52 protein-coding genes and 1 pseudogene (2 of these 53 only partly in view) are annotated in these 55,935 nt (G+C 71.0%); 26 read left to right on the top strand and 27 right to left on the bottom strand.

What is annotated here, in order from left to right; all coding sequences use genetic code 11:
• The 3 genes and pseudogenes from ACIRJP_RS08995 to ACIRJP_RS08985 form a co-directional block, all read left to right on the top strand.
• Positions 1–1,017, top strand: partial view of an RNA-guided endonuclease InsQ/TnpB family protein gene (locus ACIRJP_RS08995; RefSeq protein WP_404170138.1) — the 3' portion only. The gene continues 219 nt to the left of window position 1, outside the view; 1,017 of the gene's 1,236 nt are visible here — the last part of the coding sequence; its start codon lies off the left edge, out of view; its stop codon occupies positions 1,015–1,017.
• 37 nt (positions 1,018–1,054) lie between these two features.
• A pseudogene (locus ACIRJP_RS08990) lies at positions 1,055–1,564 on the top strand (VOC family protein); the annotation flags it as partial.
• 120 nt (positions 1,565–1,684) lie between these two features.
• Positions 1,685–2,119: a VOC family protein gene (locus ACIRJP_RS08985; RefSeq protein WP_404170135.1), complete on the top strand. Its 435-nt coding sequence runs from the start codon at positions 1,685–1,687 to the stop codon at positions 2,117–2,119.
• Positions 2,120–2,212: 93 nt separating this feature from the next.
• On the opposite strand, the gene ACIRJP_RS08980 is transcribed toward ACIRJP_RS08985, so the two are convergent.
• The 4 genes from ACIRJP_RS08980 to ACIRJP_RS08965 all read right to left on the bottom strand — a co-directional run bounded on the left by ACIRJP_RS08980 (position 2,213) and on the right by ACIRJP_RS08965 (position 5,609).
• Entirely contained in the window at positions 2,213–3,136 is a 924-nt protein-coding gene (locus tag ACIRJP_RS08980; protein ID WP_404170132.1) for a phosphatase PAP2 family protein, read from the bottom strand.
• Positions 3,137–3,231: 95 nt separating this feature from the next.
• A complete protein-coding gene (locus ACIRJP_RS08975) occupies positions 3,232–4,194 on the bottom strand; it encodes a hypothetical protein (protein ID WP_404170129.1) in 963 nt (320 codons plus the stop codon).
• A complete protein-coding gene (locus ACIRJP_RS08970) occupies positions 4,191–4,532 on the bottom strand; it encodes a PadR family transcriptional regulator (RefSeq protein ID WP_404170126.1) in 342 nt (113 codons plus the stop codon). The genes ACIRJP_RS08975 and ACIRJP_RS08970 overlap by 4 nt, the downstream gene beginning before the upstream one ends.
• Before the next feature lie 177 nt (positions 4,533–4,709).
• Positions 4,710–5,609 (bottom strand): D-alanyl-D-alanine carboxypeptidase family protein, encoded by a 900-nt coding sequence (locus ACIRJP_RS08965; protein ID WP_404170123.1) that lies wholly within the window; start codon positions 5,607–5,609, stop codon positions 4,710–4,712.
• 217 nt (positions 5,610–5,826) lie between these two features.
• On the opposite strand from ACIRJP_RS08965, the gene ACIRJP_RS08960 reads away from it, so the two are divergent.
• Together ACIRJP_RS08960 and ACIRJP_RS08955 are read left to right on the top strand one after the other, a co-directional pair.
• Positions 5,827–6,546: a GntR family transcriptional regulator gene (locus ACIRJP_RS08960; protein WP_404170120.1), complete on the top strand. Its 720-nt coding sequence runs from the start codon at positions 5,827–5,829 to the stop codon at positions 6,544–6,546.
• Complete coding sequence (locus ACIRJP_RS08955; protein WP_404170117.1) at positions 6,543–7,853, top strand: nitrate/nitrite transporter; 1,311 nt, start codon at positions 6,543–6,545, stop codon at positions 7,851–7,853. The genes ACIRJP_RS08960 and ACIRJP_RS08955 overlap by 4 nt, the downstream gene beginning before the upstream one ends.
• A gap of 74 nt (positions 7,854–7,927) precedes the next feature.
• Here the strand turns inward: ACIRJP_RS08955 and ACIRJP_RS08950 are convergent, their stop codons facing one another.
• Positions 7,928–8,752: a maleylpyruvate isomerase family mycothiol-dependent enzyme gene (locus ACIRJP_RS08950; protein ID WP_404170114.1), complete on the bottom strand. Its 825-nt coding sequence runs from the start codon at positions 8,750–8,752 to the stop codon at positions 7,928–7,930.
• 192 nt (positions 8,753–8,944) lie between these two features.
• Between ACIRJP_RS08950 and ACIRJP_RS08945 the strand changes: the two genes are divergently transcribed.
• Positions 8,945–9,736, top strand: coding sequence for a carbon-nitrogen family hydrolase (locus ACIRJP_RS08945; RefSeq protein ID WP_404170111.1), 792 nt, complete (start codon positions 8,945–8,947; stop codon positions 9,734–9,736).
• A 49-nt stretch (positions 9,737–9,785) separates the two neighbouring features.
• On the opposite strand, the gene ACIRJP_RS08940 is transcribed toward ACIRJP_RS08945, so the two are convergent.
• Positions 9,786–10,277 (bottom strand): LURP-one-related/scramblase family protein, encoded by a 492-nt coding sequence (locus ACIRJP_RS08940; RefSeq protein WP_404170108.1) that lies wholly within the window; start codon positions 10,275–10,277, stop codon positions 9,786–9,788.
• A gap of 64 nt (positions 10,278–10,341) precedes the next feature.
• On the opposite strand from ACIRJP_RS08940, the gene ACIRJP_RS08935 reads away from it, so the two are divergent.
• A complete protein-coding gene (locus ACIRJP_RS08935; protein WP_404170105.1) occupies positions 10,342–12,168 on the top strand; it encodes an NHL domain-containing thioredoxin family protein in 1,827 nt (608 codons plus the stop codon).
• A 43-nt stretch (positions 12,169–12,211) separates the two neighbouring features.
• Here the strand turns inward: ACIRJP_RS08935 and ACIRJP_RS08930 are convergent, their stop codons facing one another.
• The 4 genes from ACIRJP_RS08930 to ACIRJP_RS08915 all read right to left on the bottom strand — a co-directional run bounded on the left by ACIRJP_RS08930 (position 12,212) and on the right by ACIRJP_RS08915 (position 19,411).
• Positions 12,212–15,193: an AfsR/SARP family transcriptional regulator gene (locus tag ACIRJP_RS08930; protein WP_404170102.1), complete on the bottom strand. Its 2,982-nt coding sequence runs from the start codon at positions 15,191–15,193 to the stop codon at positions 12,212–12,214.
• Positions 15,194–15,389: 196 nt separating this feature from the next.
• Entirely contained in the window at positions 15,390–16,688 is a 1,299-nt protein-coding gene (locus ACIRJP_RS08925) for a M18 family aminopeptidase (RefSeq protein WP_404170099.1), read from the bottom strand.
• Between the two features lie 61 nt (positions 16,689–16,749).
• Positions 16,750–17,427 carry a hypothetical protein gene (locus ACIRJP_RS08920; protein ID WP_404170096.1) on the bottom strand — a complete coding sequence of 226 codons (678 nt, stop codon included), beginning with the start codon at positions 17,425–17,427 and terminating at the stop codon, positions 16,750–16,752.
• 157 nt (positions 17,428–17,584) lie between these two features.
• A complete protein-coding gene (locus tag ACIRJP_RS08915) occupies positions 17,585–19,411 on the bottom strand; it encodes an acyl-CoA dehydrogenase (RefSeq protein ID WP_404170093.1) in 1,827 nt (608 codons plus the stop codon).
• 171 nt (positions 19,412–19,582) lie between these two features.
• Between ACIRJP_RS08915 and ACIRJP_RS08910 the strand changes: the two genes are divergently transcribed.
• The 3 genes from ACIRJP_RS08910 (at position 19,583) to ACIRJP_RS08900 (ending at position 22,328) form a co-directional block, all read left to right on the top strand.
• Positions 19,583–20,023, top strand: coding sequence for an SseB family protein (locus ACIRJP_RS08910; RefSeq protein WP_072487501.1), 441 nt, complete (start codon positions 19,583–19,585; stop codon positions 20,021–20,023).
• A 172-nt stretch (positions 20,024–20,195) separates the two neighbouring features.
• Complete coding sequence (locus ACIRJP_RS08905) at positions 20,196–21,152, top strand: pirin family protein (RefSeq protein ID WP_356081657.1); 957 nt, start codon at positions 20,196–20,198, stop codon at positions 21,150–21,152.
• A gap of 84 nt (positions 21,153–21,236) precedes the next feature.
• On the top strand, positions 21,237–22,328 hold the full coding sequence (locus tag ACIRJP_RS08900) for an AI-2E family transporter (protein WP_404170088.1): 1,092 nt from the start codon (positions 21,237–21,239) through the stop codon (positions 22,326–22,328).
• Between the two features lie 33 nt (positions 22,329–22,361).
• Here ACIRJP_RS08900 and ACIRJP_RS08895 read toward each other — a convergent pair whose 3' ends face one another.
• On the bottom strand, positions 22,362–24,452 hold the full coding sequence (locus tag ACIRJP_RS08895) for a SpoIIE family protein phosphatase (RefSeq protein WP_404170085.1): 2,091 nt from the start codon (positions 24,450–24,452) through the stop codon (positions 22,362–22,364).
• 172 nt (positions 24,453–24,624) lie between these two features.
• On the opposite strand from ACIRJP_RS08895, the gene aspS reads away from it, so the two are divergent.
• The gene (gene aspS / locus ACIRJP_RS08890) at positions 24,625–26,448 is read left to right on the top strand and encodes an aspartate--tRNA ligase (protein ID WP_404170082.1); all 1,824 of its coding nucleotides are present in this window, start codon (positions 24,625–24,627) and stop codon (positions 26,446–26,448) included.
• Positions 26,449–26,577: 129 nt separating this feature from the next.
• Here aspS and ACIRJP_RS08885 read toward each other — a convergent pair whose 3' ends face one another.
• Genes ACIRJP_RS08885 through ACIRJP_RS08870 form a run of 4 tightly spaced genes read right to left on the bottom strand, consistent with a single transcriptional unit; the run spans position 26,578 to position 30,255 of the window.
• Positions 26,578–27,771: an ABC transporter permease gene (locus ACIRJP_RS08885; protein WP_404170079.1), complete on the bottom strand. Its 1,194-nt coding sequence runs from the start codon at positions 27,769–27,771 to the stop codon at positions 26,578–26,580.
• Positions 27,768–28,508, bottom strand: coding sequence for an ABC transporter ATP-binding protein (locus ACIRJP_RS08880; RefSeq protein ID WP_404170076.1), 741 nt, complete (start codon positions 28,506–28,508; stop codon positions 27,768–27,770). The genes ACIRJP_RS08885 and ACIRJP_RS08880 overlap by 4 nt, the downstream gene beginning before the upstream one ends.
• Positions 28,505–29,599 carry a peptidoglycan-binding protein gene (locus ACIRJP_RS08875; RefSeq protein WP_404170073.1) on the bottom strand — a complete coding sequence of 365 codons (1,095 nt, stop codon included), beginning with the start codon at positions 29,597–29,599 and terminating at the stop codon, positions 28,505–28,507. Before ACIRJP_RS08875 ends, ACIRJP_RS08880 begins: the two co-directional genes overlap by 4 nt.
• On the bottom strand, positions 29,596–30,255 hold the full coding sequence (locus ACIRJP_RS08870; RefSeq protein ID WP_404170070.1) for a hypothetical protein: 660 nt from the start codon (positions 30,253–30,255) through the stop codon (positions 29,596–29,598). The genes ACIRJP_RS08875 and ACIRJP_RS08870 overlap by 4 nt, the downstream gene beginning before the upstream one ends.
• 134 nt (positions 30,256–30,389) lie before the next feature.
• Here ACIRJP_RS08870 and ACIRJP_RS08865 point away from each other — a divergent pair, with 134 nt between their 5' ends.
• The 5 genes from ACIRJP_RS08865 (at position 30,390) to ACIRJP_RS08845 (ending at position 34,814) form a co-directional block, all read left to right on the top strand.
• Complete coding sequence (locus ACIRJP_RS08865) at positions 30,390–31,085, top strand: response regulator (RefSeq protein WP_404170067.1); 696 nt, start codon at positions 30,390–30,392, stop codon at positions 31,083–31,085.
• Positions 31,082–32,611 (top strand): ATP-binding protein, encoded by a 1,530-nt coding sequence (locus ACIRJP_RS08860; protein ID WP_404170064.1) that lies wholly within the window; start codon positions 31,082–31,084, stop codon positions 32,609–32,611. The genes ACIRJP_RS08865 and ACIRJP_RS08860 overlap by 4 nt, the downstream gene beginning before the upstream one ends.
• A complete protein-coding gene (locus tag ACIRJP_RS08855) occupies positions 32,608–33,105 on the top strand; it encodes a hypothetical protein (protein WP_404170061.1) in 498 nt (165 codons plus the stop codon). Before ACIRJP_RS08860 ends, ACIRJP_RS08855 begins: the two co-directional genes overlap by 4 nt.
• Positions 33,106–33,342: 237 nt before the next feature.
• On the top strand, positions 33,343–34,164 hold the full coding sequence (locus ACIRJP_RS08850; protein WP_404170461.1) for a L,D-transpeptidase family protein: 822 nt from the start codon (positions 33,343–33,345) through the stop codon (positions 34,162–34,164).
• Positions 34,165–34,232: 68 nt separating this feature from the next.
• Positions 34,233–34,814, top strand: a complete 582-nt coding sequence (locus ACIRJP_RS08845; RefSeq protein ID WP_404170058.1) for a Uma2 family endonuclease — start codon at positions 34,233–34,235, stop codon at positions 34,812–34,814.
• 70 nt (positions 34,815–34,884) lie between these two features.
• Here the strand turns inward: ACIRJP_RS08845 and metG are convergent, their stop codons facing one another.
• A complete protein-coding gene (gene metG / locus ACIRJP_RS08840; protein ID WP_404170055.1) occupies positions 34,885–36,498 on the bottom strand; it encodes a methionine--tRNA ligase in 1,614 nt (537 codons plus the stop codon).
• Between the two features lie 160 nt (positions 36,499–36,658).
• Between metG and ACIRJP_RS08835 the strand changes: the two genes are divergently transcribed.
• Both ACIRJP_RS08835 and ACIRJP_RS08830 read left to right on the top strand, forming a co-directional pair.
• Positions 36,659–37,312: a response regulator transcription factor gene (locus tag ACIRJP_RS08835; RefSeq protein ID WP_404170458.1), complete on the top strand. Its 654-nt coding sequence runs from the start codon at positions 36,659–36,661 to the stop codon at positions 37,310–37,312.
• A gap of 5 nt (positions 37,313–37,317) precedes the next feature.
• Positions 37,318–38,520, top strand: a complete 1,203-nt coding sequence (locus tag ACIRJP_RS08830; RefSeq protein ID WP_404170453.1) for a sensor histidine kinase — start codon at positions 37,318–37,320, stop codon at positions 38,518–38,520.
• Here ACIRJP_RS08830 and ACIRJP_RS08825 read toward each other — a convergent pair.
• Positions 38,454–40,070, bottom strand: a complete 1,617-nt coding sequence (locus ACIRJP_RS08825) for a VWA domain-containing protein (RefSeq protein ID WP_404170052.1) — start codon at positions 40,068–40,070, stop codon at positions 38,454–38,456. The two genes, ACIRJP_RS08830 and ACIRJP_RS08825, sit on opposite strands and share 67 nt — an antisense overlap.
• 313 nt (positions 40,071–40,383) lie before the next feature.
• Here ACIRJP_RS08825 and ACIRJP_RS08820 point away from each other — a divergent pair, with 313 nt between their 5' ends.
• Both ACIRJP_RS08820 and ACIRJP_RS08815 read left to right on the top strand, forming a co-directional pair.
• The gene (locus ACIRJP_RS08820) at positions 40,384–42,075 is read left to right on the top strand and encodes a hypothetical protein (protein WP_404170049.1); all 1,692 of its coding nucleotides are present in this window, start codon (positions 40,384–40,386) and stop codon (positions 42,073–42,075) included.
• A 55-nt stretch (positions 42,076–42,130) separates the two neighbouring features.
• A complete protein-coding gene (locus tag ACIRJP_RS08815; protein WP_266731474.1) occupies positions 42,131–42,532 on the top strand; it encodes an RNA-binding S4 domain-containing protein in 402 nt (133 codons plus the stop codon).
• A gap of 73 nt (positions 42,533–42,605) precedes the next feature.
• On the opposite strand, the gene ACIRJP_RS08810 is transcribed toward ACIRJP_RS08815, so the two are convergent.
• From ACIRJP_RS08810 to ACIRJP_RS08795, 4 genes are all read right to left on the bottom strand, one after another.
• Positions 42,606–44,528 carry an FUSC family protein gene (locus ACIRJP_RS08810; RefSeq protein WP_404170450.1) on the bottom strand — a complete coding sequence of 641 codons (1,923 nt, stop codon included), beginning with the start codon at positions 44,526–44,528 and terminating at the stop codon, positions 42,606–42,608.
• Between the two features lie 76 nt (positions 44,529–44,604).
• On the bottom strand, positions 44,605–44,856 hold the full coding sequence (locus ACIRJP_RS08805; protein WP_266731475.1) for a DUF2630 family protein: 252 nt from the start codon (positions 44,854–44,856) through the stop codon (positions 44,605–44,607).
• A 39-nt stretch (positions 44,857–44,895) separates the two neighbouring features.
• Entirely contained in the window at positions 44,896–45,846 is a 951-nt protein-coding gene (locus tag ACIRJP_RS08800) for an NADP-dependent oxidoreductase (protein WP_404170046.1), read from the bottom strand.
• Between the two features lie 113 nt (positions 45,847–45,959).
• Entirely contained in the window at positions 45,960–46,883 is a 924-nt protein-coding gene (locus ACIRJP_RS08795) for a hypothetical protein (RefSeq protein WP_404170044.1), read from the bottom strand.
• 118 nt (positions 46,884–47,001) lie between these two features.
• On the opposite strand from ACIRJP_RS08795, the gene ACIRJP_RS08790 reads away from it, so the two are divergent.
• On the top strand, positions 47,002–47,412 hold the full coding sequence (locus tag ACIRJP_RS08790; protein WP_404170041.1) for a hypothetical protein: 411 nt from the start codon (positions 47,002–47,004) through the stop codon (positions 47,410–47,412).
• Positions 47,413–47,494: 82 nt separating this feature from the next.
• Here the strand turns inward: ACIRJP_RS08790 and ACIRJP_RS08785 are convergent, their stop codons facing one another.
• The 3 genes from ACIRJP_RS08785 to ACIRJP_RS08775 form a co-directional block, all read right to left on the bottom strand.
• The gene (locus ACIRJP_RS08785; protein ID WP_404170038.1) at positions 47,495–47,920 is read right to left on the bottom strand and encodes a universal stress protein; all 426 of its coding nucleotides are present in this window, start codon (positions 47,918–47,920) and stop codon (positions 47,495–47,497) included.
• Between the two features lie 138 nt (positions 47,921–48,058).
• On the bottom strand, positions 48,059–48,730 hold the full coding sequence (locus ACIRJP_RS08780; RefSeq protein ID WP_404170035.1) for an FMN reductase: 672 nt from the start codon (positions 48,728–48,730) through the stop codon (positions 48,059–48,061).
• 5 nt (positions 48,731–48,735) lie between these two features.
• Positions 48,736–49,869: an LLM class flavin-dependent oxidoreductase gene (locus ACIRJP_RS08775; RefSeq protein WP_404170032.1), complete on the bottom strand. Its 1,134-nt coding sequence runs from the start codon at positions 49,867–49,869 to the stop codon at positions 48,736–48,738.
• A gap of 172 nt (positions 49,870–50,041) precedes the next feature.
• Between ACIRJP_RS08775 and ACIRJP_RS08770 the strand changes: the two genes are divergently transcribed.
• The 3 genes from ACIRJP_RS08770 to ACIRJP_RS08760 all read left to right on the top strand — a co-directional run bounded on the left by ACIRJP_RS08770 (position 50,042) and on the right by ACIRJP_RS08760 (position 52,997).
• Positions 50,042–50,182, top strand: coding sequence for a DUF6126 family protein (locus ACIRJP_RS08770; RefSeq protein WP_256260242.1), 141 nt, complete (start codon positions 50,042–50,044; stop codon positions 50,180–50,182).
• A gap of 4 nt (positions 50,183–50,186) precedes the next feature.
• On the top strand, positions 50,187–51,788 hold the full coding sequence (locus ACIRJP_RS08765) for a hypothetical protein (protein WP_404170029.1): 1,602 nt from the start codon (positions 50,187–50,189) through the stop codon (positions 51,786–51,788).
• Between the two features lie 87 nt (positions 51,789–51,875).
• The gene (locus tag ACIRJP_RS08760; RefSeq protein WP_404170447.1) at positions 51,876–52,997 is read left to right on the top strand and encodes a Fic family protein; all 1,122 of its coding nucleotides are present in this window, start codon (positions 51,876–51,878) and stop codon (positions 52,995–52,997) included.
• Positions 52,998–53,018: 21 nt separating this feature from the next.
• Here the strand turns inward: ACIRJP_RS08760 and ACIRJP_RS08755 are convergent, their stop codons facing one another.
• Entirely contained in the window at positions 53,019–53,618 is a 600-nt protein-coding gene (locus ACIRJP_RS08755; protein ID WP_404170026.1) for an SMI1/KNR4 family protein, read from the bottom strand.
• A gap of 167 nt (positions 53,619–53,785) precedes the next feature.
• On the opposite strand from ACIRJP_RS08755, the gene ACIRJP_RS08750 reads away from it, so the two are divergent.
• Both ACIRJP_RS08750 and ACIRJP_RS08745 read left to right on the top strand, forming a co-directional pair.
• Positions 53,786–54,574 (top strand): maleylpyruvate isomerase N-terminal domain-containing protein, encoded by a 789-nt coding sequence (locus tag ACIRJP_RS08750; protein ID WP_404170023.1) that lies wholly within the window; start codon positions 53,786–53,788, stop codon positions 54,572–54,574.
• Between the two features lie 84 nt (positions 54,575–54,658).
• Positions 54,659–54,865, top strand: coding sequence for a hypothetical protein (locus ACIRJP_RS08745; RefSeq protein ID WP_404170020.1), 207 nt, complete (start codon positions 54,659–54,661; stop codon positions 54,863–54,865).
• 14 nt (positions 54,866–54,879) lie between these two features.
• Here the strand turns inward: ACIRJP_RS08745 and vph are convergent, their stop codons facing one another.
• Both vph and ACIRJP_RS08735 read right to left on the bottom strand, forming a co-directional pair.
• Complete coding sequence (gene vph, locus ACIRJP_RS08740) at positions 54,880–55,740, bottom strand: viomycin phosphotransferase (RefSeq protein ID WP_404170017.1); 861 nt, start codon at positions 55,738–55,740, stop codon at positions 54,880–54,882.
• 172 nt (positions 55,741–55,912) lie between these two features.
• On the bottom strand, positions 55,913–55,935 hold the final stretch of the coding sequence (locus ACIRJP_RS08735) for a DUF397 domain-containing protein (RefSeq protein WP_404170014.1). 196 nt of this gene lie beyond the right edge of the window; the window shows 23 of its 219 coding nt (coding positions 197–219); its start codon lies beyond the right edge, outside the window — the gene reads right to left on this strand; its stop codon occupies positions 55,913–55,915.

Below are 55,935 nucleotides of genomic sequence, written 5' to 3'. Positions count from 1 at the left end.
TCCTCGGTCGTGCTGCAGCAGGCGCTGCGGGACGTGGAAGTCGCGTACAGGAACTTCTTCGCCTCCCTCAAAGGGAAGCGCAAGGGCCCGAAGGTCGGGGCGCCGCGTTTCAAGTCGCGCAAGGATGCCCGGCAGGCGATCCGGTTCACCGCGAACGCCCGCTGGAAGATCACCGGCCGGGGACGGCTGGTACTGCCGAAGATCGGCGAACTTCGGGTGACCTGGTCGAGGGTGCTGCCCGTGACCCCCTCCAGTGTCACCGTGATCAAGGACGCGGCGGGCCGGTACTTCGCCTCCTTCGTCATCGACACCGATCCCGGCACCGACCGGGCCCGGTGGGAGGCCCCCGACCCGGACAGTGCGGTCGGCATCGACCTCGGCCTGACGACCTTCGCGGTCCTCTCGGCCGGCACGAGGATCGCCTCCCCGAGGTTTCTTCGCCGGGCGGAGAAGAGACTGAAGATGGCCCAGCGGAACCTGTCCCGTAAGGAGAAGGGGTCGAAGAACCGGGAGAAGGCCCGGCTGAAGGTCGCCCGCGCCCATGCGCGGGTCGCCGACGCGCGCAAGGAGTTCCACCACCAGCTCTCCACGAAGCTGATTCGCGAGAACCAAGCGATCGCGGTGGAGGACCTGGCGGTATCCGGACTCGCGCGCACCCGGCTGGCCAAGAGCATCCACGACGCGGGCTGGTCCCAGCTCGAATACAAAGCGAAACGGTACGGGCGGGTGTTCGTGAAGATCGGCAGGTTCGAGCCGACCAGCCAGATCTGCTCCGCCTGCGTCCACCGCGACGGCCCCAAGCCCCTCCATGTCCGGGAATGGACCTGCCCGGCCTGCGGCACGGTCTGCGACCGCGACCACAACGCCTCGATCAACGTGAAAACGGCCGCCGGACTGGCGGTGACAGCCTGCGGAGCGAAGGTGGGACCAGAACCTGTTCTGGCACAGCGCGAAGAAACAGGAAGCCACGGAATCACCCACCCACGCCGTGCCGGGCAGCGGCACAGCAACAGGTAGGGACGGCCAGAATCCTCGCCCTTCAGGGCGGGGAGCATGTCAAGTCCTGACCGATGACGTCAACGGGCTGCATGCCGCCTTCCGGGCGGGGCTCAAGACGGGGTACGGGAAGATCCCGTCCCGAGGGCTGCCGCGCATCGGGCCGCTCAAGGACATGTCGTACGGCGTGCGGCAGTTCCTCATGACCGATCCGGGCGGCAACTGCATCCGCATCGGGCAGCAGACGGGCGAGGACCAGCACCATCGGCGAGCCCCCGAGGAGACCTTCGCCCGTGCCCTGCACCACGCCTCCCTCCTCGCCGACTCGAAAGAGGACCCAGCGGGCGCCGCGAAGGTCATCGACCGGGTGCTTCACCTTGAGGACGAGCGGCCCACGCCCGTACAGCTGCTCCGCCTCCTCGTGCTGCGAGCGGACGTCGCAGGGCGTCTCGGTGACGAAGAGACCGCGACGACGGCGCTCGCCAAGGCCGCCGCGGTCCACCTCACCGCGGAGGACCGAGAGTTGGTTCATGACGACCTCGACCGTCTGGTGGAGCTGAGCGATTGAGGTCTGCTCGCAGCCACTCGCGGAGGACCGCTCGGTGGCTTCAGCGTCTGGAAGGGTGCGCGGAATCGCGGCCCGAAAAATGGGAACTGGCTGGCGGAGTACCGCTGTTAGGGTGGCCGAATGGCATCGGTGAGGAAGATCCAGATCACGTTCGACTGTGCGGACCCCGAGCGCGTCGCGCGTTTCTGGTGCGAGGTGTTGGGGTACGTCGCACCGCCGCCTCCGGAGGGGTTCGACTCCTGGGACGCCTACAACGACTCGCTGCCGGCCGAGGAGCGGGGGGCGTGGTTCGCGTGCTCCGATCCCTCAGGCGTGGGCCCGCGCCTGTACTTCCAGCGCGTTCCCGAAGGCAAGGTCGCCAAGAACCGTGTGCACATCGATGTGCGGGCCGGCACCGGGCTCGTGGGTGCGGAGCGGCTGGCCGTGCTTGAGGCCGAACGCGATCGGCTGGTGGCGCTCGGCGCGGTGTGCACGAATGTGCTGTATGCCGACGAGGACAACGAGTCGTGCATCAACATGCAGGACGTCGAGGGCAACGAGTTCTGTCTCGACTGAGCATCCGCCGGACGGCGGGCCTGTCACCGGCTTCTGCCGTGCTGCGCCGGTGGCCGGGCTGGTCCGGTCGCAGGACCGACCCGGCCCGGGCGGCTAGCGCTGTGACTCCCTGGCCCTCCCAGGTGCCGGCGCTGGGGTGCGTGCGCGTTCTCGCGCTGTGGTGAACCAGAACAGGACCGCGCACAGGAAGGCTGCTGCCGCGAAGACCAGCGACTGTGTGACGGAGTCGTCCCGCGCACCGGCGAGGAGCGCGCCGGCCGCCGACAGGGTCAGGGCGACCGCCGGCAGTGCCCGAGGGTGGCGGGTGGTGCCCGGTGCGTCGGCCGTCGGCAGCAACCTGGTCGCGAGGCTGTAGCAGGCGCAGGCCAGCAGGGTGGAGCCCAGTACGTCGCTGGGCCGGTGGTGGTAGGTGGCCAGGACGGCGCCGGCGGTGACGGCGAGCCACAGCATGCCGACCGCGGTGACGTAGGGGCGGATGCGGGGGGAAGCGACCAGGGTGGCGGCGAGGGCCAGCCCGGCGGGGATGGCCACGTGTCCGCTGGGGAAGCTCGTCTCGGTGAGCGAGGCGTGCGCGTCCACCAGGTCGGGGCGGGGAAGGATCATCCTGGCGAGCTCCTTGCTCCCGAGCGTGGCCACGACGATCCCGATCGCCGCGCAGCCTCGCCACCAGCACCTGCGCACCAGAGCGATGGCCGCGACAACCGCGGTGCCCACGAGCAGGGTGGGCATGGCGGTGTGCTCCAGGGGCGGTAGGGCCGACGACTGGTAAGCCGCCCCCGACCAGTCGTAGATCCATGCCGGGTTGGCGCCGTTCTCGTTGAACAGGGCGTTCTCCGCCCGTTGGCCGAACGGGGTGCAGACAGCGATCAGGTAGACCATCAGGAACAAGCCCCCGAGGCACAGCGGAGCCGGGACTCGTAGCCGTCCCGCCCGGGCGGGGCCGGGTTCGGTCGTGGCGTCCGGGTCCTGGCCGGGGTCCGCAGGCGTGGGCAGCGCCGAGGGGCCTTGCTGAGTCATGGTTCTCTCTGTCTTCGTGCGGGAGCAGTGCGGTCACGCGCCGTTTCGGGCGCGAGGTGGCCGGCAGATCCGGTCGGCCCGCCGGGGATCCGCTCCTAGTCGAGGAGCAGCGCCCGGCTCTGCCGGCGCTGGGCGGCGATCACCAGGGCCGGGAGGGGAGCGATGAGGAGGAGGAGAACGACCAGGTCCGGCAGGGACTGCATGAACCCGTTCGGCTGGATGACGATCGCCTGTGTGCGGACGAACGCGAACGCCACGACGGGGATCAGCCACCGGTAGTCACCGGTGGCGGCCGTCGCCGCCCACGCGGCGATCAGCGCAGCGACTTCGAGGGCGAACATGCCGCGTTGGAAGGCCGGACTGATGGAGATCACGTGCAGGGACCCGGCCGCGAACATGGCGAGCGCGACGGGGACCAGCCGACGGTACGAGTGGCGCCGCAGCCGGGCCGGACGGCAGGCCGCCAACACGGCGCACGCGGTGCACAGGAGCCCGGACAGCACCAGGTCATGGGCCGTTATCGGGGCGCCCAGCCCGTAGTAGCCCAGGCCCGCCTTGCCCTCGTCGCCGAAGAGCGTATTGCTGTTGAACGTGGCACCGGCGTAGATCATCGCCGCTGCGGCCGGCAGGGCGATCCACGGCTTGCCACGTAGCAGGGCGATCAGGCAGACCAGCGGAAGCAGCCCGTAGGGCAGGAGCCGTGTCCGTGTGCCGGGGCCTTGCGCCCACGGGTACCAGCCGGAGAAGTGGAAGGCGATGGCATGCCTGCCGGGATCGATGCGCAGTGCCCAGTGCCACACGTCCTGCAGGTACGGCACCAGCGCCAGAGCGGCGAGGAAGAGAGCGGTCAGATGGACGCCGTCCAGCCACCACGGCCGGGCCGTGTCGTCGACGACGGCACGGGCGCGGGCCTGCACCCCGGCACACGCCACGGCGACGACCTCCCGCGGCGGGGGCCAGGAACGGCCGGGATACGCCTCCGACAGGCAGGCCAGCAACTCCTTTCCCTGCCGGGAGCGGTAGGGCTCGGGATAGGCCGCGAGCAGCAGTCGGTTCATGCCGGGGCCACCCTGGCATCTCGCGGGCGCCCGAGGACGACAGCCGCCGCCTGCCGCATCCGCAGCGCCTCCCGGCCGAGTGCCTCGGTGCCGTCCTCCGTGATCCGGTAGTAGCGCCGCGCCCGCCCGTCCACGATCTCCTCGTCGTCGGCAATGATCAGCCCGGCCCGCTCCATCCGCTCCAGCGCGCCGTAGAGAGTACCGACAGCGATCCGCAGCCGCCCGTCGGTGGCCTGCTCGGCGGCCTTGATGATGCCGTAGCCGTGCAACGGCCCGTCCATGAGCGCAGCAAGGATGAAGTACTGCGGCTCCGTCAAGGACGGATTCTGTCGTGTCATGCGTCGAGCATATATCGAGGCACGAAATATACGTGTCGGCCTTGGCAGTCGTCGGTGGCGCCTCCAGGGTCGTGGTGGGCGTCGCCCCGATGAGGTCCAGGGGCACGCGGCGCACAGGAAAGGGCCCGGCGCACTCGGTGATGTGCGTCGGGCCCCTCGCCGCCGTGGCCGGTGGGACTACTTCTTGAAGGAGTAGTCCATGATCTTCTTCATGTCCGCCGAGCGGTTGGTCGCGTTGGTGGAGGCGAGCACCGTGCCGACGATCGTCTTGCTGCCGCGGGTCGCGGCGAAGACCAGGCAGTACTTGGCCGTCGGGCCGGAGCCGGTCTTGATGCCGATGGCGCCGCTGTAGCTGCTGAGCATGGTGTTGGTGTTGGTCCACGACATGTAGCGGTAGCCGCCGGACTTCGTGGTGACCTTCTGCTTGGTCGACTTGGTCTTGACGACCGTGCGGAAGGTGGAGCTCTTCATGGCGCTGCTGGCGAGCTTGGTCAGGTCGCGCGGCGTCGAGTAGTTGGAGCCGTTCCCTATGCCGTCGAACGAGTCGAAGTGGGTGTTCTTCAGCCCGAGGGTCTTGGCCTGGGCGTTCATCTTGCCGATGAACGACTTCACGCGGGCTGCGCGGGTGGTGCCGGAGCCGAACTTGTCGGCCAGCGCGTAGGCGGCGTCGCAGCCGGACGGCAGCATCAGGCCGTACAGCAGCTGGCGGACGGTGACCTTGTCGCCCACGATGAGGCGGGCCGAGGAGGCGCCCTTGGAGACGATGTAGTCGCTGTACGCCTTCTGGATCGTGACCTTGGAATCCAGGTTCAGGTTCTTCTGCGACAGCACCACCTTGGCCGTCATGATCTTGGTGGTGGAGCCGGTGGAACGGCGCGTGTCCGCGGCCTTGGCGAACAGGGATTTCGCCGTGCCGTTGTTCATCGTGTAACCGCCCGCGGCGGTGATCTTGGGGTTGGGCAGCGTGGCGGCCTGTGCGGTGGAGGCGAACGCGCTGCCCGCGATGACGGCGCCTGCTGTGAGCGCCACGGTGGCAGTGGCGGTGGCGCGGCTTATGCCCTTAATGCCGATTTTCAACTTGAATGCTCCAAATGCCCCTGGAATGCGGCCACATGAAGGTGCCGCTCGGTGGTGAGACTCATGAGAGCAGGGGATGGATGTACTGATTCCTGGGGCAATTTCGGGGCTACGGGTGATTCCGGACAGGGGGCGGGGGGCGGGGTGGTGTCGGTGAACGTTCGTCCGTATCACGGACTCGTTTCCCATGCACGCATCTTGTATCTATGCTGTGTACATGCCTGCCGCACCCCCAGCCGTGAAGCCTGTCGCGAAGTCTGTCGAGAAGTCGTCCGTGAAGTCCGCCGCGAAGTCCGCTGTGAAGCAGCCGCCCGCCGCCGAGCGCGTGTACGCCCACATCAAGGAGGCGGTCCTGGACCGCCGATACGAGGGCGGCACTCTCCTGACCGAAGGCCATCTCGCGGAGGCCGTCGGAGTCTCCCGTACGCCCGTGCGTGAGGCGCTGCTGCGGCTGGAGGTCGAGGGGCTGATCAAGCTGTACCCGAAGAAGGGCGCCCTCGTGCTCGCCGTCTCCGCGCAGGAGATCGCCGATGTGGTGGAGACCCGGCTGCTGGTCGAGGAGTTCGCGGCCCGCAAGGCCGTGCCCGCCTCCGCGCAGCTGATCAGCCGGCTCGAAGAACTCCTGGAGGAGCAGCGGCAGCTGGCCGAGGCCGGGGACCTGGCGGCGGTGTCCGTGAAGGACCGCTGCTTCCACGCCGAGATCGTGCGCAACGCGGGCAACGACATCCTCTCGCGCCTCTACGACCAGCTTCGCGACCGGCAGTTGCGGATGGGCGTCGCCGTGATGGAGGCGCACCCGGGCAGGATCGCCGCCAACATCACCGAGCACGGTGAGCTGCTGGAGGCCATCAGGGCCGGGGACGCGGACGGTGCCGCGCAGGTCGTGCGGCGCCATGTCGGCCGGGTCAAGGTGCTGGTCAGGGGTGAGGACCGGTGAGTTCTGCCGCCGCTCCCACCCTGTCCCTGCCCGGCGATCCACCCGGCGGCCGGCGTGCCGTGTGGGTCTGGGGCATCGGCGTCGCCGTCTACTTCGTCGCCATCATCTTCCGTACCAGCCTGGGCGTTGCCGGGCTGGACGCCGCCGACCGGTTCGACGTCAACGCCTCCGCGCTGTCCACGTTCTCCATCCTCCAGCTGCTCGTCTACGCGGGCATGCAGATACCCGTCGGCCTGATGGTCGACCGGCTCGGCACCAAGAAGGTCCTCACCCTCGGGGCCGTCCTGTTCACCCTCGGACAGCTCGGCTTCGCTCTCTCCCCCTCGTACGGCATGGCGCTGGCGTCCCGGGCGCTGCTCGGCTGCGGTGACGCGATGACGTTCATCAGCGTGCTGCGGCTCGGCGCCCGCTGGTTCCCGGCCCGGCGCGGTCCGCTGATCGGCCAGGTCGCCGCGCTCTTCGGGATGGCGGGCAACCTCGTCTCGACGCTCTTCATCGCGCGGGCCCTGCACGGATTCGGCTGGACGACCACGTTCGTCGGCAGCTCCATCGCCGGGGTCGTCGTCCTCGTCCTTCTGCTGCTGTTCCTGAAGGACCACCCCGAAGGCCATGAGCCGCCGCCCGCGGAGCACGCGGGCGCCGCCTATGTGCGCAAGCAGATCGCCGCCTCCTGGCGGGAGCCCGGCACCAGGCTCGGTATGTGGGTGCACTTCACCACGCAGTTCCCGGCCATGGTGTTCCTGCTGCTGTGGGGGCTGCCGTTCCTGGTGGAGGCGCAGGGGCTCAGCCGGTCCACCGCCGGTGAGCTGCTCACCCTGGTGGTGCTCTCCAACATGGCGTTCGGGATGGTCTACGGGCAGATCATCGCCCGCCACCACGCGGCCCGCGCCCCGCTGGCCCTCGGCACGGTCGCGATGACGGCGCTGCTCTGGGCGTCGGTCATCTTCTACCCGGGCGACCATGCGCCGATGCGGCTGCTGATCGTGCTGTGCGTGGTGCTCGGCGCGTGCGGTCCGGCCTCGATGATCGGCTTCGACTTCGCCCGCCCTGCCAACCCGCCGGAGCGCCAGGGCACCGCGTCGGGCATCGTCAACATGGGCGGCTTCATCGCCTCGATGACCACGCTGTTCGCCGTCGGTGTGCTGCTGGACGCCACCGGCGACAACTACCGGATCGCGTTCACCTCGGTCTTCGTGCTGGAGGCGCTCGGCGTCGTACAGATCCTGCGGCTGCACTCCAGGGCCACGCACCGCGAGCGGGACCATCACGTGGTCAGCCGGGTGGAGGCCGTGCACGTTCCCGTGTGACCCCTGACCGCGCCGGACCGGCGGCGCGCCCGCCCTCACCTGCGACGGGCGCCGCCGGTCATGGCGTCACGCGGTCACGGCGTCACGGCGAAGTTCTGCAGGATCGCCGTCGCCAGCTCCTGGTCGCCCTCGACCTTGATCTGCTCGGCGACCGCGGCCGCGCGCACCCGCCCGCAGGCGAGGCGGTAGTACGTCTCCCAGTCCATCGCCAGCGTCACCACGGGCCCGAGCGACGGCGAACCGTCCACCGAACCCCGGCCCTCCGCGTCGACCCTGACGGTGCGCAGGAACTCCAGCGGCCCGTGCACATCGAGCACGATCGCCGAATTGGGCGGCACGCCCGCGTCCTTGGCGACCACCTTCGGCAGCGCCTCCAGCAGGGTGTCGCGGACGACGGTCGCGCCGGGGGAGTCCAGATTGCCGGGCCGGCCCAGCGTCGCGCGCAGGTCCTGCTCGTGCACCCAGACGTCGAAGACGCGCATCCGCAGTGCCAGTTCGAGGGTCTGCTCGGCGCCGAGCGGCGCGCGGACCATGGTCTCGGGGTCACGTGTCTCGTTGCGGAGCTGACGCGCCCTGCGGATGATCGTGTACTCCAGCTCGGAGGTCATCTCCGGCGCGGTGTGGTGCCGCCGCACATCGACCTGCATCTCCATGTAGCGGGCGAAGTCGCTCTGTACGTGGTAGAGGTCGCGGGGCAGGGAGTGGATCGGGCGCGGGTCGCCGAGCTGCTCGGACTCCATACCGATGACGTGCGAGACGATGTCACGCACCGACCAGGCGGGGCACGGCGTACGGCGGTTCCACTCTCCCTCGGCGAGCGGCTTCACCAGCTCGGCTATCGACTCGATGGAGTGGGTCCAGGCATCGGCGTAGGTCTGGAGGCTGGGATGGACGGTCACGGGACCCCTCGTGCGGTTCTGCGGTGCATGGGCTGGAGAAGCTGGGCGGCGGGCGCGGGCGGCGGTCTGCGGGCGGCGGTCTGCGTGGGAGGTTCGATCGCTAAGTTACGCTGCGAGCAGGCACCCCGGCAGTGCTTTCGTGTGACGATCGTAGGCCCGTGTTGACGGCTCGAATGCCAGGACGGTGGTAGTGTGCGCGCCTCCCTCATCCAGATCGCAGTAGACCCGGACGAATCCGTCGACTCCCGCAGGCAACGCGCGGCTTCGCTGGTCGCGGGCCGGCGCGGTGCGGATCTGGTGGTCCTTCCCGAGCTCTGGCCGGTCGGCGCCTTCGCGTACACCGCCTTCGAGGACGAGGCCGAACCGCTCCAGGGGCCCACCCACGACATCATGGCGAAGGCCGCGGCCGACGCCGGGGTCTGGCTGCACGCGGGCTCCTTCGTCGAGCGCGCCGCCGACGGCACCCTCTACAACACCTCGCTCGTCTTCACGCCCGAGGGCGAGCGGGCCGCCGCGTATCGCAAGATCCACCGCTTCGGCTTCGACAAGGGCGAGGCGGTCATGATGGGCGCCGGCGAGGAACTGGTCACGGTCGCCCTGCCGCAGACAACCCTCGGTCTCGCCACCTGTTACGACCTGCGCTTCCCGGAGATGTTCCGCGGCCTGGTCGACGCGGGTGCCGAGACGCTGATCGTCGCCGCGGGCTGGCCCGAGCGGCGCCGCGCCCACTGGACGCTGCTGGCCCAGGCCCGCGCGGTCGAGAACCAGTCGTACGTCCTGGCCGTCGCCACCGCGGGCACCCATGCCGGGGTCGAGCAGGCCGGGCACAGCATCGTCGTCGACCCGTGGGGCGAGGTGCTCGCGGAGGCGGGCGCGGCCGAGGAGGTGCTCGACGTGGAGTTCGACCCGGCGAGGGTGGCGGCGACCCGTGAGCAGTTCCCGGCCCTCAAGGACCGTCGTCTGGGGCTGAACCCGCCCTCCTGAGCCTGCCGAGTGCTGTTTCACGTGAAACGGCGCTCAGGTTCGTGGGTCCTCAGCCCTCGTGCTCCTTCTCCGCGAGCACGATGACGCAGACCGACACGGCGATGAGCAGCGCCGTGTCGGCGTCCTCCCGTGCGACGTCGATGCCGTAGGTGCCCCGGACGGTCAGCCAACGCCGGGAGATCTGGGCCAGCAGCTCCCCGTCGTAGTCGATGGCGAACTCGCGGTCCAGGATCTTGCCGCTGACGTCGAGTTCGGTGCCGTCGACCAGCGTGACCCGGTAGTGGTTGCGCAGCAGCGACAGCCGCTTGCGCTTGATCGTGGCGAGCTGCTCGCCGTCCCGCTCGATGAGCATCGTGTCGCGCAGGCTGAGCAGCTTCTGCCGGATCTCGACCAGGATCCGGCCCTGCGCGTCCTTCAGCTCGAAGGTGTCCCGCACCCGCATGGCCTTGCCGTCGACGAGGAACACCTTGCGGCCGTCCGCGTCCTCGATCCAGTAGTCGTCACCGACGGCGAAGAGCCGTTCACGCACCAGGAATCTCATGGCTCACAGGTTCCCCGACGCACCTGAGGAATGTGTGGACGCCACGGTGAGGTTGACTGTTCACATGGCAACACGTGCGCGCGTCAGGGCCCCCGAGCTGGTCGGCAAGGGCGGCTGGCTCAATACAGGCGACCAGCAGTACACCCTCGCTGACCTGCGAGGACGCATTGTGATCCTGGATTTCTGGACCTTCTGCTGTGTGAACTGTCTGCATGTCCTCGATGAGCTGCGCGAGCTGGAGGAGAAGCACCGCGACACTCTGGTCATCATCGGGGTGCACTCGCCGAAGTTCGTCCACGAGGCCGAGCATCAGGCGGTCGTCGACGCCGTCGAGCGGTACGAGGTCCACCACCCGGTCCTCGACGATCCGGAACTGGCGACCTGGAAGCAGTACGCCGTACGGGCCTGGCCCACGCTGGTCGTCATCGACCCCGAGGGCTATGTCGTCGCCCAGCACGCCGGTGAGGGCCATGCGCACGCCATCGCGAAGCTGGTCGAGGAGCTGGAGGCCGAGCACGGGGCGAAGGGCACGCTGCGCCGCGGCGACGGCCCCTACGTCGCGCCCGAACCGGTCGCCACGCATCTGCGCTTCCCCGGCAAGGCACTGCTCCTGCCCGACGGCGGCTTCCTCGTCTCCGACACCACCCGCCACCGCCTGGTCGAGATCGAACGTGACAGTGAAACGGTTCGCCGTCACGTCGGTACAGGGGGTAGGGGGTTTCTCGACGGAGGGCCGGAGGAGGCCCGGTTCTCCGAGCCGCAGGGGCTCGCCGTGCTGCCCGACGGCCGGATCGCCGTCGCCGACACGGTCAACCACGCCATCCGCGCCCTCGACCTCGCCACCGGTGAGACGACGACGCTCGCCGGCACCGGCCGCCAGTGGTGGCAGGGCTCGCCGACCTCGGGACCGGCCCGCGAGGTCGACCTCTCCTCCCCCTGGGACGTCGCCTGGTTCGCGGACCGGCTGTGGATCGCCATGGCGGGCGTGCACCAGCTGTGGACGTACGACCCCGCGACGCGGACCGTCCAGGTCGCGGCGGGCACCACCAACGAGGGCCTGGTCGACGGACCGGCCGACGAGGCCTGGTTCGCCCAGCCGTCCGGGCTGGCCGCCTCCGCCGACGGCGAGCGGCTCTGGGTCGCCGACTCGGAGACGTCCGCCCTGCGGTACGTCGAGCGCGACGGGGACGGCTTCGCCGTCCGTACGGCCGTCGGCACCGGGCTCTTCGACTTCGGGCACCGCGACGGCGCCGCCGGACAGGCCCTGCTCCAGCACCCGCTGGGGGTGACCGCGCTGCCCGACGGGTCCGTCGCCGTCTGCGACACGTACAACCACGCGCTGCGGCGCTACGACCCCGCGAGCGGCGAGGTCGCCACCCTGGCCACGGATCTGCGCGAGCCCAGCGACGCCGTGCTCGTCGACGGCGACCTCGTGGTCGTCGAGTCCGCCCGGCACCGGCTGACCCGGCTTCGGCTGCCCGAGGAGGCCGTGCGCGTCGCCGACCAGGCGCACCGCACGCAGCGGGCGGCCACCGACATCGCCCCGGGCACGCTCCGGCTCGATGTGGTCTTCCAGGCGCCCGCCGGGCAGAAGCTGGACACCCGGTACGGTCCCTCGACCCGGCTGCTGGTCTCCGCGACCCCGCCCGAGCTGCTGGCCGAGGGCGCGGGGCCGGGCACGGATCTGTTCCGCGAGCTGGTCCTGGCCGACGACGTCACCGAGGGCGTCCTGCACGTGTCGGCGATGGCGGCGTCCTGCGACGACGACCCGGCGAACGAGTACCCGGCCTGCCACGTCCACCAGCAGGACTGGGGCGTCCCCGTCCGGGTGAGCGCGGAGGGAACGGCCCGGCTGCCGCTGGTGCTGGCGGGAATGGACGAGCAGGGCTGAGAGAGGCTGTCTGGCCCGGCCGCGAAACCGGGCCCGGAAGGGCTCACCCGTCGTCGGTGAGCCGTCGTACCGCCTGCTCGTACCGCTTGCGGTACTCCGGCTCCGCCGTCACCCGCAGCAGTGCCTGGAGGGCCCGCACCGCGCCCTCGTCGTAGCCGGCGTTTTCCGCCTCGCCGGCCGCCAGGTCCAGCAGCCGGATCCCTTCGCCCTCCTCGCCGAGCGCCAGCCGGGCCTCGCCGCTGGTCGTCAGCAGCAGCACCCTGCGGGCGATCTCCTCGTGCTCGGGCCCCAGGTCGAGCGCGGCCCGGACGGATTCGAGGGCCTCGTGCAGCAGGTTCGCGGTGAGCTGCATCCGCGCGAGGTGCTGGAGCGCCAGCATCTCGGTGTGCGCGTCCCCTTCCTCACGGGCCAGCTCGACGGCCCGCCCGCAGTCCTCCAGCGCCGTGTCGAGCTCCCCCTGCTCGGCCTGGACGACGGCGAGATTGATCAGCGCGGTCGCCTCGCCGAGCCGGTCGCCGGCCTGCCGGGCCAGCATCGGCGAGCGCTCCAGCAGGGCGATGGCCTCGGCGGTCCGGCCCTCCTCGGTCAGCACCCAGCCCAGCAGGTTGAGCACCCGCGACTCGGCGTACGCGTCGTCGTGGGCACGGGCGGAGTCCAGCGCCAGTTCCAGCAGCGGGGACCAGCTGTCCCGTACCCGCCACACCACCTGGGGCCACTGGAGCAGGATGATCCGCCACGCCCGGTCGTGGAACCCGGCGGCCCTGGCCGCGACGGCGGCCAGCGCCAGATCGTCGCGCTCGGCCGCCAGCCAGTGCATCGCCGCCGCCCGGTCGACGAAGTCCCGTACGGCGACCGGGCGGTGGTAGTCCTCCGGCAGGACGAAGCAGGGCTCGCCGCCGGGCTCGGCCGTGTCGGCGGCGGCCAGCGCGGTGGCGATGTAGTGGTCGAGGACCCCGATGAGCGCCTCGGGCCCGCCCTCGGCGTCCATGGAGCGGGCGTAGAGGCGTATCAGGTCGTGCAGCACCCAGCGTCCGGGCGCCGTCTCGGTGACGAGATGGGCGGCGGCGAGCCGTTCCAGCGCCGCCGTGGCGACGACCGGGTCGGTGCCGGCCAGCGCGGCCGCCGTGTACGGGTCGAAGTGGCTGCCGGGGTGGTGGCCGAGCCGGGCCAGCTGGTGGACGGCGTCCTGCGGCAGCTGCTGCACGGTCAGCCGCAGCGCGGCCGAGACACCGGTGTCGTCCACGTCGAGGAAGGTCAGCCGGCTGCGCTCGTCGGCCAGTTCGTCGGCGAGACCGGCCAGCGTCCACGACGGACGTCCGGCCAGCCGGGCCGCGGTGACCCGCAGCGCGAGCGGCAGCCCGCCGCAGAGTTCGGCGAGCCGACGGGCCGCGACCGGCTCCGCGAGCACCCGGTCCTCACCGAGTACACCGGCCAGCAGGGCCGTGCCGTCCGGCGGTTCGAGCACATCGAGCGGTACGGGGCGGGCCGCGTCCGAGGCGATGAGGCCCTCCAGCCGGTGGCGGCTGGTGACCAGCGTGACGCAGTCGGTGCCGCCCGGCAGCAGCGGCCGGACGGTGGCGGAGTGATGGGCGTTGTCGAGTACGACGAGCAGCCGGCGCCGGTCGGTCAGCGAACGGAAGAGCGCGGCGGCGGCCGCGACGGACTCCGGGACGCGGCGCGGTGCCACGCCGAGCGCCAGCAGGAACTCGCGCAACACTTCGATGAGCGCGGGCTCACCGGTGTCGCTGAACCCGCGCAGATCGGCGAAGAGCCGCCCGTCCGGGAAGGCGGCCGGGTTGCGGTGCGCCCACTGGAGGGCCAGCGCGGTCTTGCCCACCCCGGCCGGTCCGGTGACCAGGCAGACGGGTGCCTCGCCCGCCGCGGCCCGGGTCAGCGCGGCCAGTTCGGCGGTCCGCCCCTGGAAGCCGCGGGGTGCGCGGGGCAGCAGATCGGTGGGGTGCGGCGCGCCCGTGAGGGACGGCACGGGGAGCGGCCGGGACGGCACGGGGAGCGGCCGGGGCGGCACGGGGCCGACGGCGCCGCCCGCACCGCCGGGCGACTCGTCCGGCCGGGTGGCCGGTTCGGCCGCGGCCCCGCCGTCCGGTCCGGACCGCCGGTCCGCCGCCGGACGGGCCGCGGGCAGGGGCCCGGCACCGCTGCCGGGCCCGTTGCCGGAGCCGCCCCGGCCGCCGCCATCGACGCTGCCGCCCGCCCGGACCGGCCCGCGTGCCGTCGCCTGCCGGTCGGGCGAGTTCCGTCCGCCCTCGCGGCCGGCGTCCGGCCCGGGGTCGCCGCGCAGGATCAGCGCGTACGCGTCGGCGAGTTCGTGTCCCGGATCGATCCCCAGCTCGTCGGCGAGCAGCCGCCGCGTACGGTGGAACCAGTCCAGTGCCTCCGACTGACGCCCCGCCCGGTACAGCGCCGTCATCAGGGCCGCCGCCAGCGACTCCCGCATCGGGTGCGCGACGGCCTCCGCCCGGAGCACCGCCGCTGCCCGGTTGTGCTCCCCCAGCGCCGCGTAGGCGTGCGCCAGTTGCTCGACCGTCGCCAGCCGGGACTCCTCCAGCGAGTGCGCGGCGGCCTGGAGCGGCCGTCCGGCGAACGCGCCGCTGAGCGCCGGGCCCTGCCACAGGGACAGCGCCTCCTTGAGCATCAGCACCATGTCGGCGGGGCTGCGCTGACCCCGCGCCAGCGTCAGCAGCTCCTCGAACCGCTGCGAGTCCAGCAGGGTCTCCGGCAGCCGCAGCACATAGGCGTCGCCGAGGGTGACCAGCTCCACCCCGTACGCCTCCGCGTCCGCACCCACCAGCAGGGCGCGCAGCCGGGACACATGTCCCTGGATGACGCTGCGGGCGTGCAGCGGAGGTGTGTCGTCCCACAGGGAGTCCGTCAGCCGCGCGATGGTGACGGGGGTATTGGCGGACAGCAGCAGCGCGGCGAGCAGGCTGCGGCGCTTGGCGGGACCGAGCGGCAGCGGCCCGGTGAACGTGTCGACGGAGACGGTGCCGAGCAGCCGGAACTCCACTGGGGGCTTCCCTTCCGGGCAGGATGAGCCCGGGGCCGGGCATGGAAAAGTCCCAGGATATCGGGGGTGCCCAGGAGCCGACGACGGGTCGTGCCCGATCGGCGGGGTGCGCCCACCGCGGGCTCCGCGCGACGGCGGGCCGACGGGCCGGAGCGTCTTGCGCACCGGCCCGTCGACGGCCTCGCGGCGGCCGGGCTCAGCCCGCCAGGAACGACGTCAGCGCGTTGGCCAGCAGGTACGGGTCGTCCGCCCCGCACAGCTCACGAGCGCTGTGCATCGACAGGATCGCGACGCCGATGTCCACGGTCTGGATGCCGTGCCGGGCGGCTGTGATCGGGCCGATCGTGGTGCCGCACGGCATCGAGTTGTTGGAGACGAACGTCTGCCACGGCACGTCCGCCCTCCGGCACGCCTCCGCGAACACGGCCCGGCCGCTGCCGTCGGTCGCGTACCGCATGTTGACGTTGACCTTGAGGATCGGTCCGCCGTTGACCACCGGGTGGTGGGTCGGGTCGTGGCGCTCGGCGTAGTTGGGGTGGATCGCGTGACCGGTGTCGGAGGAGAGGCAGACGGTCCCGGCGAAGGCACGGGCGCGGTCCTCGTACGTACCACCGCGCGCGAAGACCGAACGCTCCAGGACCGTGCCGAGCAACGGCCCGTCGGCGCCGGTGTCGGACTGCGAACCGTTCTCCTCGTGGTCGAAGGCGGCCATGACCGGGATGTACGGGAGTTCCGCGTCCGGCTGTCCGGCGACGGCGCCGAGCGCGGCGGTCGCCGCGTGCACGGAGAGCAGGTTGTCCATCCTGGGCCCGGCCAGCAGCTCGCGGTCCCGGCCCAGGTAGGCGGGCGGCTCGACGGCGTGCGGCATCAGGTCCCAGCCGGTCACGTCCTCGGCGTCGACGCCCGCCTCCTCGGCGACGAACCGGATCAGGTCGCCCTCCTCGACGTCCCCGAGTCCCCAGATCGGCTGCATGTGCTTCTGCCGGTCGAGCTTGAGACCGTCGGGGTTGGCCGAGCGGTCCAGGTGCACGGCCAGCTGCGGTACGCGCAGCAGCGGCCGGTCGATGTTCACCAGCCGGTGCGTACCGTCGCGCAGCGAGATCCGGCCCGCGAGGCCGAGGTCCCGGTCGAGCCAGGTGTTCAGGAGCGTCCCGCCGTAGACCTCCACGGCGACCTGCCGCCAGCCGTATGCCCCGGTGTCGGGCCGCGGCTTGACCCGCAGGTTCGGCGAGTCGGTGTGCGCCCCGACGATCCGGAACGGGGTGTGCGCCGAGGCGCCCTCCGGCACGTACCAGGCCACGATCGCGCCGCCGCGCAGGACGTACTTCCCCCCGCTGGTCCCGTCCCAGGCCGCGGTCTCCTCGACCTGCCGGAACCCGGCCTTCTCCAGCCGGCCGGCCGCGGTGGCCACGGCGTGGTACTGGGAGGGGGAGGCCATCAGGAAGGCCATCAGGTCGTCGGTGTGCCCGCGGTCGAAGCGGAGGGAGGAACTCATGTTCCTCACTGTAACGAGAGCGGGCCGGACGGCCTCACCCCCGTCGCGCCGGGGCATCCGCTCAGTTGCCCGGGATGGCCGCCGAGGGCTTCTCGCCGTTCTGGGCCTGCTGGGCCCGCTCGGCGAACATGGCCGCGAACGCCTCGACCTCCTTGTCGGGAACCGCCGCCTTGCCCGTGGTGCCGGTGCTGATGCCGAGGACGGTCGTGCCCACCCGGATCTGCGCGATCGTGGCCGGTCCGGCCATGGTGCCGACCGCCGCCCGGTTGGCCACGTGCTCGGCGCCCGGATCGCCGATCTCCACCTTCTCGGCGTTCTGGCCGACCCGGTCCCCGCCGTACCACTCGGCCAGGACGTCGTACGCGGCGTCCGCGGTCTTCTCGTCCTTGTAGGCGAGCACCCAGAAATTGAGTGTGGTCACGTCCGACTTGCGGGAGAAGGCCGAGGCGCCCCAGAACGTGACCGGGTCGCAGGCGGTCTTCCTTTGCTCCTTCGTCCTGGCCACGCAGGTCGACGGCGGGTACTCGGGGACCGGCTCCTGGGCGTCCGGCTTCATGTACATCCGCCAGCCCGGCACGGCCTTCGCGTCCGGCAGCACCGAGGTGGCCTGCTTCTTGCCGAGCGCGGCCGCCCTGGCGTCACCGCCCCCGCCCCCGCACCCCGCGAGCAGCAGCGCCGCCGCCCCGGCCGCCAGGAGCCCCCGACCCCGTCGCGTACCCACGAAACCCTTGCCGCCCATGATGAACCCGCCCCCTCCGGCTGCCTGACGTCCGATCTTAGAGAGGGCCGGTGCGGTGGGGTGGGGCCAGGTCGATGTCGGGGCTGATACGACAGCACCGCCACCCGAAAGCGTGTCCGGGTGACGGTGCGTGTTGGCGAACTTGAAACGGGAGGGGCTAGAACGCGGCCTCGTCCAGCTCCATCAGCGAGTTGTCGACGGACTCGGCGAGCGCGCGCTCGGCCGAGACGCCCGGCAGGACGTTCGCGGCGAAGAACTTCGCGGCGGCGATCTTGCCCTGGTAGAAGGCGACGTCCTTCGCGGTGGCGGTCGGCAGCTTCTCCGCCGCGACGGCCGCGCCCTTGAGGAGCAGGTAGCCGACGACGACGTCGCCGGAGGCCATCAGCAGGCGGGTGGTGTTGAGGCCCACCTTGTAGATGTTCTTGACGTCCTCGCCGGTCGCGGTGAGGTCGGTGATCATCGTGCCGACGATCGCCTCCAGGTCCACGGCCGCCTTGGCGAGCGAGTCCAGCGCACCGGACAGCTCCTCGTTGCCCTGGGCACCCGCGAGGAACTTCTTGATCTCCTCGGAGAGGGCGTTCAGCGAGGCACCCTGGTCGCGGACGATCTTCCGGAAGAAGAAGTCCTGGCCCTGGATCGCCGTGGTGCCCTCGTACAGCGTGTCGATCTTGGCGTCACGGATGTACTGCTCGATCGGGTACTCCTGGAGGTACCCGGAGCCGCCGAAGGTCTGGAGCGACTGCGCCAGCTGCTCGTAGGACTTCTCGGAGCCGTAGCCCTTCACGATCGGGAGCAGCAGGTCGTTGAGGCCGTGCAGCGCCTTGGCGTCCTCGCCCGCGGCCTCCTTCTCCTGGATCGCGTCCTGGACGGTGGCGGTGTACAGCACCAGGGAGCGCATGCCCTCCGCGTACGCCTTCTGCGTCATGAGGGAGCGGCGCACGTCGGGGTGGTGCGTGATGGTGACCTTGCGGGCGGTCTTGTCCATGAACTGCGACAGGTCCGTGCCCTGGACGCGCTCCTTGGCGTACTCCAGCGCGTTCAGGTAGCCGGTCGACAGGGTGGCGATGGCCTTCGTGCCGACCATCATGCGGGCGAACTCGATGATGCGGAACATCTGGCGGATGCCGTCGTGCTTGTCGCCGATCAGCCAGCCCTTGGCGGGGTGCTGGTCGCCGAAGGTCATCTCGCAGGTGTTGGACGCCTTGAGGCCCATCTTGTGCTCGACGTTGGTCGCGTACACGCCGTTGCGCTCGCCCAGCTCGCCGGTGGTCCAGTCGAAGTGGAACTTCGGGACCATGAAGAGCGAGAGGCCCTTCGTGCCGGGGCCGGCGCCCTCGGGGCGGGCCAGCACGTAGTGGATGATGTTCTCGGACATGTCGTGCTCGCCCGAGGTGATGAAGCGCTTCACACCCTCGATGTGCCAGGAGCCGTCCTCCTGCTCGACGGCCTTCGTGCGGCCCGCGCCGACGTCGGAGCCCGCGTCCGGCTCGGTCAGCACCATCGTCGAGCCCCACTGCTTCTCGACGGCGATCTCGGCGATCTTCTTCTGCGCCTCGTTGCCCTCCTCGAAGAGGATGCCGGCGAACGCCGGGCCGGAGGAGTACATCCACACGGCCGGGTTCGCGCCGAGCAGCAGCTCCGCGTAGCCCCAGATCAGGGAGCGCGGCGACGTGGTGCCGCCGATCTCCTCGGGCAGGCCCAGGCGCCAGTACTCGGAGTCCATGAACGCCTGGTACGACTTCTTGAAGGTCGCCGGGACCGGCGCGGTGTTGGTCTCCGGGTCGAAGACCGGCGGGTTGCGGTCGGCGTCCGCGAAGGATTCGGCCAGCTCGTTCTCCGCGAGGCGGTTGACCTCGTCGAGGATGCTCTTCGCCGTCTCGACGTCCATCTCGGCGAACGGGCCGGTGCCGTACGTCTTGTCGCGCCCGAGCACCTCGAAGAGGTTGAACTCGATGTCGCGGAGATTCGACTTGTAGTGCCCCATGGAAGGCTCCGTAATCAATAGCAGTGGCGCGCAATGCCCCGGGACGGGGTGTCGGCCGGGCGGGCGACGAGGTGGCGGTGCGTATATCAGCTGACCTCTCCGATGATGCTACCCGTCAGTAATAAGACGCAACCCCTCAAGGCCCCGATGTGTCCGATTACTCTTTGCGGCATGTACGGCTACGACCAGAACCCGGGTGCACAGCAGCAGATGGGCGGCGGCTACGGCGAGCAGCCGCTGTATCCCGAGCCCTCGCCGCCGTCCCTGGGTGACGCGGTACGGGCCTTCACCACCGGCTCGCTGTCCGCCGAGGACTTCCAGCAGATCTTCGCGACGTCGAAGGTCTACTGCCCGCGCGGCGACAATCCCGGCTTCCTGGCGCTGCACAACACCCAGCAGCCGGTGATCCCGATGTTCACCACGCTCAAGGAGCTGCGGCTGTACGCGGGCAAGGAGTCCAAGTACTTCGTGATCACCGGGGCGGAGGTGATCGACCTGCTGCCGACCGGCTACGGCTTCGTCCTCGACATGGAGGGTGAGCACCGCATGGTCTTCGACGCGAAGGCCGTGGAGCAGATGGTCGACTTCGCGATGCGCCGCATGTACGGCTGAGACCGAGTCCTTCGCAAGGGGCCCGCACCGCTCGCTCGGTGCGGGCCCTTCGCGTTGCCCCGTCCGTCGCCCCGTCCGTCGTTCCGGACGGCTGAGGGAATGAAGTGCGCCTTGCGGGATGTTCACCATTCAACTAAATTGAACTTGCACGACGATCCCGGAGGTGGCTCCCATGCCCGCAGTGACTGTTGAAAACCCGCTGACCCTGCCCAAGGTCGCCGCTTCCGGCGATGCGACGCCCCGTCCCGTGCTCGCCGTCACCACGGCGCCGAGCGGGTTCGAGGGCGAGGGCTTCCCGGTTCGCCGCGCGTTCGCCGGGATCAACTACAAGCACCTCGACCCGTTCATCATGATGGACCAGATGGGCGAGGTGGAGTACGCGGCCGGCGAGCCGAAGGGCACCCCCTGGCACCCGCACCGCGGCTTCGAGACCGTCACGTACCTGATCGACGGAACCTTCGTCCACCAGGACTCCAACGGTGGCGGCGGCACCATCCGGAACGGCGACACCCAGTGGATGACCGCCGGCTCCGGGCTGCTGCACATCGAGGCCCCGCCGGAGTCCCTGGTGATGTCGGGCGGTCTCTTCCACGGCCTCCAGCTCTGGGTGAACCTGCCCAAGGCCGACAAGATGATGAACCCCCGCTACCAGGACATCCGCGGCGGCCAGGTCCAGCTCCTCGCCTCCCCGGACGGCGGCGCGCTGCTCCGCGTCATCGCCGGTGAGCTCGACGGGCACGAGGGCCCCGGCATCACGCACACCCCGATCACGATGATCCACGCCACCGTGCGCCCCGGCGCCGAGGTGACCCTGCCGTGGCGCGAGGACTTCAACGGACTCGCCTACGTACTGGCCGGCCGCGGCACCGTCGGTGCGGAGCGCCGCCCCATCCACATGGGGCAGACCGCGGTCTTCGGCACCGGTTCCTCGCTGACCGTCCGCGCGGACGAGAAGCAGGACGGCAACACCCCGGACCTGGAGGTCGTGCTGCTCGGCGGCCGTCCGATCCGTGAGCCGATGGCGCACTACGGGCCGTTCGTGATGAACAGCCAGGCCGAACTGAAGCAGGCCTTCGAGGACTTCCAGGCCGGCCGCCTCGGCACCGTGCCCGCGGTCCACGGAATGTGACACTTACAGCCGGAGTATGACAATCCGTCATTCATAAGGCCCCACAAGCGGGACATCACACCCGGGCCGTGATTGGGTGGGAGGGTGCAGAACCAGAAGCCCCTCCTGCCCGATGCCGCGCGGCGCACAGCGGCGTGGTGCGGCGTGGTCCTCCTCGTCACCGGGGTCGCCGCAGTCGCCATCTGGCTGTGCGTCGTCTTCAAGACCGCGGTCACTCCCGTGCTGCTCGCGCTGCTCGGTACGGCGCTCCTCGGGCCGGTGCACCGCTGGCTGACGGAGCGCGGGCTGAAGCGCTCGCTCGCCGCGGGGCTCACCTGCGTGCTGCTTGTCGCGGTGGTCGGCGGCGCCGGGTACATCGTCGTCACCGCGCTCGTCGACACCGGTGACCAGATCGTCAGGTCGCTGAAGGACACCGCGCAGTGGGTCGTCGACCACTTCGGGATCGGCAAGAACACCAGCGTGGACGACCTGGTGGCCAACGCCCAGAAGCTCGTCGAGAAGTTCGGCGCGAGCGCCGCGGGCGGGCTGCTCTCCGGGCTCAGTCTGATCGGCTCGCTCATCGCCACCAGCGTCCTGGCCCTGCTGCTGACCTTCTTCTTCCTCCGCGACTCCGACCGGGCCGCGGACCTCGCCCACTCGATCGCCCCGCGCGGCGCCGGGGAACTGGTGGAGGCGATGGGGCGGCGGGCCTTCGAGGCCGTCGAGGGCTTCATGCGCGGCACCACGTTCATCGCGCTGATCGACGCGCTCTGCATCACCATCGGCCTGCTGATCCTGCGTGTTCCCGGCGCGGTGGGTCTCGGGGCGCTGGTCTTCGTCGGGGCCTACATCCCCTACCTCGGGGCGTTCATCTCGGGCGCCGTCGCGGTCCTGGTCGCGCTCGCCGACCGGGGGCTCGTGATCGCGCTCTGGGCGCTGGGCGTCGTGCTCGCCGTGCAGGTGCTGGAGGGGCACGTCCTGCAGCCGGTGATCCAGAGCCGTACGGTGCAGATGCACCCCGCCATGATCATGATCGCGCTCACCGCGGGCGCCAGCGTGGCGGGTCTGCTGGGCATGCTGCTCGCGGTGCCGGTCTGCGCGGCGGCGTTCGGCGTCCTCGGCGAACTGCGCCGGGACCGCACGGGCCCGCCGTCCGGCCAGGGTCCGCAGCCCGGCCCGGCCCCGGAAGGCGCCTGACCGGGCCGGCCGGCAACGGCAATCGGGGGCGTCTCAGTTCTCCGGCCCCGACTCGTACAGCTCGAACCAGATCGACTTCCCGGCGCCCTGCGGATCCACCCCCCACGCGTCGGCGAGCATCTCCATCAGCACCAGCCCGCGACCGCTGGAGGCCATCTCCCCGGGGCGCCGCTTGTGCGGCAGTTCGTCGCTGCCGTCGGACACCTCCACCCGCAGCCGCCGCTCGCCGTGCTCCCCCGTCGCCTGCGCGAGCATCAGAGCGTCCCCGTCCGTGTGGACGAGGACGTTGGTGGCCATCTCGGAGATCATCAGCACCGCCGCGTCGACCTGCTCCGGATCCGCCCAGTCGTGCAGCAGGTCCCGCATCTGCTGCCGGGCCGCCGCGACCCGCTCCGGCTCGGCCTGCGCGATGGTCAGCGCGGTGCGCCGGGGCACCGGCTGCCGCCGTGCCCCTCCGTCGTACCGGAGCAGCAGCAGCGCGATGTCGTCCTCCCGGCGGTCCGCCAGCGGGCCCGTCGTGTAGTGCGACGTCGGCCCGTGCACGGCCTGCACGAGGGCGTCGGCGAGCTTCTCCAGGTCGGCGGTCTGCTGCTCCAGGACCGGCCGCAGCCGGTCCCAGCCGGAGAACATGTCATGGCCGCCGGTCTCGATCAGCCCGTCCGTGCAGAGCATGACCGTTTCTCCGGGCCCCAGGGTGAGCCGGCTCGTCGGATAGTCGGCGTCAGTGTCGATGCCGAGCGGCATTCCGCCCTCGGTCTGGTGGATCACCGCCGTTCCGTCGGCGGTGATCACCACGGGGTCGGGGTGGCCGGCCCGTGCGATGTCGAGCGTGCCGGTCTCCGGGTCGGTCTCCGCGTACAGGCAGGTGGCGAAGCGCGGCCCGGTCTCCTCCCCGTCCTCGTAAGCGTCCGTGAGTCCGGCGAGGAAGCGCGACGCCCGCGAGAGCACCGCGTCCGGCCGGTGTCCCTCGGAGGCGTACGCGCGCAGGGCGATCCGCAGCTGCCCCATCAGCCCGGCGGCCCGCACGTCGTGGCCCTGGACGTCGCCGATGACCAGGGCGATGCGGCCGTTGGGGAGCGGGATCATGTCGTACCAGTCGCCGCCGACCTGGAGACCGCCGCCGGTCGGGATGTAGCGGGCGGAGACCGTCATCCCCGGGATGTCGGGGCCGAGCGTCGGCATCATCGAGCGCTGGAGCCCCAGTGACAGCTCCCGCTCGGTCTCGGCCACCCCGGCCCGGGTAAGCGCCTGCGCCAGCATCCGGGCCACGGTCGTCAGTACTGACCGCTCGTCCGGCGAGAACGACACCGGGTGCTTGAACCCCGCCATCCAGGCCCCCATGGTGTGCCCCGCGACGATCAGCGGCAGGAAGGCCCAGGACCTGCGCCCGAAGCGGCTGGCGAGCGGCCAGGTGACCGGGTAGCGGCGGCCGTAGTCCTCGGGCGACGGCAGATAGATAGCCCGCCCCGTCCGTACCACCTCGGCGGCCGGGTAGTCGGTCTCCAGCGACATGTCGGCGAACGGGTCCTCGTCGCCCACGCTGTGCCCGTGGTGCCCGATGATCGTCAGCCGGTCGCCCGAGACGCCGAAGACCGCCAGGCCGTCCGGCGAGAAGCCCGGCATGGAGAGCGAGGCGGCGACCCGCAGCACCTCCGCGGTCGACCTGGCCTCGGCCAGCGCCCGGCCCGCGTCCAGCAGGAAGGCCTCGCGGGAGCGGCGCCAGTCCCCGGTGATGGGGGTGTGCGCCCCGGTGGTGCCGGGCTGCGGCTCGGCGACCTCCTGGAGGGTGCCGACCAGTACGTAGTCGGTGCCGCCGGGGGTCCCGGGCGGGAGCGGCTTGGAGCGGCTGCGGACGATGCGCAGCACCCGGCCGCTCCGGTCCACGATCCGCAGCCGGGCCTCGGCGAGGGTGCCCTCGGCGCGGGCGAGGTTCACCACCCCGTAGATCTCGTTCCAGTCGACGGGGTGGAATCGGGAGCGCACCGCGGACTCGCGGAAGACACCGGCCGCGGCGGGCAGCTCCAGGAGCCGGGCCGCCTCCGCATCGAGCGTGACGGTCCCGGCTGCGTTGTCCCAGCGCCACAGACCGGTCGCGGTCGCGGCCAGGACGTCCTCGGTGCGCATTGCCCCACTTTAAGAAGATCTGCCCGGTGGACGCCACCGAAGGGTGGCCCCCTGGGCCCTCGGCGGGCTCCAGATGATCTTGGAATGTCAATGTCAATGATTCGGTGCGGGTGTGGGCGGTAGCCTGGGGTGGCTGAATCCACCCCGAACCGCGAAGACTGGATGAACGACGATGCATCGGTACAGGTCCCACACCTGCGGCGAGCTCCGCGCCTCTGACGTCGGCACCGACGTCCGACTGAGCGGCTGGCTGCACAATCGCCGAGACCTGGGTGGCATCCTCTTCATCGATCTGCGCGACCACTACGGTCTGGTGCAGCTGGTCGCCCGCCCCGGCACCCCCGGCAACGAGGCGCTGGCGAAGCTCACCAAGGAGACCGTCGTACGGATCGACGGCAAGGTCTCCGCGCGCGGCGCCGACAACGTCAACCCGGAGCTCCCGACCGGCGAGATCGAGATCGAGGTCACCGAGGTCGAGGTGCTGGGCGAGGCCGCCCCGCTGCCCTTCACGATCAACACCGAGGACGGGGTCAACGAGGAGCGGCGCCTGGAGTACCGCTTCCTAGACCTGCGCCGCGAGCGCATGCACCGCAACATCATGCTGCGCTCGGCGGTCATCGCCTCGATCCGCGCCAAGATGGTGTCCCTCGGCTTCAACGAGATGGCGACCCCGATCCTCACGGCGACCTCCCCCGAGGGTGCCCGTGACTTCGTCGTCCCGTCCCGTCTGAACCCGGGCAAGTTCTACGCCCTGCCGCAGGCGCCGCAGCAGTTCAAGCAGCTGCTGATGATCTCCGGCTTCGACCGCTACTTCCAGATCGCGCCGTGCTTCCGCGACGAGGACGCCCGCGCGGACCGTTCGCCCGGCGAGTTCTACCAGCTCGACGTCGAGATGTCGTTCGTCGAGCAGGAGGACGTCTTCCGGCCGATCGAGAAGCTGATGACCGAGCTCTTCGAGGAGTTCGGCAACGGCCGCCACGTCACCTCGCCGTTCCCGCGCATCCCGTTCCGCGAGTCGATGCTGAAGTACGGCAACGACAAGCCCGACCTGCGCGCCAAGCTGGAACTGGTCGACATCTCCGACGTCTTCGCCGACTCGGAGTTCAAGGCGTTCGCCGGCAAGCACGTCCGCGCCCTCCCGGTCCCGGACACCGCCGGTCAGTCCCGGAAGTTCTTCGACGGCCTCGGCGACTACGCCGTCCAGCACGGCGCCAAGGGCCTGGCCTGGGTCCGCGTCGGCGAGGACGGCACCCTGGCGGGACCGATCGCCAAGTTCCTCACCGAGACCGACGTGAAGACCCTCACCGAGCGTCTCTCCCTTGTCCCCGGCCACGCGGTCTTCTTCGGCGCGGGCGAGTTCGACGAGGTCTCCAAGATCATGTCCGTCGTCCGCGTCGAGGCCGCCAAGCGCGCCGGCCACTTCGAGGAGGGCGTCTTCCGGTTCTGCTGGATCGTCGACTTCCCGATGTACGAGAAGGACGAGGACACCGGGAAGATCGACTTCTCCCACAACCCCTTCTCGATGCCCCAGGGCGGCCTGAAGGACCTGGAGGAGAAGGACCCGCTGGACATCCTCGCCTGGCAGTACGACATCGTCTGCAACGGCATCGAGCTGTCCTCCGGCGCCATCCGTAACCACGAGCCCGAGCTGATGCTCAAGGCCTTCGAGATCGCCGGCTACGACCGCGAGACCGTCGAGCACGAGTTCGCGGGCATGCTCCGCGCCTTCCGCCTCGGCGCCCCGCCGCACGGTGGCATCGCCCCGGGTGTCGACCGCATCGTGATGCTGCTGGCCGACGAACCCAACATCCGCGAGACGATCGCCTTCCCGCTCAACGGCAACGCCCAGGACCTGATGATGGGTGCCCCGACGGAGCTGGACGAGACCCGGCTGCGCGAGCTGAACATCCAGCTCCGCAAGCCGGTGGCGACGGCGAAGGAGAAGGAGAAGGCGGACCCCAAGGACTCCGTGGTGAGGGACACCGGCGCGAAGTAAGCGCCGGCGGTTCCGCTCCGGTTCGGTCCGATTCCGGGCCGGCTCCGCGCGCGTTCCGATCCGGTTTCACGTGAAACATCCCCCGGCCGACCCCGGCCGGGGGATGTTTCACGTTTCCGGTGGCCTGTCTCACGTCGCGTTCAGGGCCACCGTCGGGTGGAGCCGGGAGGCGCGGATCGCCGGGTAGAGGCCCGCGACCACACCGATCAGGAGGGTGGCGGCCAGACCGCCCGCCAGGGACCACGGCGGGACCACCGCCGTCCACCCCTGGACCCGCGCGAAACCGGACGTCGCCGCCGCGCCCAGCACTGCGCCCGTCGCCCCGCCCAGCGCCGACAGCAACAGCGACTCGGTCAGGAACTGGAGCCGGATCGCGCCCCGGGTCGCACCCAGCGAGCGCCGCAGGCCGATCTCCTGACGGCGCTCCAGGACGGAGATGACCATGGTGTTGGCGACGCCCACCCCGCCGACCAGCAGCGCCACCGCGCCCAGGCCGAGCATCAGGTTCGTCAGACCCTCGTCGGTGGCGGCCTTGGCGGCCAGCGCGTCGGAGGGACGGGAGACCTTGATGCCCGCCTCGCTGCCGGGGCTGATGGTGCGGGCCAGGACCGCCCGTACGTCCTCGACCGAGGCGTCGGTGGAGCGCTCGAAGACGGTGGTCGGGTGGCCGTCGAAGCCGAAGTGGCGCTCGGCGGCGGGGAATCCGACCATGGCCACCCGGTCCAGGTTGGGGACCAGTTCGAGTGGTTCGAGGATGCCGACGACGGCCACGCGGACGTCGTTCATCATGATCGTCTCGCCGGTGCGGGTGATGCCCAGCCGCTCCGCCGCCACCGCGCCGAGCACCGTCGTCGGGAGGCGTTCACCGGCCGGGGTCAGCCAGGTGCCCTCGCCGACCTCACCGCCGAGCGCGGAGAGCAGGTCGGCGCGGACCGCCTGGGCGGTGACGCCCGCGGTGCGCTCCTCGGGGACCACGTCGCTGCGGCGGATGCGGGCGTCGATGTCGGCGGTGGCCGTGGCGTGCTGCACCGGGCCGATGCGTTCGACCATCGCGACCGCGTTCTTCGGCAGCCGGACCGGCTGGCCCATGGCGTCGCGGCCCGCCTCGGCGGTGAGGAGGTTGGTGCCGAGGCGGTCGAGCCGGGCCATCAGGTCCGCGCGGCTCGACTCGGACAGGCCGACGACCGCGACCACGGTCGCGATGCCGATGGCGATGCCGAGCGCCGAGAGCACCACGCGTGCGCGACGGGCGCGGAGACCGACCGCGCCGACGCGCAGGACATCGCGGGGGGAGAGGCGGGCGGGCCTGAGACCGTTCTTCATGAACCGGCCTTCCGTGTACGTGGGCCGAGAAGCGCGGTACGTGGGCCCAGGAGCGCGCCGGAGCGCGTGTCCGAGACGATCTCGCCGTCCCGGAACCGGACCCGGCGCGGCAGCGAGTCCGCGATCCCGTTGTCGTGGGTGATCACGCAGACGGTGGTGCCGGACGCGTTCAGTTCGTGCAGCAGCTCCATGACGATCTCGCCGGACGCCGTGTCCAGCGCCCCGGTCGGCTCGTCGGCCAGCAGCAGCCGCGGGCTGCCCACCAGGGCACGGGCGATGGCCACCCGCTGCTTCTCGCCGCCGGACAGCTCGTTCGGGGTGTGCGAGCCGCGGTGGTCCAGCCGCACCCTGGCGAGCGCCTCCCGGGCGCGCCTGCGCCGTTCCTTCGGTGCGACACCCGCGTACAGCAGTCCGTCGGCGACGTTGTCCACCGCGTCGCGCCCGGCCGCCAGATGGAAGTGCTGGAAGACGAAGCCGATGTGGCGGGCGCGCAGTGCGGAGAGCCGGGAGTCGGAGAGCCCGGACACGTCGTACCCGGCGACCTCGACGGTGCCCGTGGTGGGCTTGTCGAGGGTGCCCATGATGTTGAGCATCGTGGACTTGCCGGAGCCGGACGGTCCGACGACGGCGAGCAGTTCGCCCGCCTCGACGGTGAGGTTCACTCCGCGCAGGGCGTGGACGCCGCCGGGGTACGACTTGGTGGCGTCGCGCAGTGCGATCACCGGGGCAGGTGTCATGACGCGGCCGCTCCGACCTTCAGGCCCTCGCGCACATCGGGGCCGCTGACCTCGATCCGCCCGTCGGCGGTCATGCCCGTCTCCACCCGGATCATCGTCGAGGTGGCTCCCCGGACGACCTGGAGGCCGTAGCCGCCGTTCTCGCCGCGCAGGGCGACGACCGCCTCGACGGGGACCGCGAGGACCCCCTCGCGTGCCTCGCTGACGAACTTCACGCTCACCGGTTTCCCGGTGTCCTCGCCGGACGCGGCGCGCGCCCCGCCGTCCAGGACGACCTCGACGGTGATGCCGTCCCCGGCGCCGGCGTCGCCGCCGGAGGCCTGCTCCTCGGGGCGCACCGTACCGGCGACGTGGCCGGCCACGGTCTTCCCGCTCGGCAGGGTGACCTCGACCTTGGTGCCCTTCGAGGTGAGCGCGCCGTCGGTCTGCTCCAGTTCCGCCCGTACGACGGGCCGGGTGGAGGCGATCGTCAGGACCGGCTCGTCCGGGCCGACCTGGTCGGCGAGCGCCGCGTCGGCGGAGACCACCTTGACCGGGCCGGGCTGGAAGACGACATCGCCCTTGCCGACCCTGCCGGTGGGCTCGCGGTTGAGGGACTTCTGCCACTGCTCGACGGCGGCCGCGGTGTCCTCGTCGTACCGGACGTCGACGTAGAGCCGCGACCCGTACCCCAGGTCACGCAGACTGCGCTCCAGCTGGAGCACGTCGCTGCCCCGGTCGCCGGGCTTCATCTCGCGGAACATCGGGACCGGCCCGTAGAGGAGGGTGACGGGCTTGTCGTTCAGCTCGTACAGCGCCTGCCCCATGGTCAGCGTCCTGCCTTCGGGGGCGGCGACCGTGACGGTTCCCTCGACGGCGGCCTTGACGGCGCGGCGCTGCGAGAAGTCGAGCCTGCCGTCGACCGTCGTGGAACGCACGAGGTCGGTGCGTACGACGGTCGCGGTGGCGGGCGGCGGGCCGCCGCCCCGCGCGGCGGCGCCCGCGTCGCCGCCGTCGCGGAGGAAGCCGCCGTCGCCGAGGAACAGGACGCCCCCGGTGACGGCGGCGAGGGCCGCCGCACCGAGCGCGAGGAGGGTGACACGGCGCCTCACTGCATGCCGTCCAGACCGTCGAGCAGCTTCGGCTCGCACGCCTCGCGGGCCTTCTTGTACGCGGGTGAGCCGGTGTCGATGGACGGGGATGCCGGGTTGGGGTCGCCGCCCGGCTGGGCGTTGCCGCCGCTCATGGTCGGGTTGGTGAACCGGGAGACGCCGTTGTCCCGCATGCATTTGGCGTGCGCGAGCATCGACTCGTAGGACTTCTGCTGGTCGCGCTCGGGCTCGGCGTCCATGGCGGCCTGCAGTTCGGCGACGCAGGCTCCGTCCTTGCCGCCCTTGATGCCCTCGTTGCGGCCCGGCTGGGAGCCGATCTCGTTGACCTTGTCCCAGTCGAGGTAGCCGCTGAGCTTCGGGTCGGGGAAGTCCTTGTAGCCGCCCTTGACGCGCATGCACCGGACGTACTTCAACTGGGCGTCGTAGAAGGCGCTCTTGGCAGGGTGCGCTGCGCTCGGTCCGGTCCCGTCCTTCGCGGAGCTCGCGCCCGGCGTGTCCGGTACATCGGCGATCACGTCGCTCTTCTTCGTACCGCCGGCGCCGTCGTCACCGCTCCCGCCTCCGCAGGCGACGGAGAGGGCGAGCACGGGCAGGGCCACGAGCGCGGTCATGCGCAGCCGGGCGGTGGCGCGGGGGTTCGTCCTGGGGAAGGTCATGATCTGTACGTTCGCCGCCCCGGATGATGGCCCCTCCATGGCCACATGATGGGAACGTAACAATGCCCCGGCCTGCGCCTCCACCCCCGTCCCGGGCAGGCGCGGGCGGTCCGGACGTGCCCATAATCGGCTCCATGCCGCATGTGTTGCTCATCGAGGACGACGCGTCCGTACGGGACGGAATGGAGCTCGTGCTGCGCCGGCACGGGTACGACGTGGAGACCGCCGCCACCGGCGAGCAGGCCCTCGCCCTGCTGGCCGGGGAAAGGGGCGCACGGGTGGAACTGGCCGTCCTGGACCTGATGCTGCCCGGCATGGACGGCTTCGAGGTGTGCCGCCGCATCCGCGCCCGCTCGGCGGTTCTGCCCGTCATCATGCTGACCGCACGCGGCGACGACCAGGACATCGTGACCGGCCTGGAGGCGGGCGCCGACGACTACGTCGTAAAGCCGGTCACCGCGCCCGTCCTGGAGGCCCGTATCCGGGCCGCGCTGCGGCGGGCGGAACCGTCCGGGCCGGTGCGCGGGCCCGCCGCCGACCTCGCCGGGCTGGTGATCGACCGCGCCGGACTGACCGTCACCAAGCACGGCACACCGGTCCCGCTGCCGCCCACCGAACTGCGGCTGCTGCTGGAGCTGTCGGCCGCCCCGGGCCGGGTGCTCAGCCGCGAGCAGCTCCTCGAATCCGTCTGGGACCACACCTTCCTGGGCGACTCCCGGCTGGTGGACGCGGCGGTCGGCCGGCTGCGGGCCAAGCTGGAGGACGTGCCGGCCAAGCCGCGGTACGTCCAGACGGTGCGGGGCTTCGGCTACCGATTCGGTCCGCTGTGAACCGTACGGGCAAGGGCAGGCGCGGCGCCGCCCCGACGCGGCGCTCGCGGCGCCTTGTCGGCGGGCTGCGCGTCCGGCTCGTCGTCACCTTCGTCGTCGTCGCGCTCGTCAGCGCGGTGACCGCGACCGCCCTCGCCTACCGGGACGCCCGCACCGCAGTCCTCCAGCGCACCCAGAACGCCGCCGTGGACGACCTCCGGGAGCGGGTCACCGCGGTCGCCGCCGACTTCGACGTGCCGCCCGACCAGCAGTCGCTGTCCCGGTTCGCGGCGAAGGTGTCGGAGGGTCTCGGCGGGAACATCGTCGTCGCCCGCTACCAGGACCTGTCCGCCGTCTCCGACTCGCTCGCCGACACCACGTCCAGGATCACCACCGAGCTGCGCACCGCCGTCACGACCGGCGACCAGGCCCGGTTCCAGCGGGTGCGGTGGCGGGGCGATCCCTATCTGGTCGTCGGCACGCCCGTCCGGTTCGACGACGGGGACCGCCGCACCTCCGGCCTGGAGGTCTACGCGATCACCGATCTGCGGGCCGAGCGCGACGACACCGCCGCCCTGCTGGACTCAGTACGGGCCGGCATGGTGCCGGTGGTGCTGCTGGCCGCCGTCCTGGCACTGCTGGCCGCGGGCACGGTGCTGCGTCCGGTGCGGAAGCTGGGCCGGGCCACCCGTGAACTGGCGGCCGGAGACCTCGGCACCCGCGTCGCCGTCTCCGGGCACGACGAACTCGCCGACCTGGCCCGGACGTTCAACGAGACCGCCGACGCGCTCCAGTCCTCCGACACGGAGTTGCGCGAGCAGGAGGCGAAGGCGCGCCGCTTCGTGGCGGACGTGTCGCACGAGCTGCGCACGCCCCTCGCGGCGATGACGATGGTGGCGACCGTCCTGGAGGAGGACGCCGACCAGCTGCCACCGGACGCGGCGCGGGCGGCCCGTACCGTCGGGGCGGAGACGGCACGGCTGTCCCGGCTGGTCGAGGACCTGATGGAGATCTCCCGCTTCGACGCGAAGGCGGTACGGCTGAACGCGGCCGAGGCGGATCTCGCCGACACCGTACGGGCCTCGCTGGCGCTGCGTGGCTGGACGGACCGGGTGCGGACCGACCTTCCCGAGGGGCTGCGGGCGGTGGTCGACCGGCGCCGGATCGACGTGATCGTCGCGAACCTGGTGGGCAACGCGTTGCGGCACGGCGCCCCGCCGGTCATCGTGACGCTCGGAACGGCCGATGCGGCGGACGGCGAGTGGGTGGTCCTGTCCGTCGCCGACCACGGACCGGGGCTGCCGCCGGAGGCACGGGAGCGGGTCTTCGACCGGTTCTACAAGGCGGACGCGGCCCGCACACGCGGCGCCGCCGACGACAGCGGACAGGGCAGCGGCCTCGGCACGGCGATCGCGCTGGAGAACGCGCGGCTGCACGGCGGCACGATCGAGGTGGCCGACGCGGCGGACACGGCGGACGGACCGGTGCGCGGCGCGGTGTTCACGCTGCGGCTGCCCCTGCGGCGTACCGGAGAGGACACGGAGTGAGGATCCGAAAGGGCATCGCGATCACGGTCGCCGCGCTGGGGTTCGCCCTCGTGGGCTGCGGCGTCCAGCCGACCGGGGTGATAGGCGCGGGCGAGCCCGCGTCCGGCCCGACGCGCGGGATGCGGCTGTACTACGCCTCCGCCGCCGGGCTGCGCGCGGTGCCGCTGATCGACAAGGAGGTCGAGGACCTCAACGGCGTGCTGAAGCTGCTCGGCTCGCTGACGCCGCCCGCCGACCAGGGCGGACTCACCTCCCTCGTCCACCTCGGCGGCTACTCGGCGACCGGCTCGGGCACCCGGGTCACGGTGCGACTGGAGGGCCTCTACGGGGAGTCAGGACGCGACCAGGCCACCGGCCAGCTGGTGTGCACGCTGGCGCGCGCCCAGTCCGTACTCGAACCGAAGGTCAGGACCGAAGACGTCGAGGTCACCCTGCGACCGTCCGAGGGCGAAGCGCTGGGCCCGTACCGGTGCCCGGAGTTCCTCAACGGCTGACTGACCGGCAATCAGACCTTCCCGCTCACCACCGGGCGGAAGGTCGCGGAACCTACACGCACGGAACGGTTCCGGGATCCTTCGGCGCGCGTGTCCGGCGGGGGATACAGCCGTATGGCCCCCGTACGGATTCGCCCTCGCGCGACGCGGCGTTAACTGGGTGCGGCGGTAGGAGACGTGACGGGGAGCCCGTCTGTGCCGCCGTCACCCCACGAGTGCTGAGGAGTTCCCGTGTCCGTGTTCCGTCCGTCGGCCTTCCGGCGTCCCCCGTACGCCGTACCTGCCGGTGCCTGTGCCGCGGCGCTGCTGCTGCTCACCGCATGCGACAACACCTCCGAGACCGCCGCTCCCGAGCCCCTCTCCGTCCGGACGGGCGCCACGGCCTCCCCCGGTGTCGCGGGCCCACAGGCCGACGGGCTGCGAAAACGGGCCGCCCCAGGGCCGCACGCGCCGGTCGTCCGGCCGCGCGAGATCCCCGCGCTGGGCCCGAAGACCCGGGCCGCGATCCCGGCCTCCTCCAAACAGGTCCTCGTCGTCACCGGCGACGACTACGACTCCAGCCTGTCCACCGCGGTCCTCTATGCCCGCGACAACCCGGCCCTTGGCTGGCTGCCCGTCACGACCCGCTGGCCGGCCCACAACGCGCTGAACGGCTGGACCGACGAGCACTGGGAGGGCGACCTGCGCTCCCCGGTCGGCGTCTACGGTCTGACGTACGCGGGCGGCCTGTTCGACCCTCCCGACACGGCGTTCCCCTACGACCGGAACCCGGCGTTCGTGGTGAGCGGCGAGGGCTTCGACGGGGAGCAGCTCGAAGGGTCCTTCGACTACGTCGTCGCCATCGACTACAACCGCACCCCCGGCGTCACCCCGCTGGACCCGGAACGCCCCCTCGGCCAGGAGCGCGGCGGCGGCATCTGGATCCACGTCGACCACGGCGGCCCGACCCAGGGCTGCATCTCGCTCCCCCTGGACCGGATGCAGGAACTCCTGAGCACCCTCGACCCGGCGAAGAAACCGGTCGTCGTGATGGGCGACGCGGAGGCCCTGGAAGAGTGAACGGGGCACGGGGGCGGGAGGCGGGCCCGTACGCTGGAGGAAGCCCGTTTCCTTACCAGGAGGCAGTGATGACCGTGACTGACGAGGGTGTGCTGACACAGGAGGTCTTCGAGGACCTTGCCCGTCACGCCATACGCGCCGAGGAAGCACTGCGTCTGGAGTTCGTGAACGGGAAAATGGGGGTCAAGGCTGTGCCGGACGGGGATCACGGGCGGATCATCGAGTGGCTCACCCGGCAATGCATGCAGGCCGATCCCGGCCGCTGGCTCTACGCCGAACAAGGGCTGCGTATCGAGACGTACCGCAAGGGGAACGCCCGGCCCGATGGAGCACTCGCTCGCAGCGGCGCCTTCGTCGGCCAGGGCGAATGGGCCGACCCCGGCGGTGTCCTGATGGTCGTCGAGGTCACCTCGTACGACGAGGACACCGACCGCCGGGACCGGGTCGAGAAGCCGCGCGCGTACGCCGAGACCGGCATTCCCGTCTACCTGCTCATCGACCGCGAAACCTGTGAGGTCAAGGTGCACTCGCAGCCCGACGGCGTGCGGTACGAGCAGGTCGTGACGGTTCCGTACGGGAAGACCGTCGAACTGCCCGACCCGGTGGGCATCGAACTGGACACCGAGCCGCTGAAGAACTGGGTCCGCTGACCGAGGGCGGCAGTACGGCAAGGGCGGGACCGCTACTGCCGGTCCCGCCATTCGCCGTGCACGTACTCCGTTACGCCGGCTTCTCCTCCAGGCGCGGGAACAGCACCGCGCCCTTCGTCACCGTGGCGCCCGCCGGGAGCCGGCCCCAGGTGCCCGCGTCCTGCACGCGCTGGTCGGCCAGCGCGCCCAGGGACTCCTCGGCGCCCAGCGACTCCCACAGCTTCTGCGAGGTCTCCGGCATCACGGCGTTCAGCAGCACCGCGACACCCCGCAGCGACTCGGCGGCCGTATAGAGGATCGTCGCGAGGCGGGCCTGGCCCTCGGGAGAGTCGTCCTTGGCGACCTTCCAGGGCTCCTGCTCCGTGATGTAGCCGTTGACCTGCTTCACGAAGTCGAAGATCGCCAGGATGCCGGACTGGAAGTCCAGCTCCTCGCCGATCTTCTCGTCGGCCGTGGCGACGGCCTTGGCCAGGCCCTCCTGGACCGCCTTCTCGGCGTCGCCCGAGGCGGTGGCCTCCGGGAGCGCGCCGCCGAAGTACTTGCCGACCATGGCAGCGACGCGCGAGGCGAGGTTGCCGTAGTCGTTGGCGAGCTCGGAGGTGTAGCGGGCGGAGAAGTCCTCCCAGGAGAACGAGCCGTCGCTGCCGAACGCGATCGCCCGCAGGAAGTACCAGCGGTACGCGTCCACGCCGAAGTGCGAGGTCAGGTCCTGCGGCTTGATGCCCGTCAGATTCGACTTCGACATCTTCTCGCCGCCGACCATCAGCCAGCCGTTGGCCGCGACCTTTCCGGGCAGCGGCAGCCCCTGCGCCATCAGCATCGCGGGCCAGATCACCGCGTGGAAGCGCAGGATGTCCTTGCCGACCAGGTGGACATTGGCGGGGAACGTCCCGTCGAACTTCTCCTGGTTGGCGCCGTAGCCGACCGCCGTCGCGTAGTTCAGCAGGGCGTCGACCCACACGTAGATGACGTGCTTCTCGTCCCACGGCACCGGGACGCCCCAGTCGAAGGTCGAGCGGGAGATGGAGAGGTCCTGGAGGCCCTGCTTGACGAAGTTCACGACCTCGTTGCGGGCGGACTCGGGCTGGATGAAGCCCGGGTTGTTCGCGTAGAACTCCATCAGCTTCGGGCCGTAGGCGCTCAGCTTGAAGAAGTAGTTCTCCTCCTTGAGGATCTCCACCGGCTTCTTGTGGATCGGGCACAGCTTGACACCGGCCTCGTCCTCGATGAGGTCGCCGGGGAGCTTGTACTCCTCGCAGCCCACGCAGTAGGGGCCCTCGTAGCCGCCCTTGTAGATCTCACCCTTGTCGTACAGGTCCTGGACGAACTCCTGCACCCGGTCGGTGTGGCGCTTCTCCGTCGTACGGATGAAGTCGTCGTTCGCGATGTTCAGGTGCTTCCAGAGGGGCTTCCACGCCTCCTCCACGAGCTTGTCGCACCACTCCTGCGGGGTGACGTCGTTCGCCTCGGCAGTGCGCATGATCTTCTGACCGTGCTCGTCCGTGCCGGTGAGGTACCACACCTTCTCGCCGCGCTGGCGGTGCCAGCGGGTGAGCACGTCGCCTGCGACGGTCGTGTAGGCGTGGCCCAGGTGAGGAGCGTCGTTGACGTAGTAGATGGGGGTCGATACGTAGAAATTCTTCACGCCGTCGCCCCCTTGCTTCTCGGATCCAGTGGCCGCCATGGTCGAAATCCTAACGGCCCGCGGGCGACCGACTCACACCGATTACGGCCGGTCACCCCCGGACCGGAGGCGTGGAGACCTTTGCGAAACATCCCTTCCGGTAGCAAAAGCGCATCCTGGGAGGGAGTGGACACGCGTGTACGAGGCAGGGGACATCACGATGCGGGTACTGGTCGCGGAGGACGAGGAGATCCTGGCGGAGCTGGTCGCCACGGGGCTGCGGCGGGCCGGCTTCGCCGTCGACACGGTGTACAGCGGTGACGCCGCCCTCGCCTACCTGGGGCTGCACGACTACGACGTCGTCGTCCTGGACCGCGACCTGCCCCGGGTGCACGGCGACGACGTGGCGCGCGGCCTCGTCGCCTCCGGCTCCCGGACCAGGATCCTGATGCTCACCGCCGCCGGTTCCATGGAGGACCGGGTCGCCGGGCTCGACCTCGGCGCCGACGACTACCTGGGCAAGCCGTTCGAGTTCCCCGAGCTGGTGTCGCGGGTCCGGGCACTGCGCCGCCGCAGCGCCCGCCCCGTGCCACCGCAGCTGGAACGGCACGGCATCCGGCTCGACACCGTACGGCGCACCGCCTCGCGGGACGGTCGGGGGCTGGACCTCTCGCCGAAGGAGTTCTCGGTGCTCCAGCTGCTGCTGGAGGCGGACGGCGGGACCGTCAGCGCGGAGGAACTGCTGGAGCGGGCCTGGGACGCCAACGCCGATCCGTTCACCGGTGCCGTGCGCGTCTGCATGAGCAAGCTGCGCGGGAAGATCGGCGAACCGGCGCTGATCCGTACGGTGCAGGGCGTGGGGTACGCCCTGTGAGGCGGCTGTCCGGTGTGCCGCACTCCAGGATCCGGGCCCGGATCGCACTCGTGTACGGCGGGGTGTTCCTGGTCCTCGGTACGGCGCTGCTCGCCACCGTCAACCTCGCCTCCCGCGCCGGTACGGACTCCCAGGCGCGCGACATCGCCCGCACGGCGGCCGTCGTGCAGCCCGGCTACGCGGTGAACGGTCCGCTCATCACCCGGCGGAACCTCGGGCCGCCCACCGTCTACGACCTCACCGACAACGTCAGTGACGCGGCCGGCCATCAGCTGCTGATCTGGTCCGTGGCCGCGCTGCTCGTCATGACGGCCTGCGCGGTCGGTGTCGGCTGGTGGACCGCGGGGCGGGTGCTGCGCCCGGTCCATGCCATGACAGAGAAAGCGCGCCGGCTCTCCGAGCACAATCTGCACGAGCGGATCGCGTCCAGCGGCCCCGACGACGAGCTCAAGGAGCTCGGCGACACGCTCGACGCGCTGCTGGCCCGGCTGGAGAAGGCCTTCGACAGTCAGCGGCGGTTCATCGCCAACGCCTCCCACGAGCTGCGGACCCCGCTCGCCACCCAGCGGGCCGCGATCCAGATCGGCCTGGACGACCCGACCCCGGAGGATCTCGTACGGACCAGGCAGACGCTCCTGGACAACAACCGGCGCAGCGAGCGGCTCATAGAGGGGCTGCTGGTCCTGGCGCGCAGTGAGCGCGGGCTCGCCGAGGGCGAGCGGGAGCCGGTGGATCTCGCGCAGGTGGTGGCGGAGGAGACGGCCCGGCACCCCGGCGTGCGGGCCGATGCCTACTTCTGCACGGTGCGGGGCAACCGCATGCTGCTCGCGCAGTTGGTGGCGAATCTGCTGGCCAACGCCGTCACGTACAACGTGCCGGACGGAACGGTGGACGTGTCACTGGTGACGGCCGGCGGTGGGGCACGGCTGGAGGTCCGCAACACCGGGCCGGTGGTGGACGCGGCGGACATCCCCGGGCTGTTCGAGCCGTTCCGGCGGGGCGAGGGCAAGGACCGGATGGGGCGCGGGTCGGGCCTCGGCCTGTCGATCGTGCGCTCCATCGCGGTGGCGCACGGCGGTACGGTCACGGCGGTGCCGGGGCCCGGGGGCGGGCTCGCCGTGACCGTACGGCTGCAGGTGGATCAGTCGGCGGTCACCGTCTCGCGGGCCGCGATCCAGGCGGGGAGCGCGGCGAGGATCTCGCGGTAGAACGTGGTGTCCGCGACCTCCCGGGGCGCGGGGCCCGCGTGGAAGAACCCCGCGTTCGGGGCGTCCAGCTTGCGCAGGAAGTCGAAGCCCTTGGCGTCTTCCTCGCCGAACGCGACGAACTGGAAGAACAGCGGCAGCCGCGCCGCGTCGGCGAGCGCCTGCTTGGCGGCCTGCTTGGCGTCCGGCGGGCCGTCGGTCTGGAAGATCACCAGGGCGGGGCCGGTCTCCTCCGACTTCTCGTAGTGCGCGACGACCTCTTCGACGGCGCTCTGGTAGTTCGTACGGCCGAGGCGGCCGAGGCCCGCGTTCAGCTCGTCGATCCGGCCCTCGTGGTCGGCGAGGCCGACGGTGCCGGTGCCGTCGATCTCCGTCGAGAAGAAGACGACGGGGACGGTCGCGTTCTCGTCCAGGTGCGCGGCGAGTGCGACGGCGCGGTCGCCCAGGTGCTGGGCGCTGCCGTCCTTGTAGAACGGCCGCATGGAGCCGGAGCGGTCGAGGACCAGGTAGACGGTGGCGCGCAGCCCGGTCAGCCCGTGCGCCTTCAGCCCGGCCTGGGCCGCCTTGTACGGGTCGACGAGCCCGGGGGCCCGCGACTTGACCTTGGCGAGGGTGAGCGCGGGCTTGGGGGTGGGGGCCGGGGTGGTTGCGGGGTCCGCCTCGGCTACGGGGGTGGCTGCGGGCTCGGCCTCGGCTGCGGGGGCTGCCTCGGTTACGGGGGCGGGCTCGGCCACCGGGGCGGGGGCCTCGGCCTTGACCTCGGGCTGCGCCTGCGCCTCCGGCTCGGCCTGCGCCTCCGGCTCGGCCTGCGCCTTGGGCTCGGCGGCGGTGAGCTCCGGCTCCGCTTCTGCCTCCGGCTCCGTCTCGACCTCCACCTCGGCCTTGACCTTGATGGCGGGCTCGGCCTCGGCGGTGGGCTCTGCGTCCGGCTCGACTTCCGGCTCGATGGCGACCTCGGCCTTGACCGGCTCCGGCTTCTCCACCTTCGCCTCGGCCTCGACTACCTCCGGCTCCGGCTCCTCCACCTTCGCCTCGGCCTCGACTACCTCCGGCTCCGGCTTCTCCACCTTCGCCTCGGCCTCGACTACCTCCGGCTCCGGCTTCTCCACCTTCGCCTCGGCCTCGACTACCTCCGGCTCCGGCTCCTCCACCTTTGCCTCGGCCTTGACGGGCTCCGGCTCCGGCTCCGGCTCCGGCTCCGCCTTCGCCTCCGTCGACTCCGACCTCGGGGCCGGGCTCTGCGCCGGGACCGTGGGGACGGACGCCTTGTCGAAGGCGGCGGCCACCAGGTCCGAGGCCAGACCGCTGTTCTCGCCGGCAGACCGGGGAGAGGCGGGCGCCGGTACCGAAGCCTTGGTGGGCGGGGTGGTTTCGAGGACCGGGGCCGGCTCCGCGATCCGCTCGTCCGCCGTGGACGTGGTCTCCGTCGTCGTGGTCGGCTCCGACTCCGTGGGCGCGGTGCGCTCGGTCTGGGGCGGGACCGTGGCCGTCGGCGCGTCCTGCTCCGCGCGGTCGCGGCCGAACACCTTGCGCAGCAAGCTCCGAATGCCCATGGGCGAGGCCTTTCGCGTGAGTTGGGTGCGAGAAATGTCCGACCTGCGGGAATTGATCCCTGGCCAGGACGGATACGTAAGGTTAGCGGCCGGATCCGGCCCTTCGGTGGTGCGGCCCGCCCGTGTGGGAACTGAGCCACAACGGAGCCCCCGATGAGTCCTGTGCCGATGGCGTGCGGGCCTCATGTACGTCGTTCAAATGTGCGCACCCGGTCATGAGTTGCCTTGTTAGCGTGAATGGACGGTGTGCCCGACGCGAAGTCGGGCACACCGTTGTCCGTTGCCGACAGCGTTGCTCAAGAAGGGCTCCCACATGGGAAAACCAACCCGCAGAACACGTTTTGCCGCCTGTGCCGTTGCGGCGGGTGCGATGCTTTCCGGCCTCGTTCCGGCGGTCGGTGCCGCCGCCGCTCCGGTGTCCGCCCCGCTCTCCTCGGTGCGGGCCGCCGACGACCCGGCGCCGGGCAACGAGGGAATGCCGGACGACGGGTTCGACAACGAATCCGAGGGTGAGCAGGACGACTTCGCCGGAACCGGATCAGCGGCGGTCTCGGATTCGGCCTCCGCCGCCCCGGGCGTCTCCGCTCTCGCCGCTCCCGTCCCCGGCCGGGCCGCCGACTTCAAGCTGGTGAAGAGCACCGATATCTCCGGTCTCGTCACGAAATTGGACGCAGCGCTGCCCAAGCAGGGACTCACCGAGTTGATGGAGCAGGCCAACCGGCCCTCCAAGTGGGAAGGCGACTGCGGAACAGCCGGAATCTACGGTTCCGATCTGGCGGTCAACCACCGCGTCTGCTGGCAGAGCGACGACGCCACGTCCTCGGAGTGGGTGCCGCAGGCCATCACCGGTGTCTCGGACGCGCAGGAGGACGAGGACTGGGGCACGTCCAACGCCGAGCCGATCGCCGTGGCCGGTTACGACGCGGAGAACCCGGGCCGCAGCAACTACGCCAAGGACCGCGACAACTGCCTCCAGGACTCCGCGTCGGACGCCTGCAACGAGAAGGGCATCCGGGTCAGCTTCTTCAACCAGGCGACCCAGATGTACCGCCATGTACTGCTGGTCTGGCCGTACATGAACTCCAAGGACCACATCTCCTTCGACGCGCTCCACGCGAGCGAGGGCAAGTGCACCACCGAGGTGACGTCGTCCTGCGCCGCGCAGAACGGCATCCACGCCGGTGGCATGGTCTGGTACGGCAATTACCTGTACGTCGCCGACACCCCCAACGGCATGCGGGTCTTCGACCTGCGCAAGATCATGGACCTCAACCCGGACAACAAGGCCGACGTCGACGACCCGACGCCGGACGGGCTCGTCAGCAACGTCGTGGACAAGAAGCGGATCGGCCGTCAGAGCAACGTCTGGTACGGCTACGGCTACCGCTACGTCATGCCGCAGGTCGCCACGCTGAAGTTCACCACGGCGAAGAACGGCGGGACCACCAGCGGCAACCGGTGCTACGCCACCGGCCGCCCGAAGGCCTCGTACATCTCGCTGGACCGGACCGACACCGACCACATGGTCCTCGGTGAGTACTGCAACACCAACAACGGCGGCACGAGCCCCGGCCGCGTCGGCACGTACCCGATGACCGAGCTGACCGCCGCCGTCGAGGGCGCCACCGGCACGACCGCCTCCGCCGACCTGGCGTACGGCCTGCCGACCGGTGCCACGTTCAACAACGAGGCGCTGTGGCACAAGATCCAGGGCGTCACGCGGTACGACGGCAAGTGGTACTTCCACCGCAGCAACGGCTACGACAACGGCCGGCTGCTCCAGGCCACGCCGGGTACCGTCGACGGGGCGTCCCAGCTCGTCGGCAACGCGAAGACGCTGGAGTCGGCGTTCGGGCCCGAGGACCTCTACCTCGCGCACGGGCGCGGCGACGGCTTCGCGCCGCAGCTGTGGTCGCTGAGCGAGCACGCGCCGAGCAGGTGCGGAGCGTGCAAGCGCGAGCTGTACAGCTACAACATGGGTGAAGTGATCAGCGACTTCGGCTGATCCCCACGACCCCGACGATCCCGACGAACCCACGACAGGCCCTACAGTCGGAGGCATGGTTTCCGGTGAGGCGCCGCAGGCGGAGGGCAGCGTTCGGGTCGATGTCTGGATCTGGTCGGTCCGGCTGACGAAGACCCGTTCGCAGGCCGCTGCCGCCTGCCGCGCGGGTCATGTGAAGGTCGCCGGCGAGCGCGCCAAGCCCGCCCAGGCACTGCGCGTCGGCGACGAGGTACGGCTCCGGCACGCCGGACGCGACCGGATCGTGGTCGTTTCGAAGATCGTCAAGAAACGGGTCGGCCCTCCGGTGGCGGCGGAGTGCTTCATCGACAACAGCCCGCCCCCGCCGCCGCGCGAGGCGGCGATCCAGGTTCCGGTACGGGACCGGGGCGCGGGCCGGCCGACGAAGCGGGACCGGCGCGAGATGGAACGGCTGCGGGGGGCCGGCCCCACGGGCTGACAGCCCACCCGGTGGTGCCGCCCCGCCGTCGGGCCGCCCCGCCGCCGGAGAAGCCCTGCCGCCGGAGCAGCTCCTACGGCTGGGGCGAGGCGATGGCCCGTGCCGCCGCCACCTCCTGGCGCAGCGGAGCGAGTACGCCTTCCTCGTCGCCCGGAAGTTCGGTGCGCACCTCCACCAGGACCTCGCTGGCCCGTATCCCCTCGGCCAGCTCCCGCAGCTGCCGCTGGACCTCAGCGACCTCGGCCGGTGGCGGCTCGGGTGCTCCGTGGTTGACCCGGACCCGGGCCGCCGTCGTCGCGTCCACGATGCGTTCGACCGCGACGACCAGCGGCCACCAGGCGGCGGCCCGGGTGCCGACCGGGGGCGGTTCGGTCAGGGCGCGCTGGAATTCGGAACGTACGACCGACAGGTCGCGGTAGATCCGGCGCCGGGCCCGCACCCGTTCCGCCCGGTCGCCGGAGCTGCCCGGCTCGAACGCGCACGCGACGTAGTCGGCGATTTCCGCCACCGCGTCCGCGAGCCGGTGGCCTATCCGTACGTGCCAGCTCTCCGGCCACAGCAGGTAGCCCGCCACCAGCACGATCGCGCAGCCGATCAGGCTGTCCAGGAAGCGCGGCCAGACCAGGTGGAAGCCCTGGTGGTTCAGCAGGTCGGACAGGAGCAGGATGACCGGGGTGATGGCAGCGGTCTGGAAGGCGTAGCCCTTCGCGGTGAGCGCCGGGATCAGCGCGGCGAGCACCACCATCACCGGCACGTCCCACCAGCCCATCGGCACCGCGGCGAGTACCGGTGCGGCGATCACGAGCCCGGCAGCCGTGCCCACCGATCGCAGCACGGCCCGCGAGAACACCGAGCCGAAGTCCGGCTTGAGGACGAACGTGACGGTCAGCGCCACCCAGTACGAGCGCGGCACCAGGATCAGCGAGGTCAGCGCCTGGGCCAGGCCGATGCAGAGGGCGAGGCGCAGCCCGTACCGCCAGGAGGCCCCGGAGAACAGCACGTCGCGGGTGGTCCGCCGGATCCGTACCCCGAGCACGGCGGGGCGGCCGAGCCGGTCGTCGACGTTGTACGGGTCGGGGTCGGCCTTGTGCACCACGACCGCGGCGTGCCGCAGGGCGCTGTCCACCGCACGGGTGGCGGGTGAGTTGGGTGCGGGCAGGGTGAGTTCGGGGCGGCCGGTGCGGCTCTCCTCGACGGCGACGGCCAGTTCGCGTACCGCCGCCGGGATCTCGTCCGGGAGCCTGAGCCGGCGCACATGGACGGCGGGGGCCGCCTCGACGAGCGGGATGACGACGTTGAGCTGGGCGAGCAGCCGCACCATGGCGTTGCTGCGGCCGTGGTAGCGGGCCCGGCGGGCCAGGATCAGGTCGTAGGACGTGTTGAGGGACTGGGTGACGGCCTGGCGCCGCTCCTCGTACGCGTCGGTGCCCGCGGCGGCGAGCAGGTCGGCGACCGCGAGGTAGGTGCCCGCGACCGCGACCCGCTCCGGGAGCTTCCGGCGCAACGGCCAGGCCAGCAGGGTCAGGGTGAGTACGAACAGGCCGCCTACCGTGAGCAGCAGCGGCGCCACCCACCAGGGCTGCGGCATCGGGAGGCCGGCCCCGACCACCGCGTTGAGCAGGAGCAGCAGCCCGGACACCGAGGCGACCGCGCCGATCGTCGACATCATCCCGGAGACCAGGCCGACCAGCGTCAGCGCGGCGACGGCCGCCCAGCCGGTTCCGTACACCAGCGTGCCGAGCATGATGCCGAGCGCGCCGAAGAGCTGCGGCACGGCGATGTTGAGTATCCGCATCCGGTACGCGTCCGCGGTGTCGCCGATGACGCCGGAGAGCGCGCCCATGGAGACGAGCGCGCCGTACGCGGGGCGGTCCAGCGCGAAGCCGACGGCGAGCGGTGTGGCCAGGGAGACGGAGGCGCGGGCGACGCCCGCCCAGGCGATGGGCGTGGACGGCTTCGGGCGTAGTCCGCTCAGCAGCCAGGGGGGTGGCGCCAGCCATGGGGGTGGCGCCGTCCGCCGCCGTCCGGATCCGGTGTCCGTGTCGGTCAACGCGTCCCCCTCGGTCGTGCGTTCAGCTCCGGTAGCCCTCGACCTCGTCGGCGGGCCGGACCCGCGCCTCGGACGGATCTTCGCCGTACTCGCTCAGTGCCCGGCGCTGGCGCATCAGATCCCAGCACTGGTCGAGCCGTACTTCAACGGTACGCAGCCGTGCTTTCTCCTCCTCGCTGAGGCCCATTTCTCGGGTGGAACGGTCGCGCAGGCTCCGTTCCTCGGAGATGAGTCCGCCGATCTCGTCGATGATGTCGTGCTCCCGGTCGTCCATGACGTCTCCTTCGTGGCGGGGGGAGAAGGGCGCAGGTGGTCAGAGCACGATGACGGTCTTGCCGCGTGCGCCGCCCGTGCGGTTCCGGTCGAGGGCCTGCGGGGTCTTCTCCAGGGGGAGTTCGATGTCGACGGGCACCCGCAGTACGCCTTCCGCGGCGCCCGCGGCCAGGACGTCCAGCAGGACCGGGGTGGGTTCGAGCCGGAAGTCGATAGCGGTCACGCCGGGGGGCAGGGCGGCCCCGGAGGCGATGCCGCGCGTGGTGAGGGCGATGCCGCCGCCGCGTACCAGGGCGGCGTGTCCGGCGAAGGAATCGGGGGTGGTGGAGACCAGGTCGACCAGTGCGTCGACACCGTCCGGGCAGCTCTCCCGTACCGCCGCCTCCAGCGGCCGGTCGGTGAGGTCGATCGTGACGGCGGCGCCCAGCTCCGTCATCCGGGTGTGCTCGTGGCCGCGCACGGCGGCGATCACCCGTACGTCGCGGGCGGACGCGAGCTGGGTCAGATAGCTGCCGACGCCGCCCGCCGCACCGATGACGAGCAGGGTCTCGTGGCCCCGGAACACCGCGATCTCCAGGATCTGGGCGGCCGCCATGCCGGCAGAGGGAAGCGCGGCCGCGGCCCGCAGGGGGAGCCCGGGCGGTACGACGGTGATGGCGGAGTCCTGCGGCACGGACACGTAGTCGCAGTACGTGCCGCTGCCCGCCGCGTTCGGCCGGGCGACCCGGCCGAAGACCTGGTCGCCGACCCGGAACCGGTTCTCGCCGCTGCCGATCATGTCGACCCGGCCCGCGAAGTCCACCCCGACGACCATCGGGAACACGCGCGGTGCCGGTCCGTCGTCCGGGGAGCCCTGTGCGGCCTGCCAGTCGGACGGGTTGAGCGCGGCGTACTCGATCCTGACCCGTACCTCTCCGGCCTCCGGTTCGGGCTTGGGCATCTCCACCAGTGCGGGGTCGGCCCGGAACGCGCCGACGGCTATGGCTCGCATGCGGAAGACCTCTCAGTCGTCCCCGATCCGGCAGTCACGAGAACCACTCTTCCCCGGCCCGCCCGCCGCCGCATGTCGAGCGGAAAAGGCCCTGCGGAGCCCTGCGGACCGGGTCATTCCGAACCAGACCGCCGCGGCTTTCCCGGCCGCCCCACCTCTCCCCGGCCCACCCGCTTCCGCCGCCGCATCCGCACCAGACCCGCGCACAGGGCCACCGCCAGCCCCACGGCGAACACCGCCCACGCCGTCGTGCGCAGCGAGCCCGTCAGCGCGTCGTACACCGCCGCCGCCCCCGCCGTCTCGCTGTCCGGCACCTCGGACAGCACCCGGTCGCGGGTGTACGCGAGCACCGCGCGCAGCACCAGCGCCCCGAGCGCGAAGCCGAGCCCGACAACGGCGGTGGCCGAGAGCGCGGCGGGCCAGGAGCGCCTGTGCCCCGGCCCGCCGCCGCGCAGCCAGGCCACGGCCAGGACGGCGACCACGAGCGTGGCCACGGCCGGCCAGATGCTGCCGGTCCGCAGCAGGCGGAAGGTCTGGCGCAGATGGTCGGCGCGGTCGGCGGAGATGAGCGTGATGTCGGTGTGCTGGACCGGGATCCGGTCGGCGAACGGCACCCCGTTCTCCTCCAGGTTCTGCTTGACCCGCCCGGTCACGGGGGCCAGATCGATGGTCACGGCCTCGCCGGTGTTGCCGTTCAGGGCGGCGGTGACGGCCTCGTGTGCGGTGCGGTTGGCGGCCTTCCAGGCGTCCTGGAAGGCGTCGGTGGTGGTGAAGGACAGCACCGCCTGGCGCAGGAACTCCCGCACGGTGTCCTGGAGCGGCCCGGCGTCGATCTGTTTCATCGCCCCGTCGGTGATGAGGTCGGTGACGGTGCTCTGCACATCGGGGTCGGAGGCGAGCGGGGCCACCGCGTCGACGTAGCGGTCCGTGTTGTCGATCTCCAGGTCCACCCAGGCGGACAGCGCGGCGACCGGTACCAGGACGGCGAGCAGCACCACCAGTACCACCGAGAGAGTCGCCGAGAGATACGTCCGCACCCGTCCAGGGAATCCCGTGCCGGGGCGGCGCGCCCCGGGCCGTACGCCATCCGAGTTGCCGGGCGGCGCGGCCGGGTGTGCCCTGGAAGGAAAAGGAGCCACGGAAGGAGAACCCCGCATGTCCACACACGCGGCAATGCCGGCCCGCGGACGGACCCGGCCGAGCTCTCGGGCTCGCGCGCACGGCAGGAGCTCCTGGGCGATCCCCGTCACGCTGGGGGCGGCGTACGGTCTCTACGCCTCGTTCATCCTCCGCAACAACGGCGCGACCGGCTACCGGCAGTTCTGGTACGGCCTGATCACCGCGGTGGCGCTCGCGGCGCTGTGCTTCGTGCTGGGCCGGATCCAGCACACCATGCTGCCCCTGGTGCGGGCGGTGGCCTACGGTGCGCTGACCGCGGCGGCGATCGGCCTGCTGGTCGGGCTCACCGATTCGAGCGTGCTGCGGTCCGCGGCGCTGGGGCTGGCGGTCGGCCTCGGAATGTTCATCAGCACCTTCTACATCTACTACACGCACGAGAAGACGTGAGTCCGTACGGACTCAAGGGCGGGCCCGCACACGTTCGTGCGGGCCCGCCCTTCGCGTTCTCACGCCCGACCGCTGGTGCCGGTCACACGTCGCGTACGACCGTCACCGGGCACGGTGCGTGCTGGGTGACGTGGAGGCTGACCGAGCCGAGCAGGGTCGCCTTGAAGCCGCTGTAGCCGCGCGCCCCGACGACCAGCAGGTTCGCACCCTTGGCGCGGTCCAGCAGGGACTGGGCCGGGTTGCCGATCACCACGATCTTGCTGACCGCCGCCGCCCCCTCGGCGCCCAGGGCCTCCTCCAGTGTCTCGTTGAGGGCCACGGTGGCCAGGGCCTGCGGGTCGAAGTCCTCCGGCATCCCGGGCATCATCGACGCCCAGCTCGTCGCGGGGTACTCCCAGCTGTTGACCGCTTCCACCGTGTCGCCGGTCAGCTCCGCCTGGCGTACGGCCCAGTGCAGCGCCTTGATCGACGACTCGGAGCCGTCCACGCCCACCACGATCCTGCCCATCTCTGCCTCCAGCTCGGTTCGGCTCAGTGCGCAGAGGCGCCGTACGTACCGTGCGTACCGGACGCACAGGAAATCCCGTACGGCGCATCTTTCGTGCCAACTCTAGTCAAACCAGGCAGGGGTGCAGGCGGTGGGGCCTCAGTCCAGGCGGAGGTCGGCGAGCTGCTGCTCGAACGGCACGACCTCGTCGTCGAGCCCGAGGGTCCGCCGCGCCCCGGACGCCGCCCGGCCGCCCGTGATCATGGCCGCGAGCTCGCCGCCCGCCCGCCGGATGCGGGACGGCAGCCCGTCGGTGTACTCGTCGCCGGACGAGCCCCAGTCCTCCGACGCCGCGTACACGGACGTCGGTACGACGGTGGCCCGCAGGTAGGCGAAGAGCGGGCGCATCGCGTGTTCCAGGACCAGCGAGTGGCGGGCGGTGCCGCCGGTCGCCGCTATGACGACCGGCTTGCCGGTCAGCGCCGTGTTGTCGATCAGGTCGAAGAACGACTTGAACAGCCCGCTGTACGAGGCGGTGAACACGGGCGAGACGGCGATCAGTCCGTCCGCCTCCGCCACCTCCTTGATCGCCTCGTCCAGGGCAGCCGGCGGGAAGCCGGTGACCAGGTGGTTGGCGATGTCGACGGCCAGGTCGCGCAGTTCGATCACCCGGACCTCGACCGTGCGGTCCTGCTCGGTCAGCAGCCGCTCACGGGCGGCGCCGGCCAGCCGCTCGGCCAGCAGCCGGGTCGAGGACGGGCTGCTCAGCCCGGCCGATACGGCGACGATGCGCAGGGGCTCGGTGACGAAGGCGTCGGACGTGTTGGACACGGTGGTCAGGCCTCCTTCGTGGTGGTGGCGGTGGCGGTGGCGGCAGTGGCAGAAGTGCCGGCACCGGCGGTGCGGGCGGCGACGGCCGGGTGGACGGGCGCGGAGTCCGGGACCCCGGCCGGGCGCAGCGCGGCGAACTCCTTGCGCAGCACCGGGACGACCTCCTCGCCGAGGATGTCGAGCTGCTCCAGGACCGTCTTCAGCGGCAGTCCCGCGTGGTCCATCAGGAACAGCTGGCGCTGGTAGTCACCGACGGCGTCCCGGAAGGACAGGGTCCGTTCGATGACCTCCTGCGGGGAGCCGACGGTCAGCGGGGTCTGCTGGGTGAAGTCCTCCATCGACGGCCCGTGCCCGTAGACCGGCGCGTTGTCGAAGTACGGGCGGAACTCCCGTACCGCGTCCTGCGAGTTCTTCCGCATGAACACCTGGCCGCCGAGGCCGACGATGGCCTGCTCGGCGGTGCCGTGCCCGTAGTGCGCGTACCGCTGCCGGTACAGGTTCACCATCTTCGCGGTGTGCTCGATGGGCCAGAAGATGTTGTTGTGGAAGAAGCCGTCGCCGTAGTACGCGGCCTGCTCGGCGATCTCCGGCGAGCGGATCGAGCCGTGCCAGACGAACGGCGGGACGCCGTCCAGCGGGCGCGGGGTCGCGGTGAAGGACTGCAGCGGCGTACGGAACTTGCCCTCCCAGTCGACGACGTCCTCGCGCCACAGCTTGTGCAGCAGTGCGTAGTTCTCGATGGCGAGCGGGATGCCCTGCCGGATGTCCTTGCCGAACCACGGGTAGACCGGACCGGTGTTGCCGCGGCCCATCATCAGGTCGACGCGGCCGTCCGCGAGGTGCTGGAGCGTCGCGTAGTCCTCGGCGATCTTCACCGGGTCGTTGGTGGTGATCAGAGTCGTGGACGTGGACAGGATCAGGTTCTCGGTGCGGGCGGCGATGTAGCCGAGCGTGGTCGTCGGCGAGGACGGGACGAACGGCGGGTTGTGGTGCTCGCCGGTCGCGAAGACGTCCAGGCCGACCTCTTCCGCCTTCTGCGCGATGGCGAGGGTCGCCTTGATCCGCTCGTTCTCGGTCGGCGTCCGGCCGGTCGTGGGGTCGGTGGTGACGTCTCCGACGGTGAAGATCCCGAACTGCATGGCGCCCGCCTCCAGAACTAGAGTTGTTGAACGTTGAACTATGTGAACACACCCTACAACGGAGCACCCCCCTGACCTATTCCGCGCCCCCCGAGGGAGCTCCGGACCAGTGCGTACCCTGGACGGGACGCGCGGACCGGGCACGGACCGCGCCCGGACGGAGAGCGGGACTGTGAGCGGGAGCGGCGGCGAGAGCGAGCGCTGGAAGGAGCGCGGCGTGGCCCTGCGCGTCTTCGTCTACGTATTCGCCACGCATCTCTTCGCGGGCTTCATCTGGATCCTGTTCTACGTCGGCGAGCACGCGAAGAAGTAGTGAAGTGAGCGGGGCAGGGGTGGGGACGGGGAACATGGGCGGTACGGGCGGCACGGCACCGGCGCGCCTGGAGGCGGTGCTCGCGGCGGACGACATCTGGAGCGCGCTGTTCGCACTGGCCGAGGACGCCCCGGCGGGCCTGCCCGACGCGATCGGGGCCCGCTACGGCCGGGCGGCGCAGGCCGAGCGGCGCCACCTCACCTGGTTGCTGGGGGCCCTCGGCGAACCGGCCGTCCCGGTGTTCCTGCGCCTGCTGGCCGAGAGCGGCGGCGACGGCGACAGCGCGAAGGAGCTGCTGGGCACGGCGGTGCAGCGCAGGCTGCGCATTCCGGCGGCCGAGCTGCACCGGCTCGCCGAGGAGCTCGGCGCGGTGGAACCGCTGGTGGACGCGATGGGGCTGTCCAAGGACACGGGTTTCGCACCGTTCCTCGGCGGGCTGCTGGACCACGAGCGTCTGAGCGGGCGCGCGGCCATGGCGCTGGGGCGGCTCGGCGCCCGGGAGTGGACGGTGCCGGTCGCCGAACGCCTCCCCGGCCTGACCGGACTGCAGCACGGCGCCTTCGTCGTGGCCCTGGAACTGCTGGACGACCCGGCCGCGATATGCCACCTCCTGCGGGAGCTGGAGACGAACCGGGTGCCCGCAGGGGACGTGCACCACGCCCTGGTCGCCCTGACCGGGCGGCACCCGCTGCTCCCCCTGGATCCTCCTGACGGCGACCACGGCAGGCTGTTGCACGGCATCTGGTCCGAGCGCCGGCTGGACAGCCCGGTCCCGCCGTCGGTCGGCCAGTTCACACTCGACTCCCCGCGCCACGCGCGCTTCACCGTCGAGGACGGCCGGGGCAGGATCCGTATCGACTACGACCCGCCCGCGCCCGGCACGTCCTGGCCCCGCTGGGACAAGTCCCTCCGGATCGACGGCGAGCGTGTCTATCACGTCGGCTCGGGCTGCGGTACGTGCGAGACGACGATGACCCTCCTCGGCTGGCCGCCCCGGGCGGCCCGGGAGGGCGCGGACCGCCTGCGCACCGCACTCGCCGACGTGGACGGCCTGGGCTCCGGCGTGCTCGACGCGGCCGCTCCCCTCATCGCGGAGCTCCCGACCGGCCACTACCGCGCCCACCTGGCCGACCTCGCCCTGGAGCGGGTGACCGACCCGGCGGCGTCGTGGTGGTTCCGGCGCCGCGCGCTGCGCGAGGACGCCGAGCCGTACGTCACGGACGACCCCCTAGCCGACTGGCCGGGCACCGCCCACTTCCAGCTGCGCGACCGCATCCCCGGCGAGACCCCGACGTACGGCGTACTGCTTCCGTCCCAGCCGCTGGACGCACTCGACGCGGACACGGTGACCCGGTACGCCTCGGCCATCGCGGCAGGCCACCGCCCCGCCGCCCTGGCCCTCGCCTGGGTCGAGGACATCTACGTGGAGGCCGAGTACCCCGAACGCTTCCTGGCGGCCGCCGTCCTGGACGGCCACCACAAGCTCGCCGCCTACGCGGCGGCCGGCGTGCCTGCCAGGGTCCTGCTCCTGTCGAGGGCGGAGGACAACTGGGGCCCGGAGGACGGCTGGAGCGTGGCGTTCGGCGAGGTAATGGGGCGGCTGTAGGAGCGGCGGCCCATCCTGAGCAGTACGAGGGGGTCTTCGTCCCACGTGACACTCAGCGCGCCGGCGGCGCGCAGCCGTTCCAAGGCCCTGTTGGTCCAGCTCTTGACCGTCCCGGGCGAACAGCCGAGCGGTCTGCGCGAACAGTTGCGGCACGCGGTGCAGCAGGCTCCGATGAAGTGGACCCTTGATCTGCGTAAGGCCCTGACGGCCAGTGCCATCGCGGCGTCGAACACGATCGAGGGTTACAGGGTCGATGCCGTGGACGTCGCCGACCTGATGGATGGCGAGCGCGAGGTCGAGGCCAGTGACGAGAACAAGGCGGAGACGCTGGCCTGCCAACAGGCCATGACGTACATCCAGTCACTGCATGATGTGACCGATTTCCGCTACAGCAAGGAACTCCTCAACAGTCTGCACTGGATGCTCCAGGGGCATCACCACCCCCGCAAGCTCGCCGGGCAGTGGCGCAGGACCTCGATCCGTATCACCGCACCGGGCGACGAGCTCGCCACCGATTACGAAGGCCCTGATCAGGAGCGGGTTCCCGGGCTCATGAGCGAGCTCGTGGAGTGGCTCAACGAAGGCGACCCGGACAGTCATTTCCTGCTCCGCGCAGCCATGGCCCACCTGAACCTGGTGAAGATCCACCCGTGGTCCGACGGCAACGGCCGTATGTCCCGCTCGCTGCAGACTCTTCTCATCGCGCGCGGCGGTGTTCTCGCCCCCGAGTTCTCCTCGATCGAGGAGTGGCTCGGCATGCCGGGCAACACCTGGGAGTACTACAAGGTGCTGCGAGAGGTCGGAGGGCCGGTCTGGTCGCCGGAGCGCGGCACCTCGCCCTGGATCAAATTCAACCTGCTCGCCTACCACCAGCAGACTCAGCGGGTGCAACGCGGTGTCGACCGTTCCAACGACTGCTGGATGCAACTGATGGAGGAGACAGGTACGCACGGAGTCACGGAGCGGCAGGTCACCGCGCTGCACGAGGTGGCCATGGTCGGCCGGGTGCGGCGCAGCCGGTACGAGAAGGCCGAAGCGATCAACACGCAGCAGGCCACGCGGGATCTGCAGGCACTCACCAAGGCGCAGTTGCTGACGGCCGTGGGCCGGACGAAAGGCCGTCACTACGTCGCAGGCCCATGGTTCCCGGAGCGGGTGCTGGCCACCGCGCGTCGGCATCACACCATCAGCAACCCGTACGCCACATGATCTCGTGGCGCCGCATGGCTCCTAGTCCCAGGGCTCGCCCGTGGACGGGTTCAGACCGGCGCCCCAACGCCGTTTCCCTTCACGCCAGTTGATGAAGGAAGGCTCTTCCGGGAGGGTGACGCTGATCGTCTCCTCCTGGAACTCTTCGTCGGTGAGCAGTCTGCGGAGGAATTCCGCCATCCCGAAGGAGTGGACCTGGAAGGCGGGGCTGGTGTGCCGGCCGCACACCAGCACAGGCCAGCGGTCGGGGTCGTCGCCCGTGGTCAGCCAGCAGTAGATGTCCGCACCGGTGGTGACGCCCCAGGCCAGGATGGAGCCGGGGTCCACGTCCAGGGCGGCTCTGCCGCCGAGCATCTCCCAGGTGCCGCGGGCGTTCTCGGTCTCGTCGCGCAGTCCGTTCCAGTCCGAGTAGACATCGGGCCGCGGCACCGGCAGCAGAATTCCGACTTCCCTGCTGACCTGCCCAGCCCCGTACACCTCCATGAAGGCGACGTAGTCGGCCGGGAACCGGGTCCCCCAGATCTCCTCGACCGCGCTCCAGTCGATCTGCTCGTCCACGCCGTGCCGCGTCGGCACGATCTGTGCGAGCGCCGCTATATGGGGGTTCTTGCCCACTGTCATTCTTCCGCCTCGGTGTATCGGACCGCTGATTGCCGTGGTTCATCGCCCACTGCAGGCGGTTCGGGGCGTCCTTCATCCGGGATTCAGCCTACGACGGCCGATCGGCCCGTCGCCGTTGATCAAGAAAAACGCTGTCCGGTTGCCGGGCACGGTGATAAACAGTCGGCGTGGCAAAGACTTTGGAGTTCCCTGTTCTGCTGCGGCTGATCGACGAACGGTCGGCCGCGTTCCGGGCCGCGGTCGCCTCCGCGCCCGGTCTCGACGCGCAGGTGCCGTCCTGCCCCGATTGGACCCTGCTGGATCTGGTGCGGCACCTGGGCGGGGTGCACCGCTTCTGGGCCACCGTTGTCGCCGCGGGGCCCGCCGACGCTCCCCCGGCCGAGCGGTCCGCGCAGCTCTCCTCGACTGCGCCCCAGGAGCGCGAGGCCCTGCTGGCCTGGGCGGCCGAGTCCACGGAGCTGCTGCTGGGCGCGCTGCGCGAGGCGGGCCCGGACCGCGGCTGCTGGACGTGGTGGGCCGGGTCGCAGTCGCCGCAGACCAGCGGTGCCGTCGCCCGGCACCAGGCCCAGGAGGCCATGGTGCACACCTACGACGCCCAGATCACCGCGGACGCCCCGCAACCGCTGCCGGCCGAGGCGGCACTCGACGGCGTCGACGAGTTCCTGTCCACCTGCTGCGCGGGGCCGTACACCTGGCCGTACGAGCCCGCTGTCGTCGACTACCACGCCACCGAGGGCCGGTCCTGGCGCCTCTCGCTCTCCGCCGACGGCGTACAGGCCACCCACTTCCCCGAGTCCGGCACGGAGCCCGCCACGGCTGCCGCCGCCTCCGCCCGGGGCACGGCCGGTGAGCTGGTCCTGGCCCTGTACAGCCGGATTCCGGTGGACTCCCTGAAAGTCGACGGCGACGCACGCATCTTCGACCAGCTCCTGGCCTGGGACCCGGACGACGCGTAACCGTTGCACGCCCGGTCGGTCGGAGCAGGCCAAGTGCCTTGACCTCACGTGCGCTTGAGGCGGGAGCCTTCTGCCATCGACACCATGGAGATGCAGCGACAGGTGCGGGCCCTGACCGACCGGGCCGAGATCACCGACCTGATGGACCGCTATCTGCGTTCCCTGGACGACGGCGCTTTCGACGAGGAGTGGGCGCGTCTGCCGGACGAATTGGCGCCGGCCTCCGCCGCCCAGTGCTGTGACCGGGAAGGTTCGCCGGTTTCTGTTGACGCGAAGTGCTCGATGAAGTGATGTGCCGGTATGCCTCAGCGATAGTCGGCCAGACCGTCCGCCAGTTCTCCTTCATCGCCGTCATGGATGGCGTAGAGGGCTTGCTGCAGGGCGAATGTGCTGCGAATCGTGGCAATGCGGGCGGTGAGTCCGTTGTTTGACCAGCTGCCCAGGGCGAGCACCCGTTCCAACAGGCCGTGGCCGTAACTGGCGTCGATGGCTGCGAGGTCCTCGGCCGGGTCGCTGAGTGTGACGTCGTCCCAGTCGAGTACTCCTGCGAGGTGGGGCAGGCCGTGCTTCCACTCCCAGAGCACGTTTTCGGCGCCGAGGTCACCGTGCACCACTGCTCGGGTGAGGTGGGGAAGGCTGCCGAGTGCTGCGAGTTCCCGCTCGGCCCGAAGACGACCGCTGTGGCACATGAGCGGGAACAACTCGGCGCGCACGCTGTCCGCGAACCGCCGCCACTGATCTTGTGGTGCCTGAGGCAGAACCGCTCGTACTGTCTCATCGGTGCCGACGCGGGCCAGACCGGCCAGCAGCGTGGCGTACTGCGTCGCCACGGTGCCGAACACCTGGGCATCGTTGAGTGCGTCGGCCGCCAACGGTTCTCCGGGAATGCGGCTCAGTACCAGAAATGGCACGTCGGTGCCGTGGCAACCGCCTTGGAGCAGCGGCTCAGGTGTGCGGAAGCCAAGGTCGAGCCCGGCAAGCGCACGCAATGCGACTGCCCGTTGAGGCAGGCGGGCGGCCGCTGCCTGGGTGCGGGGCAGACACACGACGCGGTCCGAGCCGATGACCACGTTGTGGAATTGCCCCTGACGTACGGCAAGGTCGTCCGGTTTGCTGTCAGGCAGCAGGCGGCTCAGCAGAGCGCGATGTGTTTCTTGGATGTTCACGAAGGCGACCTCTGGGTCCTTCCGTGGCGCGGCGGCTATGTACGTGACGGAGCCGTCAGGCCGCGTCGGCGAGCGGGCGTCCGCCCCAGCGCAGGCAGGCGTAGGGCCCGGGTCTGTGCGGGGTGGGTTCGCGCCCCGGGAAGAGGGCGAGGGCCTCAGTTGGCGTCGGGCGCTACGCGTCGACGGAGAAGGCGC

Source organism: Streptomyces sp. NPDC102437 (assembly GCF_044765565.1).
GTDB lineage: Bacteria > Actinomycetota > Actinomycetes > Streptomycetales > Streptomycetaceae > Streptomyces.
The sequence above is the reverse complement of the archived record's forward strand: the minus strand, read 5'-3'. Positions and strand labels throughout refer to the sequence as shown.

Excerpts from the sequence above, each read along its gene's own strand:
- ACIRJP_RS08885 (WP_404170079.1), bottom strand. The coding sequence starts at position 27,771 with ATGAAGAACGGTCTCAGGCCCGCCCGCCTCTCCCCCCGCGATGTCCTG.
- ACIRJP_RS08935 (WP_404170105.1), top strand. The coding sequence starts at position 10,342 with ATGGCAACACGTGCGCGCGTCAGGGCCCCCGAGCTGGTCGGCAAGGGC.
- ACIRJP_RS08785 (WP_404170038.1), bottom strand. The coding sequence starts at position 47,920 with ATGGGCAGGATCGTGGTGGGCGTGGACGGCTCCGAGTCGTCGATCAAG.
- ACIRJP_RS08755 (WP_404170026.1), bottom strand. The coding sequence starts at position 53,618 with ATGACAGTGGGCAAGAACCCCCATATAGCGGCGCTCGCACAGATCGTG.
- ACIRJP_RS08880 (WP_404170076.1), bottom strand. The coding sequence starts at position 28,508 with ATGACACCTGCCCCGGTGATCGCACTGCGCGACGCCACCAAGTCGTAC.
- ACIRJP_RS08800 (WP_404170046.1), bottom strand. The coding sequence starts at position 45,846 with ATGCGAGCCATAGCCGTCGGCGCGTTCCGGGCCGACCCCGCACTGGTG.
- ACIRJP_RS08960 (WP_404170120.1), top strand. The coding sequence starts at position 5,827 with ATGCCTGCCGCACCCCCAGCCGTGAAGCCTGTCGCGAAGTCTGTCGAG.
- ACIRJP_RS08825 (WP_404170052.1), bottom strand. The coding sequence starts at position 40,070 with ATGGGCATTCGGAGCTTGCTGCGCAAGGTGTTCGGCCGCGACCGCGCG.
- ACIRJP_RS08790 (WP_404170041.1), top strand. The coding sequence starts at position 47,002 with ATGTCCACACACGCGGCAATGCCGGCCCGCGGACGGACCCGGCCGAGC.
- ACIRJP_RS08980 (WP_404170132.1), bottom strand. The coding sequence starts at position 3,136 with ATGACTCAGCAAGGCCCCTCGGCGCTGCCCACGCCTGCGGACCCCGGC.
- ACIRJP_RS08865 (WP_404170067.1), top strand. The coding sequence starts at position 30,390 with ATGCCGCATGTGTTGCTCATCGAGGACGACGCGTCCGTACGGGACGGA.
- ACIRJP_RS08905 (WP_356081657.1), top strand. The coding sequence starts at position 20,196 with ATGCCCGCAGTGACTGTTGAAAACCCGCTGACCCTGCCCAAGGTCGCC.
- ACIRJP_RS08895 (WP_404170085.1), bottom strand. The coding sequence starts at position 24,452 with ATGCGCACCGAGGACGTCCTGGCCGCGACCGCGACCGGTCTGTGGCGC.
- ACIRJP_RS08915 (WP_404170093.1), bottom strand. The coding sequence starts at position 19,411 with ATGGGGCACTACAAGTCGAATCTCCGCGACATCGAGTTCAACCTCTTC.
- ACIRJP_RS08745 (WP_404170020.1), top strand. The coding sequence starts at position 54,659 with ATGGAGATGCAGCGACAGGTGCGGGCCCTGACCGACCGGGCCGAGATC.
- ACIRJP_RS08835 (WP_404170458.1), top strand. The coding sequence starts at position 36,659 with ATGCGGGTACTGGTCGCGGAGGACGAGGAGATCCTGGCGGAGCTGGTC.
- ACIRJP_RS08775 (WP_404170032.1), bottom strand. The coding sequence starts at position 49,869 with ATGCAGTTCGGGATCTTCACCGTCGGAGACGTCACCACCGACCCCACG.
- aspS (WP_404170082.1), top strand. The coding sequence starts at position 24,625 with ATGCATCGGTACAGGTCCCACACCTGCGGCGAGCTCCGCGCCTCTGAC.
- ACIRJP_RS08920 (WP_404170096.1), bottom strand. The coding sequence starts at position 17,427 with ATGGGCGGCAAGGGTTTCGTGGGTACGCGACGGGGTCGGGGGCTCCTG.
- metG (WP_404170055.1), bottom strand. The coding sequence starts at position 36,498 with ATGGCGGCCACTGGATCCGAGAAGCAAGGGGGCGACGGCGTGAAGAAT.
- ACIRJP_RS08985 (WP_404170135.1), top strand. The coding sequence starts at position 1,685 with ATGGCATCGGTGAGGAAGATCCAGATCACGTTCGACTGTGCGGACCCC.
- ACIRJP_RS08805 (WP_266731475.1), bottom strand. The coding sequence starts at position 44,856 with ATGGACGACCGGGAGCACGACATCATCGACGAGATCGGCGGACTCATC.
- ACIRJP_RS08925 (WP_404170099.1), bottom strand. The coding sequence starts at position 16,688 with ATGAGTTCCTCCCTCCGCTTCGACCGCGGGCACACCGACGACCTGATG.
- ACIRJP_RS08910 (WP_072487501.1), top strand. The coding sequence starts at position 19,583 with ATGTACGGCTACGACCAGAACCCGGGTGCACAGCAGCAGATGGGCGGC.
- ACIRJP_RS08820 (WP_404170049.1), top strand. The coding sequence starts at position 40,384 with ATGGGAAAACCAACCCGCAGAACACGTTTTGCCGCCTGTGCCGTTGCG.
- ACIRJP_RS08970 (WP_404170126.1), bottom strand. The coding sequence starts at position 4,532 with ATGACACGACAGAATCCGTCCTTGACGGAGCCGCAGTACTTCATCCTT.
- ACIRJP_RS08845 (WP_404170058.1), top strand. The coding sequence starts at position 34,233 with ATGACCGTGACTGACGAGGGTGTGCTGACACAGGAGGTCTTCGAGGAC.
- ACIRJP_RS08815 (WP_266731474.1), top strand. The coding sequence starts at position 42,131 with ATGGTTTCCGGTGAGGCGCCGCAGGCGGAGGGCAGCGTTCGGGTCGAT.
- ACIRJP_RS08975 (WP_404170129.1), bottom strand. The coding sequence starts at position 4,194 with ATGAACCGACTGCTGCTCGCGGCCTATCCCGAGCCCTACCGCTCCCGG.
- ACIRJP_RS08940 (WP_404170108.1), bottom strand. The coding sequence starts at position 10,277 with ATGAGATTCCTGGTGCGTGAACGGCTCTTCGCCGTCGGTGACGACTAC.
- ACIRJP_RS08870 (WP_404170070.1), bottom strand. The coding sequence starts at position 30,255 with ATGACCTTCCCCAGGACGAACCCCCGCGCCACCGCCCGGCTGCGCATG.